This is a genomic window from Halobacillus shinanisalinarum (genome assembly GCF_022919835.1).
GTDB classification, from domain to species: Bacteria; Bacillota; Bacilli; order Bacillales; family Halobacillaceae; genus Halobacillus_A; species Halobacillus_A shinanisalinarum.
In genome coordinates this window covers 1-57671 of record NZ_CP095074.1, presented here as the reverse complement: position 1 = coordinate 57671, position 57671 = coordinate 1, and the positions used below count along the sequence as shown (strand labels likewise).

The window sequence follows — 57671 nt, the reverse complement described above, 5'->3', positions numbered from 1 at the left end:
AAGTCCTTTCCTCGATTTTAAACAATTTATCCAGGTAAAACATACTATAAATAGCTGTCTGTTAAGTTTAAGTGTGTCGATAGACTTGAAACTCTAGGCCATAAAAAATTTGAGGTCTTCTTGCTCTTATACCAAATGCTTAATAAATAGCACTCTATGCTGACCAGGCCCATCATAATGTGAATGAATTTGTACTCCACTTTCTACTTTATCACCTGTTAAAATTAAAAAGAACACTCCTCATTTTTACATGAAGAGCGTTAAAGACTGTAATATTTAAGATTGCACCTCTAGTATATCTTTAATCGTTACTAAGATCCCTTTGACCTCTGCATCTCTGCCGGATTGAATCAAATTAAACCACGAAATACCTGGTATAAATAAAACGAAACAAATGAAAATCATAGAGATTGTCCATTCAGGGAAAGCTGCAGGATCTTTAATTATAACCCCAAGAACTAATGAAATAACTGCAGTAAAAACACCTATAATAAATGGAGAAGGAAAGTGAATCTTGTTTACATCGTCGAGATAGGTTATCAGAGAATTGATTTTAATTTTTAATAGTCTCTTCTCTTCAGAGGTTAGTTTACTTAATTTCTTATCCAAATATTGTATATCTTTGAAGAGAGGCAAATTTACTTTGGCATTCTGTGTCATCGCAAGGTAATTTTGAAGTTTGAGAAGGAACTTTTCTGTGTCCAATTCTTTTAGAATACTGCCCCATTTCTCACTGGTAACACCTTTGCTTACTTCCACATTTACCAACTCCAACATTGTTATTGTTCATTTAACTAGTACTACGTCAGCAAGTCATTATCTTCTAGTCTCTATTTACCTGACTCTAGTACATAGATATGAGAGCATTATTTTTTCTAATCGTAAAATAACTAAATAACTTCAAAAGTCCTAATTATCGGGCAAGCTAATTAGCCCCAGACAAAGATGCCTGGGGCTAATGGATTTAATTTTATCAAAGATCAATGTCCTCTACATATCGGTTTCTCTATTATACCTTCATGAATCCTTTAAGTTACTTCAAAAGTGTAAGAAAACCCCTGTAATCACAAGACCATTTCTATTATTTTCTTACACCACTCTTCTCTTTGTTCCAAACCTGTTTCCTTACAAAGTTTCTTGTTCAGTCGCATAAACTCCGGTACCATGCTAGCCATCGTTTTCATAATATCATGAGAACTGCGACTACATTCCCAACTTTCTAATAAGGATAATTGCCATTTATTCAAACGACTTCTTTTCCCTTCTAGTTTTGACCAAACTCCATATGGACTGTCTACACGTATTCCCATTTCCATATACCAACCAGCAACTATCAACCAACGAAATCTGTCTAAATTAGATAACGCATAAAAGCTCTCATTTCTCATTACAGCCCGATACGTCTCATGCATGAAAGCAAACACCTTTCCACGCCATACTTCAAGTTCGTACGTGGTGGGGTGATATTCTAATTTGGAAGACTGGTCTAGTACTTTTTCAACTAAACCACAGGGATCATAGAGAGCTCTAAGTCTCTGTAACCACAGTGACGGTTGAAGCTCACTAGGTTCCTTATAAAAAATATCAACTTTCACAAAACAATCGAAATGTGTTACTACAATAGGTGAATCATCTGTACCTTCATAAAATAAAACGCTGCCCCATTTTTTTGGACGTTTACGCTTGTCGCGGATATAATTAGCTTTTTTCTCGGGAGTTACGATAATGTGTAAATCAATATCTGAGTAATGATCGTAATTTCCTTTTGCCAAGGACCCGCCCTGATAAATAGCTAAAACGTTGGGGTCTTTGATTAAATCATTTAGTGCATTGTGAAGTAATTCATCACGGTGTTTTGCTAATTTAAAATCCCTTTCTTCATGCCTGCTTACAAATCCCACACATCCCCAACCACTCCCTTCAAATAAAATTCAGACTATTTTAATAGTTATTCGTTATATACAACAAAAATCCTTCCAAAGGGAAACTGTCTAAATAGCTTATATCAATCGAATGTTAGCTTATGATTACACAAATCCCCAAAACAATAAATATAAACCCTAAAACTTGGAATAATAAAAAAAGCTAGTAAACATGACAGAATGAAAAACGTTTAAAATGAGGGGAATATTTTTGCAAAATTATGAGAATACAAATCGGGCCCGAAGATATAGAGCCTATGTTAGTCCTTTGGGCACCACTCAGATCCATTTAAGAAATCCTTATATAATTGCTTGGTGGTCGGCTGCTTTTCCGGGGTTTGGGCACCTTCTTCTATCTAAATATCTTAGAGGATTTCTCCTGTTTATATGGGAAATTGTTATTAACGTCAACTCAAAGTTAAATGTATCCATGGTTTATACTTTTGGGGGACAATTTGATATGGCAAAAGAGGTCCTTGAACCAAGATGGTTGCTGCTTTATATTCCTGTTTACATTTATGGGATATGGGACAGCTATCGTACCTCGGTTGACCTCAATAAAGTTTTTATACTGAGTGAGCGAGAAAATTCGGATTTTATAAATTTTCAAATTACATCATTAGAAATCAATTATTTAGACAAAAGAAAACCTTGGGTGGCAGCTATGTGGTCTTTTTTCATGCCTGGAACAGGGCAGCTTTACATCCATAGAATAGTGGTCGCCGCTTTCATTGTTACCTGGGCTGTGGTTATCGTTTACTACTCTCATTTTCTTCAAGCAGTCCATTATCTTGTTTTAGGAGATATCGGTTATGCGAATGACATAGTAAATAAGGAATGGCTAATGTTTTTACCTTCCGTTTATTTTTTCTCGATGTATGATGCCTACGTGAATACCGTAGAAAATAATAAACTTTTTGATAATGAACAAAGCAACTTTTTGAAAAAGAAATATCAAGATAGAAACTTTCGTTTACCCTTAAATCCTGAGAAAAGAGACAGGTGATCACATGTATGTAATGGCTACCTTCGAACATTCAATCTTTTTGGAATTAGGAATCTCAGCTCTGGAACAATTAAAAGTTCCTAAAGAAAATATTCTGGCTGTTCCCCTCAATAAAAGAACGGAGAAAAGCAAACTCTTTGATACGATTCATCAATCAGACGGGATTAGCTTATTTGACCTAGCAGCTGCTCTAGCGACAGCTTTCTCAGTTATTGGCGGAAGTGTAGGCTTTCATTTAGAATGGGGGCCGATTATATGGGGGATTATTGGCGCCATTGGTGGTTCTGTTTTAGGATTTCTAATCGATATATTAACGACTAAAGTAAAGCATGATCGTCAAAGGAAAGTGAAAGAGAAAACGTCGGAACTGATCCTTATCGTCCACTGTGATAGCGATCAAGTTGAAAAGATTGAAAAGATTCTCTGGGACAATCTTGCCTTTGGTGTAGCCGTTCTAGATAACGAAAATCAAAGCGTCTAAACTGAATTTTTTAATTATGACCTACATTTTATTTCATAAGTGACATGAGTTTTGGACTAATATCTAATGTTCCCTGTCTCAGCTAATTGTTATAATCCTTCAAACATATAATAAAAGCCCTGTTCCGTCTGGCTGTTATATTCAGCAAGAGCCTTTTCAATGTCTTCAGTTGTCCAATTCTCTTCCATGGGGAACCACAATGATTTGCGTAAAGGTCATCTCACAGCAACTTTTTCAAGCTGTTTGATTTTTACCGTAATCTTTTCCTACCTATGAGCGAAGATTTCTCATCTACCACCAACTTGTGGCTCGTTATTATTTGCAACTTTATTTGTTGACTCCATCGTGAACAACCATTTTTTCATCATTTTTGAGTTAATCCAAGCGTCAAACACTCTTTCTACAGTTGTTATTAAAAACGACGTGTCATCGTTGATTTAGTATCCGTTTTTATCATCCTTTATAAAAGCTCTTTAATACCAAGTTTAACAGACAAATCCACTTGTTCTTTAAATATGCCTGAATTATTTATAGCAAGCAGGCTACTTCTTAAGTCATGTTCAAACGCCTCTACTTTATTTCCGAGAAAACGCTTTGAACCGTATGATGTCGAGTAAAGATTTCCTAGTATTGTTTCAATTGTCCAAGTTATTTCATAAGGAGGCAACTCATGGATTTCCACATGAAAGGACGAATTTGATAGGATATCTTCATGGCTCTCATTAGGATGGTCATATATAGTGTTGCCAGCTTTTCTCTCACTTCCATACCAATGTTTAACCACTTCATTGAGCGTTATTTGCCAAGTGGTCAACTTTGAGGCAGGGTTATAGTTATCAATAATTGATACTCCACCGTCGACTGTAACCATATCGTATAAGTGCTCAAGAACTTTAGCGCGATCCATCCAATGAAAAGCTTTTGCTATTGTTACGAGTTTAAATTTCTCATCGTTGTTCTTTCTATAATACTCAAGACTACCGCTAAACCACTCAATGTTACCGAATCTTAATTCATTATGAATTCGGCTAGCTTCTTTGATCATTTCGGGTTCTGTATCAATACCTACAATCTTGTGACACCAATCTGAGAACCTGATTGTTAATTGCCCAGTCCCGCAACCTAAGTCGAGAAGCTGCTCCCCACCACTTAGTGCACATCTATCTACTAAAAATCGTACGAGTGAAGCTGGATACATGGGTCTATATTTCGAGTAATACTGAGCTGCTCCCTTAAATAAATCGCTGCCATATTTATTCAATCAAATTCCCTCCCCGTAAAAAGGCGATACGATATACTTGCATTAATTACCTTTACCCTTGTATAGCTTTTCTAGGCTCGCTTCTTTACTAACAGCCTCTATGGAAATACTAGTATATAACCTATTCTCTTTAAATATATTCACCTCCCATTTTCCTATTTTCGAAAATGATAACACCGTTTTAGCAAATGCTATTGGCTCTTCCGATACAAACCTTACTTTCTCCTTAGTATTCAACGGAATTAGTCCAGCTTGCTCGGGTATTGGTGTTTTAATGTTTCCGCCCTGCTCTTTTATGTCTATGTCATGATTGGTAAGCTTTTCTTTTGTTTCTTTATGGGTTGCAATAATATTCATGTCGTCCTTGATAAAATTTTTTGCTTCTCCCCAAAAATAGATGTAAAAGTTAGTTGGTTCTTTAGTTGTAATAGGAACATTTAAGATTCCGTACTTGTTTGGGACACCAATCAACTCGTACCCATGCAAGATGCCACCTCTTCGTTCTGTAATTGTAAACTCTGAAGGAATATCACCCACCATAGCCTCATGATCGTTGCTTTGAGCGGTTATCTCACCTATGGAAGAATAATCATTTAAGGCAGAGCATCCATTCAAAAGTGCTACAATAACAATGATATATAATTTCTTCATTTTAACCTCCAGTAGTTCTATTCCGTCTCCTTTACCATCTTCTACTTCTTTCTAATCCCTTCTGTTATTAGCATAATGTTCTGAACGGAGCATGAGTGCTAAAAATAGCATTTATAGTTGAACTTGCTCAGTTGTTTCATCATTTGCCGAAAAAATATGGCCGTCTATTTACCTAGTTAATTTCTATAAGGAGAAAGGTGACGGGGAAAGCGAGTCGTTCCCCTGACATCTGTCTCTGTGTCCTAACCTTTATTCCAGATAACGGCTTTTTACTTCAATTACCACATCCCCATTTTTGCTGCAATTGCCGTATCTCTTCTTTATGCGTAACTCTTTCTTTTGGTGTTTCTAGGACAAACGGAATATCCTTTAATTGTGAGGTTTTAATTAATTCATCAAACTGGGCTTCTTTTATGTATCCGTCATCGAAAATATTAGCATGGCGATCTTTCCCAGACTCGGTGGCATACTTTGAGTTGTTAAAATGGATGACATGTAAATGTTCAAAGTATCCAAGTTTAGATCCATTTCCCAATACTCCCCTCCAGTTTTCACCATTCCACAGTCCACTCGAAAAGGCGTGGCATGTATCGAGGCAGAACCCTATTTTTTCAGGTTGTTCACATAAATTACGGACCTGAACAAGCTCTTCTAATGTAGTTCCAATGGATCCAGGCTTGCCTGCATTGTTTTCAAGAAGGAGTTTACCTTTTCCTTCCCACTTACCAAGGATCTCGTTGAGTATTTCAATCATTAAGTGATAGCTCGCAAGTGGATCCTCGTTGCTGATCTGTTTTCCAAAGTGTACGACAACCCCAATCGAACCGCACGCCTCGGTAATCTCTAAATCATTTAACAAGGATTGTATAACCTGGTTTCTTTTGTGGTTATCCGTAACTGTCAATTTTGTCGGATAAGGGGTGTGACTTACAGATTCGAGACGATTTTCTTCACAAAATTCCTTACACAGCATGGTATCTTCTTTATTGAAATCCTTAACTGATAAACTTCTAGGGTTTTTAGGGAAATATTGAAAGGCAGAAGCGTTCATTGATGCTGCTTGTTTCGCAGCGCCTAAGTAGCCTTCTCTTATTGAAACGTGACTACCGAACTTCATAAAGATCCCCTTTCTATTGGGAATTGAGGGTAGAGTATAAAAACTAGGTTTGACATTCTTTACAATAAAACGTTTTTCGAGACGAGAGTTCTTCCTTGATAATCGCTGCCCCACAACGCTGGCATCCTTCGCCTTCACGATCATATACATACATCTTATTGTTATAGTTGCCTGTTTTGTTATCTTCTTTAAATAAAGCCATATCCATATAGCCACCATATTGGGTCGCTTGATGAAGGACAAAGCGGATAGATTGATACAATTGGACCTTCTGATTGTCGTTAAGTTCGTTCATCTTTCGTTCCGGTAACAGGTGTGAATGCCAGGCAATTTCATCGGAATAACAGTTCCCAATTCCTGATAAGAATTCCTGATTTACAAGGGTTGTTTTTATCCTGCCTCTTCTATCTTCAATAAGGTTTAAAAAAGTGTCGAGCGAAAAATTTACATCGAGCGGCTCTGGACCTAAATCTGTTAATTCTTGTTCTACTTCTTTCTGTGACAAAATGTGGAGATAGCCTAGTCTTAGGCCAATAAAATAGAGGTGTTGATCGCCAAAAGACAACTGTATTTGAACGGTACGATCTGGCTTTTCCTCCTCTTTCCCATAGAACATTAAGCCGCCAAGCATGAGGTGTAATAGTAAAACGTAGCCATTTTCAAGATGAAAAAGTAAATGCTTAGCTCTTCTCTCGATAGCTTTGATTTCCTGATTTTGTACCCTATTTATAAATTCATCTGGCCTAATATTGATCGATTTTTCCCGGTTAATTAGTACATCTGTGATTGTGCGTCCACCTATTTTTTGATGAAGTAAGGTCTTATAAGTTTCCATTTCTGGTAGTTCTGGCATCCTCGGTCCTCCATAGAAAAGCTGTTACCCTAATTATCCCCCAATTAGCATAAATCATTAGGACGTTAGTTAATCAGAAAATAAAAGATCCATATGGAATAAGTGGTTTATGCATGAATATCAAATATATTGCATCCCTATGATTATTTCACTTCCTCTAAACGACGTGATATGGGTAACTTGTGCATACCAATGAAGAAGCTAATAGCAGCCGCGCCACTACTGATATAAGGGAGCAACGAATATCCCCAATTTGCCACCACATAACTTCCAATGACTGAGCCGAGTGTGATCCCGATGTAAAGTGCTGTATTATTCCATGCTAGGGCAGTTCCCCGATGTTCTGAAAAATCGGCAGCTAATCGTGCCTGATAGGATGTAAACCCTGCATATCCAACCAGCGCCCAAACAAACAATATTAAATAGATCCATCCACCTGATGAAAAAAAGCCACCTAAAACAATTAGAACGATTGAAAGCAAGGCGAGCGTGACTTTGGATATAATACCCTCTCCGAAACGGCCAGTTATTTGCCCACTTGTAAGACTACCTATAACAGCTCCAATTCCATAAATTGTGACAGCTAACGAGACTTCAGAAGATGTAAATTTGTTTAGGGAGTAAAGGGCTGCTCCTAGATAAACATAAAGGGTGTACATGGAAATGGCCCAGATCGCCGTTACACTGACCGAACCCAATATTCTAACCATGTTCCCTTTTATAACTTTTCTTCCTGAAGCGACTCTTGGAATTGATTCCCATGCTTTAAAATTGATAACCGCCAAAATTGCTCCCATCAAGGCCATTGCTAGAAATACAAATCGCCAGCCAAGGAAATGCTCCAATAACGCCCCTACAGGAGCACCTGCCCACAAAGCCATTAAATGCCCGGATACTACAATGGACAGCCAAGCTCCTCGTCGATCCGAAGGGGCAACATCTCCGATAATAGCGTAAATCAAAGGTGTGATGGAGGCCACCGCCAAGCCAGCTAGGATTCGACTGCTGATTAACCATGCAAACGAAGGAGCGAGACCTGTCAAAATATTGGCAAGCACGAATAGTGACAAGCCTAATGTTATAAAATATCTTCGCCCCTTTTTATCAGAGATCCAACCGAAAAAAGGAGCTGAGGCAGCATAGGTAACTGCAAAGGTGGTTACCATCCAACCTGTGATTGCAGAGGAAATATGATATTCCTGAGAAATAAAGGGTAACAATGGGGAGACTACAAACAAATCTGTTCCCATTAAAAACAAGGTAATCCATCCAACTGTCAAACGTATTCTGCTTGAATTTTGCATCACCTATCCCCCAAAGAAAACGTTTTTATATGTTATTCGTTTGGGGATGGAAATGGTTTTATTATTTGAAAACGAATGTCTGTTGTGCAGCTAATTTAATTCGGTTGTTTAGTACAAATGAATGTTAGTGAAAATAGAGTATATCTTTTTAAGGCTCTTATGCTCATATTTGACTTATTTCTTAGTTTAATGAATGAAAAGGAAATGCACTTTCTAGAGTTTAGATCTATTGTTTTTATTTAATGAAAATGAGCGCAGATCGTATTCTTACGATAGCGCTCACTCATCGAATCAATTATTTCGTTTTTCGAAAAGACTTCCCTTGTTAAACCATCATCGATTCTCCATCAGTTTGTCGATGATTCCGTATTCTTCTGCCTCTGTTGCAGAAAGAAAATAATCACGATCCGTATCCTTCTCTACCTTTTCAAGTGGTTGCCCTGTACGTTCTGAAATAATATTATTCATTTTTTTTCTAGTTTTAATGATATGGTCGGCATGAATTTTAATATCTGTTGCCTGTCCCTGGGCGCCGCCTAATGGCTGGTGCAAAAGCATTTCGGCATTTGGGAGAGCGTATCGTTTCCCTTTTTCTCCTGCTAGAAGTAAAAATGCTCCCATTGAGGCAGCCAATCCTGTGCAGATCGTCGATACATCCGGCTTAATGAATTGCATTGTGTCAAAAATCGCCATGCCGGCAGAAATGGATCCTCCTGGTGAGTTAATGTACAAGTGAATGTCCTTATCCGGGTCTTCTGCTGTTAAAAATAAAAGCTGGGCAACGACCGAATTAGCAACTGAGTCATCAATTTGTGTACCTAAAAGGATAATTCTATCTTTTAACAAACGGGAATAAATATCGTATGAACGTTCCCCTAGGTTCGTTTGCTCTACGACATACGGTATGACATTAGACATGTTGATACTCCTTTCTACATGGCAAGTGGTAATTCTTTTCTAAGACCTTCTACCTGTGACAATATGGTCAATAACTCTAGTTGATAAAACGGGATAAACAGGGTATCCCCGTTTATTGTTATGATGGAAACTAACACATAGGAAGAGCCTGTTCCTGAAATTGTTTGTAATAACGACTGGGGATGAAGCTCTGTTCGATAGCTTTTAGCCGACATTAGAGGCTGTTGTATTTCTCTTTGATAAAGCTGAACGAAAGTTAAAGGGTCACCGTTACGAAGTCCCATTACATAGGGCAAGGTCTCATCTTCTTCAAGACTTGAAATCCAACTATCCTGTTTTATCTGCTTTACTTTATTTCGAGCACGGTGAAGGGAGGCTTTTACAGAACCTTCCGTTTCACTGATCATCTTTGCTGTTTCTCTTGTTGTTAACCCAAGTCCTTCCACAAGTAACATGGACAACCGTTGTTTAGGTGAAAGTTCACCGATAAGCACTTCAATAGCTCGGTAAACCATATCAGATGGTGAATCATCCTTCTGTTTAAATTCAGTCAAGTCCTTGTTCATATCCTCACTAGGTTTGCGTTTACGATATCCGTCAATCCGTGTGTTTGAAGCAATCCGAAACAAATAAGCTTTAGTAATAGGTTTTGGCCTGTTAAGCCAACCGATATAGGCTTTCGATAACGTATCCTGCATTAAGTCTTCTCCATCCCACTTTGACTTTGTAAGGGATAGACAGTACTTTCGTAATTCTTGAATATGAGCATTTATAGCTTCTTCAAACTCTTGTTCCAATTCCTCTGGAGTTTTTTTAACAAGCGGCCGCATGTCTTTTTTCCTCCTCTATAATGTCTTTCATAGTTATAAACGAAAAAGAAACGCTAAAAGATACGGTTAATTGAAGAAAATGATTAATTTTATTCTGAAACAGTCAAGGCGTGATCAAATATGTTCGATTATCCCTCAGTTCTAAGGTAGGATTCCTCAATCGTCAACTTTTTGAACACATACTTCTATAGAGATTTATTTCAGGAAGAATTTTTTCCATAAAATACGAGAGGGATGATTTCTTTATGGTAAGAGGGTTGAATTTGGTCATTCTTTTTATCAAATTGCTGATTAGGACAAACGAGACAAGGAAAGTTTCCCTGTCTCGTTTACTGAGCAATATCTCTTTAGCTTACATTGGATTATAGCATCTAGAGGCACACCTAATGCCTCGTATCGTTCCAATTAATGTCTAGAGGATTCTCTTGTCACATCAAAATACAGATGAAAATGATTGCTGCACTTTTCGTTAAAAAGACTGTTACATTGAGGGCAATTGGATGTAGACATATATTCATTGATCGTTAGTTCGTGTTGACAATTACCGCAAAGAATGGCTTGTTCATTCCATTGATCCTGGGGCCATTTAGTAGCAGAGTGACTGGCTGTTTCTTGGTGGCAGGCGTAGCAAGCGTAATATTCATTGCAACAATGGAACTTAATGGCAATGATGTCTACATCGGTATGGTAATGGCTACACCTAGTATGGGGATCTACGTCTATTCCTTTAACTTTCATGAGAATCACTCCTTTTTTCGTTAAGAATTCGGATGAATGGCTATATCCTATTTCAATTTTAACGCTATGTACACTTGATTGTCACCTACAACCCTTTTACATACCTTTGTTTAAAAAGTGGCATACTAATCTTCTAATGTAAAGGAGGTATGAAGTATGGCAAAACCAGACGATCGTTCCAACAATAAGGAAAGAATCGAAAATAACATTGGCCACACGTTGCAAAACATGGATGAAGCCAAAGATTATGCAAAAGCACACTCAGAAGAATTAAGTAAAGAAGAAATGAGCCAGATTAAAGAAAAGAACCAGCGTCGTGAAGAAAGCATTGAGGGGTTGCGCGAAGAAGCCAAAGATGAAGCGCATAATCAAAAAGACGTGTAATTTGGTAAGTAGACAGGCATGGATAACCGTCCATTTGACGGCGAAATGCCTGTCTTTTCACTTTACATGCCGTTCATAGCGTAAGGGTGACTCTTATTCATCAATGAACGTGCTATTGTATCCTTAAGAAGTTATGGATTCCCCGCCGTTAACATGAAGCGTTTGTCCAGTTACATAACGTGAATCGTCGGAGGCAAGGTAGACAAATGTGGGCGCAAGCTCAAATGGCTGTCCTTGGCGTTCCATGGGATTAGGTGCCTGCGTGACTTGGTCTGCGGAGAAGCTTGCCGGAATAAGGGGTGTCCATACCCGTCCGGGAGCAACGGCATTAACCCGAATCCCCTGGTCTATGATATTATTCGCTAAGGCCCGCGTGAAACCGATAATAGCGCCTTTCGTTGCAGTGTAATCAATCAATTGTTTATTCCCTGCATATGTCACAACTGAAGAGGTATTAATAATGGAACTGCCTGCTTTTAAGTATGGAAGAGCTGCCCGTGTTGTGTAGAAATGAGAGTAGATATTTACTTTAAAGGTGTCATCGAATTGCTCGTCGGTAATATCAAGCAAGCTTAATTGCTGAAATTGAATACCGACATGGTTACAAAGAACATCAAGCTGCCCAAAAGTGTCGACTGTTTCTTCTACAATATCGATACACTGCTGCTTTTTTCTTACATCACCTGGCAGTAAGATGCAACGTTTGCCGAGCTCTTCAATTCTTGCTTTTGTTCGGTTCGCGTCTTCATGTTCATCTAAATACGAAATGGCCACATTTGCTCCCTCTTTAGCAAAAGCGATGGCAGCCGCAGCGCCAATGCCACTGTCTCCACCCGAAATCAGGGCTACTTTTCCTACTAGTTTTTCACTTCCTGTATAATTAGGATTTTCAATAATCGGACGTGGAACCATCCATTTTTCCACACCAGGTTGGCGAAGCTGACGTTGTTCTGGAACAGTAACTGGAACGTCTTGATAACGCGTTATTTTACCATAATTAGGATACATTGGATAACCTTTAGCGCCAGGTTTCTTTTTATTATGTTGATCAGACATAGGCAAACCTCCTTAAAGAACCTGTTTCAGGATAATCTATGTTAAAGGAGCGATCATAATGCTTTTCATTTATAAAGCTGGTAATTGAATGACTTAAGATTTCTGGTACACGCTCATCATTAGAGAAAGTTGAATAAGGTAATAGAAATGCTCAAGGAGGTTAATGTCTTGCAATACTATCAATACAACCCGGAAGTGAAATTATTATTGGTCAATCATTCAAATGAAAAAGTACGGGTGTTATATAACGCCAACCCTTCCACTTGGCAAATGCCTAAAATCGGCCCTAGACCTCCCTATTATTGTAATCCGCGATATGAACCATATTATCCTAAAATCTAGCCCATCAGTTTAATAAATTGTTTTTACACAGATATAATGATCTCAGCGTAAGGTATAACGTCGTATAAAAAAAAAACGGGGCATGAGTGAAAACTTTACTCATGCCCCGTTAGAATCTAAGGGTATGGCCAAACCCCATCATAATTAAACTTCCTTTATATCAAACGAAATAACTCGATCAGTAGTTGGATTATAGACAACGTTACCTTGGACCTTAATTCTTTCCTGTGGTGATTGTAAAATATATTGATACGTTTCTTTCGTTTGCGTAGGTGATACTTGTGTTTTCCCTATAGTATTATATTCGGTGACGTTATAACCAGGATAGGCCGTCTGGGTAAGTTCTAATAAATATTTCCCCCATTTTTCTTGTTCCAATTCTGGAGAAGGAGTGATTTCAACATTTATAACGCCCAGATCTAGATTTGCTCCTAGTGTTTCAAAGGCTTTTCTGTGCAAATTGACTTTATTCGGTGGGTATCCTGGGACTTTGTCAACTATGGTCACTAAAACTTCCCTTTGGTTCGATAAATTCGTTATCTTGAGTGTTTGACCACACTGGTAAGGAGTATTTTCCCCGATTGCTACTGTCATATATCGATTTTCGGACCACGGGATACCGCACTGTGTAACCTGTCCTCCCTCTGTCCAGGTTGCTTGACCTCTAACGGGTTGTTGGCGGTCATAATAATAAGGATATGGTATATAACTTCTACTGTAGTTATAGTAAGGATGCTGAAGATACGGACTATTTACTTGCTGATTTACATGTGGGATATATGAGTAATTAGAATACATACTTTTCCTCCTGTCTTTACATAAACCTCATTGATAACATATGTTTTCGAAAGGTTGACCTGTGACAGGAATCCATTAATTTAGCAAAAGTTCGTAGCCTTTTAAGTCTGGAAAAGCCCAATTACTTCTTTCTTCATCTTGAGGATCTATCTTGAAACCTTGATTGCTCTTGTTGCGATAAACGTTTTTATATAGTTGTCCAGCAATCTGCTCCCCCCAAAGTCATCCTCATACAACCCTGCAATTAAAAAACCAGCATCAACTTGGCCTTGAATCTGGTCCTCTAAAGTATGGCCGAACTCGAGAGTCTGGTTGTTCTCTATATGTTGTTGAAGTTCTTCTTCATTTATATTAGATACCGATGAAAAAGGAATAGAGTGTTTAACTTCCAGAAATCCCTTTTTCTCTTGTTCATCATCGAAAATATATAGAAGCGGGTTAGTGAAGCCGGATATAAGGACACCGTTTTCTTTTAAAACCCTTGACGCTTCCATCCAAACGGGTAAGATATTTTCAACAAACACATTGGAAACAGGGTGGACGATCAGATCAAAAGATTCATCGTTAAAAAAGTGAAGATCAGACATACTTCCTTGTATTGTGTTAAGGTGTAAGCCATCTCGTTCTGCTACAAACTGATCTTGCTCCAGCTGCTTTTCAGAAATGTCTACAACTGTCACCTCTGCCCCTGCGGCAGCTAACATTGGGCCTTGTTGTCCACCTCCAGATGCTAAACAAAGAATGCTTAAGCCTTTTAAGGATGAGGGAAACCACTCTTTCGGCACAGCTCTTCCAGTTGTCACTGTTATTTCCCAATCACCGGTTTTTGCCTTTTCGATACGATCCTCATTTACTGGCTTCGTGTAGACTACTCCATCTTCAACTTTCTTATTCCATGCTTTACTGTTATGTTCAACTGTATTCATTATAAATATCTCCCTCGAAGTATACTTGTGTCGTATAGATAACATATACCTTCAATCGCTATCCCTCAACTAATCGTCGTAAAGTGAGAACTTCGGTTATAGATTCGTTATGTTCTGATTCATTTTGTCAGGAAAATCAATGAACGGATTACGATTTCCTTGTATATTATAGATCGCTAGATTGCGATGCTTTTCGTAAAGTACAGGGGGAATTTCTGATGCCAATCTAGTAACAGTGCCGTGTCGATCTCTCCCTTATATTGCTGTTCGATTTTGTTAGGATACCTCATTAAAAAATATAGCATCGCTCTAGCAACCGTGCCCTTTGCACGTTCTGGCTCAAATAAATTCTCGTTCGCTTTCCCGCAGGACTCTTCTATTCGGTTAGTCTTGATTCTTTCCGGCTTATAATCGGTAAAGTCATGGTATGGATAGTTGCTTCTTATTGAGTTACAAACGGGTTCACAAGTGAATAAGTGATGAAGATCACCGCGCATCGGCTCTTGTTCATTGAACCAAGATTGTGGTACAGAATGTTCGCAGTTGTATTTGAGGTCCTTTGCAATCTCGGTCAGCTTATTTTCCGTCTGTTTTGGATCGGAAGCCCTTGACTTTTCCATTTTTTCTTTCCGCCTTACAGAGGTTGCATGATCTTCTTTAATAACTTCTTCTGCTTCCCTTTGTTGCCCTGAGTAAATACTTTTGAGATTCCCCTCCGGCCGCAAGTCAACCCAAGGATAAACATACTCGCTCGGGTCGTAACGAACCTCATTTGTATGAGTCTTTTGGATTAGTTGTTGTAATGATTGAATGATTTCTTTATGATTGGAATTTTTGAAATCAATGTTGCTATAGTATTGCTCGATCACTCGCTTATCTTTTTCCTCATCATAATACACTTTGGGGTCTTTCTGAATTTTTTCCTTCGTTTCGGTAAGATTAGAGAGAATAGTGCTGAGACGTTGACGGTCGGTTTTCACAGGGAGAAGTCTTTCTTCTTGTTGGGAAGTTAACCTCATTTTCAAACCTCCTAAGAAATTAAATTTCAGATCATTGATAAAAATTTTCATGCATTTTGGTACACCAATATCCAACCTCTCTTTTTCCAATTCCATACCCGGATAATGCCATAGTAAACCTGTTACTTTTCACTCCTAATATTTTAATAAAAAAGTGACGAGTAAAAACTAATGAAAGGTGTAGTAATCTAAAGTTAAAACCTTTATGAAAAAGGGATGATGATCCTAATTAGAGGAGACGAATTTCTATCTTTTTAGGATCATTTTTTAGAAAGATTCATTCTCGTAATATCCGGGTTTGATTGTCTGAACGGTGTTTTCTCTACTCTACGAAAAGGCAATACTACGTTTACCGTGGACAATGGTACTTCTACCTTATCTCAGAACAACAAGATTTTTTTCGGCATCCACATCACCCCATACGATGTTTCCATTTTATAATTCCTTGTTAGGCTATGTTTAGGGCGTGATGGTCATTCCCTACAATTAATATGAAAAGGTTCACCAAGTTTATGTTGTGTATTCCAATTAAAGATAATAAAAAAACCCGCTTTTACCTACTTAGGAAAAAACGGGAAGGTTAATCAAAACAGATAACTAGTTATTAAATACAGTGTCAGTTTCGATCAAAATGACACCGGAAGTTCTTTTAACCCGCGCATAAGTATGCCAGGGCGCCATTCCAATGCTGCTGAAACAGTATTTAATTGAATCTCAGGCATACGGAATAGTAAAGTTGTGACAGCAACTTCTGCTTCCAATCTGGCAAGTGGTGCACCAAGGCAAAAGTGGATGCCTTTTCCAAAAGCGAGGTGTTTGCTTTTACCACGTGTGATATCAAATAGATCTGGATCCTCAAATTGTTCTGGATCACGATTTGCTGAATCCAGGGCAACGATCACATGATCTCCTTTGGCAATGGTTTTTCCTCTTAATTCCACCATTTCAGAAGCCCATCGGTCCGTGCTGAATTCAACTGGCCCGTTATAACGAAGGAATTCCTCAAGGGCGGAATCAATTAAGTCTGGATCGTTTTTTAATTGTTCCTTTTGTTCAGGATTTTCGAGTAATGCAAATACTCCATTCGTGATTAAATTAACTGTTGTTTCATGACCAGCGATGATCAAGAGGGAGATCACGCCGTATAGTTCTTGCTCAGAAAGGCTGTCCCCTTCTTCCTCAGACTGGATTAGCTTACTGATCATATCATCTTTAGGATTCTGGCGACGTTCAGCGCATAACTGCTTAAGATACATCACAAATTCTGTCATATGTGTTTCGACTTGTTCTGCTTTTTCTGGATTATTTGAGGCTTCTACAAGTGTATTCGACCAGGTTCGAAACTTGTCACGATCTTGGCTAGGAACACCCAACATTTCACATATGACAATAATCGGTAAAGGAAAGGCAAAGTCGTCAATCAAATTCATTTGACCCTTTTCTTGTACGTTATCAAGCAATTCGTTAGTAATTTCCTCAATTCTTCCTCGCAAACCTTCAATCATTTTTGGTGTGAAAGCTTTCTGAACCAGGCCTCTCAATCGTTTATGATCTGGTGGGTCGGAAAAAAGCATATTTCTGACAAAAATACTTGAGTTTGCTTGTGCTTCCTCCCGTTCTTCTTGCCCAAGCAGGTGAGTATAATCCTTGATAAAGCGAGGATCCTTTAAGACAGCGACAGCATCCTCATAACGCGTTACAATCCAGGAGTAGTGGCCACTGGGCATAAGTGTTTGATGGATGGGGTCCTCCTGTCTCAGTTTACTGAAGGTCGGATAAGGATTCTGATTGAACTCTGATGTAAATAACTCAATGTTCGTTGCATGTGTTCGATTTTTATATGACATTAACTATTCCCCTCTCTATTTTCAATAGCGTCACTTGCGTTATAACGGTTAAGAACCAATTAATGACTGACCGGTCATTTAATATTTAAGATAACGTATCAATCCGTTTAATACAAACCATAGAGTAGTTATTCACAAAGGTTTCATTTATTATCTACTCGATCTAAATAGGCCGATCATATCGTATCCCCCTTTGTGATCTATCTTCCAATCATTTAAATACATGACATTGACTTCTCTCGTGCTTACATATCATCCTACCTCCACTAGCTGTATGTACTTTTTTAGCTTCAATGGCAATAAAGTATCCTCCTCAGCCCTTCTCTGATGTGTCCTACTCAATCCTTGGTTTATTGTAAAACTCTGCAACTATTCGCTCTATGTAATCTTTGAAATGTGAATGGTCCAATATCCGTCTGTACAACCTTTGTTATTCCTATCATATGTTTTCTGTTTGCTTTAACAATTGAAATTATTTCTTTACTTTGGGCACTTATATTTATTGTCTGTTTTTATTTTTTATTTCGGAGTTGCTACTAAGTTTTAAGAGAGAGTCGTAAATAAGTGAACCAGAAAAAAGTCACAGAGGATTTACTCTGTGACTTTAACCTTTGATTTTTTAGCTGCTTTTGTCAGGTTCTGTTGATAAACCTCTAATGTTTGATGATAATAATCAAGAATTTGCTTAGCTGGTTTTTGCCAACTGTGTTTTTCTGCTTCTTTTCTAGCATTCTTACTCAATTGATGGTACAACTGCTCATTTTCCAGTTGATCGACCGCCTCAATCATGCTATCCGTATTTTCATTTTCGAATAATAGACCGGTGCGCCCATCTTCTACCTGCTCCATTGTCGGCCCACTCTTCGCTGCAATCACAGGTAGTCCTGAAGCCATCGATTCCAGAATCACAAGGCCCAGCGTTTCTGTTACAGATGGGAATATTAATGCATCAGAAGACGCGAAAGCTTGAGCTAATTCATCGCCATGGAGTAACCCGGTAAATACCGTCTTCGTACCTGCAAATGTTTTCTCAAGTGCTTCTTTATCTGGTCCATCTCCTACAATAGCTAAGGACAGGTCATCGCGTTTTTCAAGAAGAGGTCTGATCTTCTCAATTTCTTTTTCCGGTGCCAATCTTCCAACAAAAACGAGAAGTTTATTGTTGGGTTCCCCACCTGAAAGCCGCTCCCGCATTGCTTTATTTTTATGATCAGGATGGTAATGATCAACGGCGACTCCTCGATCCCAAACATGAACATTATGGAAGTTTTTAGCGAGCAATTCTCCTTGAATCGCTTTCGAAGTACATAAATTCACATCAGCGTAATTATGCAATTTTCTAAAATACCACCATACAGCTGGCACAAAAGGATACAAACGATAATAATTTAAATACTTTGGCACGTGCGTATGATAGGAAGCTAGTAAAGGATAACTCAGCTTGTTGGCATAGTACACACCTGCCGCTCCTACAAACGCAGGATTAACGACGTGAACTAGATCCGGATCATGCTTTTGAAGCAACTTTTTCACCTTTCTCTGCGGCATAGAAAACTTCTTAGAGCGGTAAAAAGGCAGTGTCGTTGTCTTCACACCTTCGACAATCGCACCCTCATATTCTGTTACACCGAGGTCTGGAGCGATAACAATGACTTCATGATCTTGCTTGCGCAAATATTTGATTGCTTCCTTCAGTCTTGTTACGACCCCATCCGTTGATGGCAAAAAAGTCTCTGTTATGATGGCGATTTTCAAAGCAGTTAACCCCTTACTTCCAAGTTATAGATGGTAATACATTATCTTCAATAATACGCTCTTTATTTTCGATAGCTACTCGTAGAATATCACGAATAACTTCATCCGTAAGCAAGTGCGGTTCAAGACCAAGGTCGCGAAGTTTCGTGTTTATTGCATTATAATAATGATCTTCAGCTTCGATACGAGGGTTTTCAATCTTCTTCACTCTTGTATCGAGACCTTCTTCTTTAGCGATTTTCTGCACCCGCTCAGCTAATTCGTTCACAGAGAACCATTCCGTAAATTGGTTGAATACACGGAATTCGCCTTGATCTGCTGGGTTCTCTGCAGCAATTTCTACACAACGGACTGTATCTTCAATATTTAGAAAAGCACGTGTTTGCCCGCCACTTCCGTAAACAGTAATATCATGACCGATGGCTGCTTGGTTGATGAAACGGTTCAAAGCTGTACCATAAACCCCATCGTAATCTACCCGGTTAGCTAATACTGGATCCATCTTCGTTTCTTCTGTATGTAATCCATACACAACACCCTGATTTAAGTCTGTCGCACGGATACCCCAGATTTTACAAGCAAACATAATATTATGGCTGTCATGTACTTTTGACAAATGATAGAAGGAACCAGGCTGCTTCGGATATGGAAGTAGATCTTTCCGTCCTTTATGTTCAATTTCAATGTAACCTTCTTCAATATCTATGTTAGGCGTACCATACTCTCCCATTGTTCCCAATTTAATAAGATGGCATTCAGGAGCGAATTCTTTAATTGCGTAAAGAACGTTTAAGTTTCCGATCACATTGTTTGATTGCGTGTAAACCGCATGTTCGCGATCAATCATGGAATAGGGAGCTGAACGTTGCTCGGCAAAATGAACGAAAGCATCCGGATTTATTTGACGGAACACTTCGCGAAGGAAATCATAGTGATTCAAATCACCGATAAATGTACGAATCGTATTTCCGCTTAACTCTTTCCACTTTGCTACTCGCTCCTCTAACGCTGCTATAGGTGTGACCGAGTTAGAGTTTAATTCATTATCAATTTTTCTACGGACTAAATTATCTACAATCGTCACTTCATGTCCTTGCTTTGATAGGTATAAGGCGGTCGGCCAACCGCAAAAACCGTCTCCCCCTGCTACAATAATTTTCATAATCTACCTCCTAGTTCCATATCTGCTAGTATCAAATTTCTTTTTAGGATAACATCCTTATATAGGATAACATTCTTTTAAAAGCGATGGTAATAAAAAATGTTCACAGAGCTTCCTTGGTATATTCGTTATTAATCCTTCACCCTTTTCGATTTGACTTTATCACTAAATGGAGGTCAAGACAATAAATTATATCTTTCCAAGAGACAACACTACTCAACATACCCGTAATGATTAAATATTTTGCAAAAATACTGAACTATCATTCATTTATATGATGTTTTTCGTTATACTATAATTAGAATATTTCTGATACTTGTTACCTTTAGGAGGATGATTATGTCAACATATGAAGCTGCATGGTTCCCTAGTGATAAACAAAAAGAAAATACTCGTCTATATAAATGGATGAAGAAACACGGATATGAAAATTATGATAGTTTCCAAAAAAAATCCACAGAAGATATTGCGTGGTTCTGGGATGAAGCCGTTGCTGAATTAGGCGTTGAATGGGAACAGCCTTATACACAAACACTCGATCTATCTTCAGGTATCAAATATCCTGAATGGTTTGTGAATGGAAGAATGAATGTTGCGCATAATGCCCTCGATAAATGGTCTCACATGGAGGATAAAAAGGATGACGTCGCCCTTTATTGGGAAGGTGACGATGGCATGAAACGTACGTTTACTTATATTGAGCTTTACGAAGAAGTGAATGCGTTTGCAAATGGACTTGAAAAGCTCGGCCTTGGAAAAGGCGATGTCATCACAATCTATCTGCCTATGCTTCCTGAAACGCTGATTTCAATGCTCGCAGTCTCAAAAATCGGCGCGATCTTCTGCCCCACTTTTTCAGGCTACAAAGCAGAAGCCATTGCGACGAGAATACAAGCGGCTCAATCAAAGGTGCTCATCACGGCCGATGGATTTTACCGAAGAGGAAAATCCATCAATATGAAGGATGAGGCTGATTTGGCTGCGGATCAATGTAACACACTTGAGCATGTTATCGTTGTCGAGCGTTCACAACAGGAGACCGCCTGGAATGAGAAACGAGACCTTACATTTGAGCAGGTCAAAGATCATAATCAAACTTATAAGACGAAACCGACAAACGCAAACGACCCCTATATGCTTATTTATACATCTGGTACAACTGGCAAGCCTAAAGGAGTCCTCCATACGCATGCTGGCTTCCCAATCAAATCTGCCTTTGATGCCGGTCTCTGCATGGACGTTACCTCTGACGATACGATCTTTTGGTTCACTGATATGGGCTGGATGATGGGGCCATTCCTCGTTTATGGAGGGCTGATGAACGGGGCTTCGATCGTTATGTTCGAAGGCACGCCAGACTACCCGCAGCCTGATCGATTATGGGAACTGGTTGATCGTTATCAAGTCACTCACCTGGGGATCTCCCCTACTTTGATTCGTTCGATGATCAAGCACGGGATAGATTGGATTGAAAAACACGACTTATCTTCATTAAAATTGATCGGATCAACAGGTGAACCGTGGAATCCTGAACCATGGCATTGGTTATTTAGAAATGTTGGCAACTCTACGATCCCGATATTTAATTACTCTGGTGGAACAGAAGTTTCCGGCGGTATTTTCGGAAATGTTCTCGTTAAGCCAATTCAACCGGTTACCTTTAACGCAGCTTTGCCCGGCATGGATGTAGATGTGTATGATGACGAAGGGAATTCGCTTACAAATAAAGTCGGCGAACTCGTCCTTAAACAGCCATGGGTCGGGATGACAAAGGGTTTTTATCAAGACAACAAACGCTATGAACAAACCTATTGGAGCAAGTTTGAGGATACGTGGGTTCATGGAGACTGGGTAACCGTTGATGAGGATGGCTATTATACGATTACCGGTCGATCTGATGATGTATTAAATGTTGCAGGAAAACGGCTCGGACCAGCTGAGGTCGAATCTGTTCTTGTATCACATGATGCTGTCATTGAAGCAGGCGTCATCGGAGTGCCCCATGATGTTAAGGGAGAAGAAGCAGTTGCTTTTGCTGTGTTAAAATCTGACCAAACAGACTCTTTAATGGGGGAGCTTAAGGAATATTTGGCGAATAAATTAGGGAAAGCTCTTGCTCCAAAGAAGGTTTTTGCTGTAAGTGACTTACCAAAAACGAGAAACGCCAAGGTGATGCGCCGCGCCATTAAGTCAGCCTATTTAAATGAACCAACAGGCGATTTGAGTGCCCTTGAAAATCCGCAGGCTGTTGACGAAATCCGCTCCATTGGGCTAGATCAACCGTTAAATAAATAACCAAAAAATCCACTGCCATTTCAACGGCAGTGGATTTTTTATTCGATCGATTCGGCCCATCTGAAACATTTTTATACAGGATAAACCCCATGTTTACGCTCTGTGAAGCTTATGTTTTTACTTTCGTAAGCTTCAAAACGTAAGGATAATTCATCTCTTAATCGGTCTGGCTGCACAATATCGTCGACAACCAATTCTGAAGCTAATCGATAGATATCGATATTTTCTTTATACTCCTCATGCTTCTCTTTTATAAAGGCCGGTCTATCCGCTTCATCAAGCTGAGCGATCTTATTAGCATAAACCGCATTAACAGCTGCTTCTGGCCCCATGACAGCGATTTGAGCTGAAGGAAGTGCTAAACAGGCATCTGGTTCAAATGCTGGCCCAGCCATCGCATATAGTCCCGCGCCATACGCCTTCCTTACAATCACAGAAATCTTAGGAACGGTCGCTTCACTCATAGCAGACAGCATCTTCGCTCCGTGGCGAATAATCCCCGCCCGTTCGACTTTCGTACCAATCATAAAACCCGGAATATCCACAAGGAACAGTAACGGGATATTAAAAGCGTCACATAGCTGCATAAATTTAGCTGATTTATCAGCAGAATCTGGGAACAAAACGCCCCCTTTAGCACGTGGTTGATTGGCAATAATGCCAATGGTACGTCCGTCAATCCGGGAGAGGCCTGTGATGATTTCCGGAGCAAATTTCTTTTTAATCTCACAAAAAGATCCTTCGTCGATCAAGCGCTCAATCAGATCGTACATATCAAAAGGCGCATTTTGATTTTCAGGGATGATCTCTGAAATCGTTTTTTCCACTGAAGCAGGCTTCAGTGGCTCTTTCCGTTTCGAAGCCTTTCGGAAGTTTGCAGGGAAATAAGACAAATAGTTTCGAGCATAAGCAATCGCTTCTGGTTCATCCTTAGCAAGCACATCCCCGCATCCGGAAACAGAACAATGCATATTCGCTCCGCCCATTTCTTCAAGACTCACTTTCTCACCGATTACTTTTTCAGCCATACGAGGGGACCCTAAATACATCGAAGCATTTCCATCAACCATGACTACAATGTCACAAAATGCCGGTATGTAGGCTCCTCCTGCTGCTGAAGGACCAAATAACAGACAGACTTGCGGGACGCGGCCCGACAATTTAATTTGGTTATGGAAAATTCGTCCCGCACCTCTACGGTTAGGGAACATGTCAACCTGATCTGTGATCCTCGCCCCAGCTGAATCAACGAGGTACAGCATCGGCAGTTCAAGCTTCATCGCTGTTTCCTGGATACGAATGATTTTCTCGACCGTTCGCGCTCCCCAGGAACCAGCTTTGACAGTCGAGTCGTTTGCCATTACACAAACTTGTTCTCCATTAACTTTTCCAATACCTGTGACAACGCCATCCGCAGGCAGGGAACCATCCATACAGTTTGCAAAAAATGCATCCTCAATATTTAAATCATCGTCAAATAGTTGCTCCAGACGCTCACGGACAAACATTTTTCCTTTTTCACTGTTCTTTTCATGATATTTTGCCGAACCACCTGATGCTACTTTATCTTTGATACCTTCTAAGGTTTCATTCATTGTCGTTCCTCGCCTCCTTTTTATTTTCCTGTATAACTAGGTTTGCGTTTTTCTTTAAAGGCCTGTAATCCCTCGATTCGATCTTTTGTCGGAATTGTTTGTTGATAACACATCCGTTCGATTTCAAGTCCTGTTGTGATATCTGTTTGAATACCATATTGAATCGCTTTTTTAGCTTGTTTTAAGGCTAGCGGGCCGTTTTTCGCAATCTGGGCAGCAAGAGCCTGTGTTTGTTCCATTAATTCTTCGTTTGCATAAGCCCCTTCGACTAAGCCAACCGCCAACGCCTTGGCAGCATCGATGGGCTTGGCAGTAAAAATCATTTCCTTCGCTCTGCCTAATCCAATCAACCGTGTTAACCGCTGCGTGCCGCCAGCGCCTGGAATAATAGCTAGTGATGTCTCAGTTAATCCAACCTTTGCGTCTGATTTCATCACCCTTAGGTCGCAGGCAAGAGCAAGCTCAAGACCTCCGCCGTACGCCGCACCATTGATCATAGCGATCGTCGGGATTTCAATTTGTTCCAGCATCCGGATCGTGTCACCAATTTTCTCAACCGTACCAACGACCTCCTCCTCAGACATCCCGGCCCTTTCCTTTAAATCAGCCCCGGCACAGAACGCTTTCTCACCGCTTCCGCTTACAATTAATACATTGGCATTTGATTGTTTTACTTCTTCAAGCGTATTGGCAAGTTCATCTAATAAAGCAGTCGATAGACTATTTGCCGCTTCTGGTCGATTTAACGTAAGATATCCGATTTGTTCCTCGGTGACTTCAAGATTGACTAATGAACTCAAAAAAACGCCCTCCTTAACTAAGTTCGATGATTCACTTGCATGTGATGGCTTGGCAAATTTTTACCAAGTTTCGCTTGAATGTAGCCTGCTGCCTCTAGTAGTTTTTCTTGATGAATCCCTGTCTGAATCCCCATGGAATCAAGCATATGAACTAGATCATCTGTAGCTAAATTCCCTGATGCACCTTTGGCATATGGACAGCCGCCAAGCCCCCCTAATGAACCATCAAACAACGAAATATCGTGTTGCAATGAAACGAGCACGTTTGCCAATGCCATCCCTTTTGTATTATGAAAATGCATCGCCACTTTTGAAAAATCAAGCTTATCTTTTAAGTAATGAAGCGTATCGTCCACTTGTTTCGGATCAGCAACGCCTATCGTATCTCCCAGGGATAGCTCATCAATTCCCATGTCAAACAAGCGGTTAGATACTTCCAATACTTGACTTGGCGGAATGGCTCCTTCATACGGACAGCCGAACACTGTTGATACATAGCCACGGACGGGTTTATTGTTCGCTTTCGCCTCTTTAACCACTTCTTCAAGCACAGGATATGTTTCTTCAATGGTCTTATTGATATTATTTTTATTATGAGACTCACTTGCAGACATGAAGACAGATACTTCATCAACATTTGTTTCAAGTGCCACCTCAAGGCCTTTCATATTGGGCACGAGGGCCGCATAGGTAATCCCTTCTTTACGAGTGATCCCTTCTGCTACCTCTCTTGCATCTTTAAGCTGTGGGATCCATTTCGGATGAACAAACGAACTGATTTCAATATAGTCATAGCCTGCCTCAGACAATTGATTAATCCATTCAATCTTATCCTCGGTAGCGATGCTCACTTTTTCGTTTTGCAGGCCATCACGTGGTCCCACTTCTTTAACTGTGACTTTGTCCGGCCACTTCAACATTCTATCCGCTCCTATTTATTCAATAATCGCAATAACGTCGCCCTCATTCACAAAATCGCCTTCAGCTACCTTCAGCTCTTTAACAGTGCCATCTGTCTCAGAAGGGATCGGGATCTCCATTTTCATCGATTCTAAAATAGCGACATCTTCACCGCTTTTTACTTGCTCGCCTTCCTTCAAAACAATCTTCCATACGCTTCCTGCCATAGATGCTTTTACTTCGTTCATTGTTTCATCCTCCTTAGTGGTTCGTCAGTGTTGGTAAGTAGTAGTTTTCAACAAATGACGTTTTCGTTTCGCCCTGCTTGAACTTTTCATGTGTAATGATGCGTTTTAACATTGTGACATTACTCTTTATTCCTTGAACTTCATATTGATGAAGCGCTGCTGTCAACCGTTCAATCGCTTCTTCTCTTGATGTTCCTTTAACGATAAGCTTTGCTATCATAGGATCATAGAAAGGGGTCACCTGCGATTGGCCATGAACAGCCAACTCATGGCGTATTCCCTCTCCTTGCGGCAGTACTAAATTTGATAACTGGCCAGGAGATGGAAAGAAGGTATTCGAGTCTTCGGCATAGATGCGAACCTCAATCGCGTGACCATGGATAGATAGGTCTTCTTGTCTAATAGCTAGTTTCTCTCCAGCGGCCACACGCAGCTGTTGTTCAACAAGATCGAGCCCAGTAATTTCTTCCGTAACGGGATGCTCCACTTGCAAACGTGTGTTCATTTCAAGAAAGTAATAATTCTCTTGGTCATCAACTAAAAACTCAATGGTACCGGCATTCGCATACCCAAGTGTCTGCACAGCTTTCAGGGCACTGTCCCCCATGCTCTGTCTTGTTTGATCTGAAAGAAATGGGGAAGGGGCCTCCTCAACCACTTTCTGATGCCTACGTTGAATCGAACATTCCCGCTCAAATAAATGGACGGCATTTCCGAACTCGTCGGCTAACACTTGGATTTCGATGTGGCGCGGATCGACGATTTGTTTTTCCATGAACATTTTTCCATCCCCGAAAAAGGTCTCGGCTCGTTTTTGGTTGCCTTCAAAGGCTTTCTCAAGCTCCTCGTCATTTTTTACGGCTTGCATGCCAATTCCACCACCGCCTGCTGCGGCTTTAAGCATAAGTGGATACCCCATCTGCTTGGCGATTTCTTTAGCTTCCTCTGTATCAGCAACGGCTGCCTCTGTACCAGGAACAATCGGAACACCTGCTTTTTGCATTTCACTTCGGGCTGCGATCTTATCGCCCATTTTAGCAATGACTTCTGAAGATGGACCAATAAAGACAAGCCCAGCCTCCCGTACTCTTTTTGCAAAACCAGCATGTTCACTTAACAGGCCATAACCAGGGTGAATTGCTTCCGCACCTGATTTTTGGGCCACTTGCAAAATCTTATCGACATTTAAATACGATTCGTTTACACGCGGCTTCCCGATTAAATAACTCTCATCCGCTTCCTCCACATAGGGAGCTTGTTGGTCAGCCTCAGAATAAACGGCCACTGTTTTAATATTTAATCTTGCACATGTACGGATAATTCGTGAGGCAATTTCGCCACGATTAGCAATTAATACTTTTGAAAACAAAGCCATCCCTCCTATTTATGAATGAGCATTAATAAAATCAACAGCATCTTCTCTCAGCTTGAATTTTTGAATTTTACCGCTTGCGGTCATCGGATATTCATCTGTAAACCGAATGTATCTAGGAATCTTATGCTTCGAAATTTGCCGCTCACAAAAGGCACGGACGTCTTCTTCGCTACCTTCGACTCCTTCTTTTGTAATGATAAAGGCCATGATTTCTTCCCCATACTTCTTATCAGGCACCCCGATGACTTGAACATCCAACACATCAGGATGTTGGTATAAAAACTCCTCGATTTCACGTGGATAGACATTTTCACCGCCGCGGATGATCATATCTTTCATTCTGCCAGTTATTTCTAAATATCCTTCCTTATCCATCACGGCAATATCACCCGTGTGCAGCCATCTGTCTTGATCAATAGCCGTCTCCGTAGCCTCTTCATTCTTGTAATAGCCTTTCATCACTAAGTAGCCGCGCGTGCACAACTCCCCTGGGATACCAGGTTCGAGTTCCTCTCCTGTAGCGGGATCCACTATTTTCACTTCCACATTTGGATGGACACGGCCGACCGTTCCAACCTTTCGTTCAATTGGATCATCTGTTCTCGTTTGAGTAATAACAGGGGACGATTCAGTTTGACCATAAGCAATAGTAATTTCACTTGCCCCCATTTTATTAATTACATCTTTCATTACTTCCATCGGACAAGTGGATCCGGCCATGATCCCCGTTCTCAACGTTGTCGGCTTATATTTTTCAAAACTAGGATCATTTAACTCGGCAATAAACATCGTTGGCACGCCATGCAGCCCTGTACACGATTCTTCACTTACCGCTTTTAACACTTTTTCTGGATTAAATTGTTCTAAAACAACCATGGTTGACGCCTTCGACACGGCGGCCATTGTCCCTAACACACAGCCGAAACAGTGGAAGAATGGGACAGGAATACAAAGACGATCCTCTGATGTTAGTTTCATAGAATCAGCCACTTGGTTCCCGTTATTAACAATATTGTTATGACTGAGCATCACCCCTTTAGGAAAACCTGTTGTTCCAGAGGTATATTGCATATTGATCACGTCTTGATAGGATAACGAGCGTTTTCTCACTTCGAGTTCTTCTGTTGACGTTGAGCGCCCCATATCAACGAGATCCTGCCATGAAAAGCAGCCTGGATACTCTTTATCACTCAATACGATGATATTCTTCAATTGCGGCAAGCGGTCACTTTGTAAATCACCCTTAACAGAGGAATCCAGCTCCGGGCAAATTTCTTTTAAAATATCAATATAGGAAGTACCCTTAAACTCTTCAGCTAGGACAAGTGTAGTCGCATCTGATTGTTTAAGTAGATATTCAAGTTCTTGGGCACGGTAATTTGTATTGACTGTTACCAGGACCGCGCCCATTTTTCCTGTGGCAAATTGCGATACTAACCATTCAGGCTTGTTATCTGACCAGATAGCCAGATGTTCCCCCTTCTCGACTCCTAAAGCCATCATTCCTTTAGCGGCTTGATCTGCCATTTCATTAAATTCTTGGTAGGTTTTTCTTATCTTTAACTCTGGGTAAACCATCGCTTCGTTGTCTGGGTATGTTTCAGCCTGTTTCTCTAATAATTCACCTACTGTCATTTGTAAAAGGGACATGTATGAACCTCCTTAAATGTATTAACAGCCTAACTGACGAGCAATAACCAATCGTTGAATTTCCGATGTACCCTCACCAATCTCCAGTAACTTCGCATCTCTTAAATACCTTTCCACTTCATACTCACGCATGTAACCATAGCCGCCATGAATTTGAATCGCCTGATTGGCGGAGCGGAAGGCTGTTTCCGAGGCAAATAATTTGGCATAGGCCGATTCCTTTGTAAACGGTTTCTTTTGATCTTTCAGCCAAGCAGCCTTTAACACCATGTTGCGGGCAAGCTCTACTTCCATTGCCATATCAGAGAGCTTAAATTGAATCGCCTGGAAATCCGAGATTGGTTTTCCAAACTGTTTTCTCTCTTTTGCATAGGCAAGCGCTTTGTCTAACGATGCCTGTGCAATACCCACCGCAAGAGCAGCAATCGAAATTCTTCCCCCATCAAGAGTATGCAAGAACTGTTTGAAGCCGCCTTTTTCATCACCGAGGATATTTTCTTTAGGAACTTTTACATCTTCTAAAATAATTTCACACGTATTGGAGCCACGGACACCCATTTTTTCATATGGACTGCTAATCTTCATGCCAGGGGTGTCTTTAGGGATAATAAAAGCAGAGATAATGTTTTTACCATCTTCTCTTTGGCCTGAAACAGCCGTTACAGTAATCGTTTCGGCATACTCAGCATTTGTGATCCAGCATTTTTCTCCATTGATGACATAATGATCCCCTTCTAAAACAGCGCGTGTTTGCGTTCCACCAGCATCAGATCCAGCATTAGGCTCTGTTAAACCAAAAGAACCAAGTGTTTCCCCCTTTGCTAACGGAGTTAAATACTTTTGCTTTTGTTCTTCGGTTCCGAAATAGTAAAGGGGACTAGCACCAAGAGAAACAGCAGCTGCATAACTCAATCCCGTTGAGCCGCAGACCTTAGCGATTTCCTCCGCAGCTAACGCATACGTAACCGTATCTCCACCCGATCCTCCATACTCTTCAGGAAAGGGAATTCCAAGCAAACCAAGTTTCCCCATTTCATCAAAAATATCTTTTGGAAACTCTGCATTTACATCAATATCAACCGCGCGCGGACGAATAACACCATCCGCAAAATCTCTCACCATTTTTCTTGTCATTTCCTGTTCTTTCGTTAATTCAAAATTCATGAAGCTCCTCCTTCAATAAAAAGACCGACTGGTTGGTCTGTATTTAGCCAAAAAAATAATCGTGTAAGCGTTTACTATTAACTGTAAAAAAAAGGAACTTTCAGCATCGTCTGTTGGTACTCTTCTTCCTTTTCCGAGGGGAGTAAAGAATGAAGAATTAAATCAACATACACATCGGCAATTTCATCAATCGTGTACTGTCCATTATCCTTGTACCATTTGTAAATCCAATTCACCATTCCTAAGATCGCCATACTTGTAATAATGGCAGGCAATTCTTTTCTAAAATTCCCTAATTGCTGACCTTCTTCAATCACACGTAAAACCATCTGTTTAAATTGATCACGCTTGTATTTAATCTGTTCTTCGTATTCCGGCTTCAAGTACAGGTTCTCTTGATAAAAGACGGAGATATGAGGTTTATACAAATCAAACACCTTTACGAAAGCACGAATGATCGATTGTATTTTATCAACAGGAGAAGTATGAGTGTGATTGGCCACTTTTGCTTCTTTAAGAACGTATGTAATAAAGGTATCGTGGATGACAAAAAGAAGCTCATCTTTAGAAGTGAAATGGTGATAAAATCCTCCCTTTGATGTATTCGAAGATTTTACAATTTGATTGACGGTTACACCATGGAAGCCATGTTGTTCAAATAACATGAGAGACGTTTGAATGATCGTTTCTCTTAAATTAGCCATACACCTACCCCTCATTTATGAATATACATTCAGTTTATCACATTTTTCAGAAAAAACAATAGAAAAGCAGAGGCGTCTTGTTCATGTATGAAAGGATGTTCCAACACCGCCGAATGGGCCTTGCCTTCTGGGAAAACTAAACAAGCCGGTGTAGATTCAAAAGATGACATTCTAACAATATATGCACGATATAGAGCCATATATGCGTATTTTGAGCCATGTAAATTAAAAAGAATAATGATGCTCGTGGGTCATTAATACCCTGAAGCAACTTAAAAAGGCTTCCGATCTTGGGATATTGTCCAAAATCAGGAGCCTTTTCATTATCTCATGAGACGAAATATAGAAATGTGCTTCATTTTTTAACGGCTGGAGAAGGGTCAGCCTACTATTCGCTGTTTTCCTCCGCAAAAGGAATCTCATACTCAGGCTGTACCCAAGCTTCAATTACTTCCCCGCTTTGTTCTATATCTATAACATATGATCCGTTACTGTACCGATCATTTGCTTTGAAGTCCATTGGGTTTACGGTTGCTAATTCCTCTTTTACTGTTTTTAACACAAGTTGATCCTGAGCTGAAACCATATGCAAATCAATAAGTCTATGAGGGTTACTTTTCAACTCTCTTAGCATGACGACACCACGTTTCGCTCTTGAAGTCTGTTCAAACTCCTTTAATCGCATTCGTTTTACTGCTGCACGATGGGTCGTGATCAAAATCGAGGGGTCTTTTGATGCATCAAACGTTTGACCGGAAACCACATGTTCTCCGTCTTTAAGCTGGATGGCTTTCACTCCAGCTGCTCGTTGGCCTACGGCGTTTACCTCTTCCTCATGATACCAGAGACCATAGGCTTTATTTGATGCAATGAATAAGTGTGAATCGCCTGAAGTCACATGGACATCAACAACCTCATCCTCACCTTTTAGGTTTACCGCTACTAATGGCTTAGAATGGCGCTGTGCATGATAAAGCGGTAAATCACTCTTTTTAACCATCCCGTTTTTCGTAAAGAAGATTAAGTAGTTTCCATCTTTAAATTCACGAACCGGAATCGCTTCGACAATAAACTCTTCTTTTTCAATCGAAACGAGGTTAGCGATGTGCTGCCCGAGGTCTTTCCAGCGGATATCTGGCAGCTTGTGCACGGGAATGAACAAGTATTTTCCGAGGTTCGTGAACAGAAGCAAGTTATCAGTCGTATTGATTTCAAACAGCCTGAGGATATGGTCTCCATCCTTCATAGCAAAATCCTTGCCGTTTGAAGCGGCATAGGAACGCAAGCTCGTTCGCTTAATGTAGCCATCCTTCGTAACAGTAACGAGAATATCTTCACTCGCAACGGTTACTTCCAAATCGACCTTCAACTCTTGCACTTTTTCTTCGATTTGAGTTATACGATCATCGTTGTACTGCTTCTTCATCGCTCGCAGATCTGCTTTAATGACTTTAAATAATTCATGCTCACTGGCAAGAAGTTTTTCTAAATAGCTAATCTTTTCTTTTAGCTCGTCCGCTTCCTTTTGCAGTTCGGTAATATCGGTATTTGTTAACCTGTAAAGCTGCAAAGTCACAATCGCTTCAGACTGCTCTTCTGTAAAGTCGTATGCTGCAATCAACTGCTGTTTGGCATCCTGCTTATCATTTGAACTCCGAATTGTAGCAATCACTTCATCGAGTATGGAAATCGCTTTAATGAGCCCTTCAACAATATGTGCACGGCGGTTCGCTTTATTTAAATCGTAAAGGGATTGGCGTGTTACTACTTCCCGCTGGTGTTTAATATAAGCATCTAACATCATCGGCAAGCTTAGTAACTTAGGTGTACGATCATGGATCGCAACCATGTTAAAGTTATAAGCAATTTGGAGATCAGTATGTTTGTAAAGGTAATTGAGAACTCCTTCACTGTTGGCATCCTTTTTTAGTTCAACAACAATTCTCATCCCTGTACGATCTGTTTCATCCCGTACCTCCGATATTCCTTCCACCTTACGATCAATCCGAAGCTCATCCATTCGTTTTACTAATGTAGCTTTATTCACATCATATGGAATCTCATCAATCACAATCTGTTCACGTCCGCCACGTACAGACTGGACAGCTGCTCGGCCGCGCAGGACAATTTTACCTTTACCAGTCTCGTAGGCTTTCCTTAGACCTTCAATCCCTTGAATCGTTCCACCCGTTGGAAAATCAGGACCTTTTAGCTTCGTCATTAACTCTTCGACTGAAGAACTTGGCTTATCAATTTTCATAATAACAGCGTCAATGACTTCCCCGAGGTTGTGTGGAGGGATTTCAGTTGCATATCCTGCTGAAATTCCTGTCGATCCATTTGCAAGTAAATTCGGAAACTTCGCTGGCAATACGGTTGGTTCCTCAATGGTATCGTCAAAGTTCGGAATATGTTCAACCGTTTCCTTCTCAATATCTCTTAGTAATTCTGAAGAAATACTGGATAATCTCGCCTCCGTATAACGCATGGCAGCGGGTGGATCTCCATCCACACTCCCGTTGTTCCCGTGCATTTCAATCAGCGATTTACGAACTTTCCAATCTTGACTTAGGCGTACCATCGCTTCATACACAGATGAATCGCCGTGTGGGTGATAATTACCGATCACCGTACCAACGGTTTTAGCTGATTTCCGGTACGCTTTGTCATGTGTATTTCTCTCCTGGTGCATCGCGTATAAAATCCGGCGTTGAACAGGCTTCAAGCCATCTCTGGCATCAGGAAGTGCCCGTTCCTGAATAATATATTTACTATAACGGCCAAATCGGTCGCCCAGTACTTCCTCTAATGGTAAATCTAAAAACTTTTCTGCCTCAGCCAACAGAAAATCCCCCTTTATGTCTGAATTTTATCGTTTTCTAAAATGTTTGCTTCGTCTTCAAGACCAAAAGCAACGTGGGATTCAATCCATTTACGGCGAGGTTCCACTTTATCCCCCATCAGTGTTGTCACCCGACGTTCCACCCGAGCAAGATCATCAATCGTTACACGAATGAGTGTTCTCGTTTCCGGGTTCATTGTCGTTTCCCATAGCTGATCGGCATTCATCTCACCTAGACCTTTATATCTTTGAATCGTATAACCATTTTTAAACTCTTTCAGAAGCTTTTGCATGCCACTTTCATCCCAGGCATATTCCGTTCTCTCTTTCTTTCCCTTCCCTTTTGATACTTTAAAAAGGGGTGGAAGAGCAATGAATATTTTGCCTGCGTCCACTAGTGGACGCATGTACCGATAAAAGAACGTCAGCAAGAGCACTTGAATATGTGCTCCATCTGTATCGGCATCAGTCATGATGACAATCTTATCATAATTGCAGTCTTCTAACGTAAAATCTCCACCGACACCTGCGCCAATGGTGTTAATAATCGTTGATATCTCTTCGTTTTTGAAGATATCAGCAATCTTTGCTTTTTCGGTATTAATAACCTTACCACGTAAAGGGAGCACGGCCTGAAACTTACGATCACGGCCTTGCTTAGCCGAACCGCCAGCCGAATCCCCCTCAACAAGGTACAATTCATTCTTCTCGGCATTTTTAGATTGTGCTGGCGTCAGCTTTCCGCTTAACAAGGCATCCTTACGTTTCTTTTTCTTCCCGGACCTGGCATCTTCCCGTGCTTTTCTAGCCGCTTCTCGTGCTTCCTTTGCCCGAATCGCTTTTTTAATCAGCATGGAAGCGATGTCTGGATTTTCCTCAAGGAAGTAGGAAAGTTGTTCTGCAACGACAGCGTCGACGGCCGAGCGAGCTTCCGACGTACCAAGTTTACTTTTTGTTTGTCCTTCAAACTGAAGAAGCCCTTCAGGAATTCGTAAGGAAATGATCGCAGTGAATCCTTCCCGAATATCGTTTCCTTCCAAATTTTTATCTTTTTCTTTTAACAGTTGTGCTCTTCTTGCATAGTCATTAAACACCCGAGTGATAGCTGATTTAGATCCTGACTCATGTGTGCCGCCATCTTTTGTGCGTACATTGTTAACAAAAGAAAGAATGCTTTCTGCAAATCCATCATTGAACTGAAAAGCAAAGTCTACTTCGATAGTTGCATGTTGACCCTCAAACGAGACAATCGGATGAAGCGTATCCTTCTCCTCATTCAAGTAGGCTACGAAAGATTCAATCCCGTCATTATATTGATAAGATTCTTTTATGTCCTCACGTTCATCTACTAAATTTATTCGAAATCCTTTTAATAAAAAAGCGGCTTCCCGTAGTCGTTCGGATAATGTTTCAAAGTTGAATTTTTTCACTGAAAAAATCGTTTCATCGGGCTTAAATCGGATCGTAGTCCCGGTTTTTCGTGTGGCACCCTTATTTTCCAGGGAAGTCACAGGAATTCCACCACGCTCAAATCGTTGATAAAACTTCTCCCCATCCCGGCAAATATGCACTTCTAACCACTCGGAAAGTGCGTTGACAACTGATGCACCAACACCATGTAATCCCCCGCTAGACTTATATCCACCCTGACCGAACTTCCCGCCTGCATGAAGTACGGTAAGAATAACTTCAGGTGTAGGCTTCCCTGTCTTGTGCATTCCTGTAGGCATTCCACGGGCTTCATCCTTCACAGATACACTTCCATCTTTATGAAGAGTGACCGTCATTTGCTCTCCGAAACCAGCCAATGCCTCATCAACAGCATTGTCTACAATTTCAAAAACTAAATGATGCAAACCTCGCTGATCAGTGGACCCGATATACATCCCTGGCCGCTTCCGTACGGCCTCCAGCCCCTCTAATACTTGTATGGAATCATCTGAGTACGTTTGATTTTGTTTTGACAATTTTCCATCGGCTCCTTTCTAAAAACGACACCATCTACATCTATAATAGAACAAACGTTCGTTTGTGTAAACGTTCATATAGATACATCACTTGTTATATTGTAGCGGTTTTATTTAAATCCGCAAATACAATGATCAATGATCACGAGAAAAAATCCCTGCCACAGCAGGGATTTTACCTAAAATATTTCATTTTCCAACCAAAATCGAGTGGGCCACTTTGATACACGTATCCATAATGACGAGGCCGTCATGACTTTTTAATGCTGCGTAGGCTTCTTCATGAAAGACTCCTTGCTGCCCCCAGAATGCCTTAAAGTCGATACTAGCTGCCTCTTGGGCTATCTTAGGCAAGTACTCAGATCTCCTGAACACATTAACAATATCGATCGGCTGATCCACATCACTCAATTGTTGATAAGATTTTTCTCCGAGAGACTCTGTAATCGTTGGATTCACCGGGATTATTTTATAACCGGCACGCTGCATTGCTTCACTTACTTGATAGGATGTTCGATGTGGTTTATCGGACAGCCCGACAACAGCAATCGTCTTTGATTCACTCAACAGTTTCTTAATTTGCTCCTGGTCTGGATTAGTAAACATCGGTGGGTCCTCCTTATTCCTCAAGTAATCCTTCACTTATAAGGTATTCACGTGCTACTTTCGCTGGATCGCGATCCTCAAAACTTACTTCATAGTTCATTTGACGCATTTGATCTCCGGTTATTTTACCACCTAATTGATTGAGCACATCCGCAAGTTGTGGATATTTATTAAGCGTTTCCTGTCTCATCAAAGGCGCACCCTGATATGGCGGGAATAAATTCTTAGGATCTTCTAATACTTTTAGATTTAGGTCAACCATATACCCGGCCGTCGCATAAGCGTCAATGACTTCTACTTCACCGCTTGAGATCGCCCCTTGTCTTAAGCCGGGATCCATCGTAATGACTTCACTTATATTAAGATTATACACTTCTTTCATTCCCTGGTAACCATCTTGCCTATCCTTGAATTCGAGTGTGAAACCAGCAGCAATCTGCCCTTCTATAGGTTTTAAGTCGCCGATGGTCTCTAAATCATATTGCTCAGCTAACTCTTGAGTCGTAGCCACAGCATACGTATTATTAAATTGCATTGGCTGAAGGAAAGCTAAGTTATATTCTTCAGCCATGCCCTGCTTCGCTTGCTGATAAACTTCCTGCGAGTCATTGCTCTGAGTTTGCTGATCTAACAAGGAGACAAGAGCTGTCCCTGTAAATTCAGGATAAATGTCAATACTCCCTTCTTGAAGGGCACTGAACACAAGATCGGTCTTACCTAAGTTAGGTTGTAATCCTACATTTAAATCTGTTTCTTCCTCAATTAGCATTTTATACATATTAATTAATATGGCTGGTTCTGAACCGATTTTTCCACCTATAACGAGATCATTTTTCGCTTTTCCCCAAAGGCAAGTGGGCCGACCGCAACAAGCGCTGCAATTACGAGTAAACTGACAAGGGATCGGAATCCCGATTTAGCGGAGGTTCGTTCAAATAGACGAAGAATAAAATCTAGGATAATAGCTAATAGAGCTGCTGGTATAGCACCTAAAAGGATTAAGTTTATATCGCCTCCACGATCAAGTCCGAGCAAGATTAAATCACCTAATCCTCCCGCACCGATCAATGCTGCAATTGTTGTTGTTCCAACGATTAACACCATTGACGTACGAATACCAGCCATAATAACTGGCATAGCTAACGGAAGTTCAACCTTTGATAATCGTTTAAATGAACTCATGCCCATCCCTGTCGCCGCTTCCTTTAAAGCAGGACTGACTTCTTTAATACCTGTGTACGTATTTCTAATGATAGGCAAAAGCCCATAAGCCGTTAATGCAATGATAGCTGGGGTTCTGCCAATGCCAAAGAACGGAATAAGGAAAGCTAACACGGCTAGGCTTGGGATGGTTTGCATAACAGCCGTCGCCCCGATAATCGGCTCAGCTACCCGTTTATTTCTCGTCAATAAAAGGCCCAGTGGAACAGAAATTAACGTGGCAACGACTAATGCAATAATCGAAATTTGCAAGTGTTCCCATATTTTTTCATAAAAAACATCTTGTCTTTGTTGATATACTTCTATAAATGTATTCATGTTTGCACCACCCCATTAGTCACCTTTGTTTGTTTCTTGAGGTGAAGCACCATGTCCTTATACGATAACGTTCCAATCAATTCCCCGTTATTTACTACAGGAAGCACTTCATAATCTATATTTTCAAAAACTTGCATTGTCTCCCTTAAAGTCATCCCATGCTCGAGGGGCGGTAGATCTGCTTTATCTCCATTGTGGACACCATAGACTAACTGACCTTCCTTGCCCTTAATTGCATATGTTCCCTTGTTCGGAACGATTCCTGCCTCATAATCTTCCTCAGGATAGACTTGAGATTTGGTTTGACTCATAATGACATCGATAGCTGTTTGCCAGGGAGACTTTCTTTCGCCGATAAAATCCTCAACAAAGGAATTTGCGGGGTGTAAAATTAAGTTCTGTGGTTTATCAAGCTGAACAATTTCTCCTTCTTTCATTAAGCAGACGCGATCACCGATGGCCATCGCCTCATCAATGTCGTGTGTGACAAAGACAATCGTTTTCTTTATTTCCTGCTGCAACTTGCGAATATCTTTTTGCAGGTGTTCTCTGCTAATCGGATCAAGTGCACTAAAAGGCTCATCCATTAAAATAATGTCCGGGTCAGCTGCAAGGGCACGAAGGACGCCAATTCTTTGCTGCTCCCCTCCAGATAGTTCGCTTGGCTGTCGCTTTCTGTAAGTGTCAGGCGCAAGCCCCACCATATTCATCAATTCGTCAATTCGATTTGTGAGCTTTTGTTTTTTCCACTTTTTCATTTCCGGTACAATAGAAATGTTTTCTTCTATCGTCATATGCGGAAAGAGTGCAATTTCTTGTAACACATAACCAATATTCCAACGGAGTTCATGAATGTTATACTCCCTAATATCTTGATTATGTATCATAACCGCTCCTTCCGTAGGTTCTATTAGGCGATTAATCATCTTCATCGTTGTGGTTTTTCCACACCCACTGGGGCCAATTAAAACGAGTAATTCACCTTCTTGAACCTCCAGTTGAATGGACTTGATGGCGGTGGTTCCATCAGGATATGTTTTTGTCACATCCTTAAACGTAATCATGACCTTCCCCCTTACCTAATAAATAAATATCAAATATATGTTCCCACATTTTCAGAATTCGAAACATTTTGTGCAGCTTCGACAAAAGGCCTCATTCCTAAAAAGCTTCTGATTCATTCACTTAATTTTAATTGTTCATCTATAAAGTTCCATGTGTCTTCATTAGCAAAATATACACTCCAAGTAGCAATACCTGCCAGGTCGTACTTCCTTATTAATTTGATGCGTTTTTTCAATGACGTTTCATTCTCTAGCCACATTTTGTAGGTCGTTCCGTCTTTGGTTGTCCGAATAAAATGTTGGCCGGACGACTCATCAAGCTCAGGTGTTAAGCCATTGTCCTTTACCCACTGTTCAGCTTCGTCCATAGTCATTGAAGTGGAACTAACTTTACCATTCTTCTCTTCCCATAACCGCGTATATAAAGGAATGCCGAGAAGCAGCTGCTCACTTGGAACTTCCTTAAGTAAGGCTTGCAAGTTGCTTTCAACCCAGGGGAGACTAGCAACACTGCCTGCTTGCGAAGACGTTGCCCAATGCTCGTCATAAGCCATCACAGCAATAAAATCGGCTGCTTCAGAAAGTTCCGCTCGCTCGTAAAACCCCGACCATTGACCGCTGCTTGAGATAAAGGTTATATCAACAGATACGACTAGTCCCTGCTTATGAGCAAGAGGAGCCAGTTCTCTTACGAATTGAGTAAACCATTTTCCGTCTTCTTCATATACATTTTCAAAGTCTAAATTGATCCCATCAAGCTTATATTGCTTTGCATACTGCAGCAGCTGCTGGATCATGTGTGACCTCTTTTTGTATGAAGGTAGAACCTTCGAAGTAAGCTCAGGATCAAAATCATTAGAGAAAAGCGCCCAAACCTTGTCGCCATTTGCATGGGCAGATTGAACATAGGAATCGGCAGCTAAACTATGTATGTCTCCATTTTGGTTCGAAAGGGTAAACCATGTGGGCGACAGCACATCTACACCGGAGTATTTTTTTACCTCTTCCGGATTTGCATCTGCAGTATAGATACCATCCCATGCTAGGTGAATCGGGCGCGTGAGCTCTGTTACTTTCACCGTTTCCTCAGGTGGGATACGTGTCTCCACAGTTACTTCCCCTCTTATTGTTAGAGCGTCTTGAGGAATGTAGCCTGTGTACCCCTTACTCATGACAATAAGATAAAAGCCACTGTCTTCTTGCAAAACTTGCACCTTGTCTAATGCTTGAAGACTGGTATAATAGGATGACGTTACGGTAGGCTGGCTTCTTAGATCGTACATATATTCTTTTAAATCGGTTTTAACAGCCGCAGTTTTCTTTTCAAATCCATGCGGTAAAATATGAACGGCCCCGTTTGGGTACGTCTTAACTGAGAGTGCATAGATATCTTGCAAAAAATCAGCAGCCAGCCATTGCTGCCCCTCCTCTTTAATCAATGGGGGAAAGGGAGAGTATCTTTTTCTATCGTTTTTTCGATAAAAAGCTTCCGATTGTGGGATTTGATAGACATTTTGTGCCCTTGTTATAATTAAAGACTGGCTTTGCTCATCGTATACGATGTGTGGGTCAACCACATGTTGAATGTAATCAACCGGCACATATAAACGATCCTTTTTTGTCATTCCATTGAACTGTTCGGAACGATCTCCTTCATAAAAAAGTGGATTGGCTGAAGGAGAAAAATCAACCTTTTTTGAGGAAGGAAAAGGGTATAGCCATAAAAAAAGACCGACTATGAGCAAGCCTAGTGTGACCACCCAAACCCATGTTTTCTTTCGTGATGATTTCATTTTATTCAACTATCCTTTCTCGCCTTATCATAAAGGAAATTGTCGAACAATAAAATCAAAACATGCGTGAGGCTTGGTTATTTTGTTGTTCTTTATTGTCAGATATAATGATAAACTTATTATAAGAACCACTTCGATAAGAAGGACTTAAGGAGTTGTACACTATGGATTACGCCATTTACATCCTCATTGCTTACTTACTTGGAGCAATTCCCTCAGGTCTAATTGTTGGTAAAGTAGGCTATGGTATTGATATTCGTGAACATGGAAGCGGAAATCTTGGAGGAACAAACACCTTTCGTGTATTAGGGGTTAAAGCAGGATTGCTTGTTACCAGCGCTGATATATTAAAAGGAACGATTGCAACGGCTCTCCCCTTCTTTATGGGAGCAGACGTCATCACTCTTGTAGTTGGAATATTTGCTGTTTTGGGGCACATGTATCCGGTGTTTGCCGGATTCAAAGGTGGAAAAGCTGTAGCAACGTCTGGCGGGTCGTTCTAGGAATCAACCCTATTATTTTTGTCATTATTCTCGCTACCTTCTTCCTGGTTCTTTATATCAGCAAATATGTATCGTTATCTTCTATGGTCACGGGGATTGTCGCTGTAGTTGTTTCCATTCTATTTCAAGACTATGGCCTGTCTATTCTCATCATGCTTTTAACTATGTTTGTAATCTACCGTCACCTAGCAAATATTAAACGAATCATCAACAAAACAGAACCTAGAATTACATGGATGTAGGCACAGTCTATGACATGATACATGTTGTAGGCTTTTCTTTTTTGGATAAAAGAGACACGCAAAGCATTAAATTGTATAATTAATGTCACATATTGTATACTTTGTCGTATAAAGAAGGATAAAAAGGAGTCATAGCTATGAACAAAACCGAATTAAACAAAAACAAACAACTCCCTTCTAAGAAGGAACGACATAAACTATTCGGATCAGTAGACCCAGGTCCTCGTACGAAACCAGAAGAAAAAGATAAAATGGCCGACTTACAAAATTTCAGAGAAGATTTCTTATTCAATATCGATATGGTTGGGATCTCAAATGTAAAACACCCGATTCAAATCCCCAGCCAGCTCGCCCCACAAATTCAAACGACGATCGGAACGTTCTCTTTTGGATCGTCAATTGCTCAAGGAAGTAAAGGAACAAACATGAGCCGATTTACTGAACAGCTCGATAAATACCACAATGAAGGCTTTGCGATTGATATAGAAACTCTGAAGAAGTTTACAAAAGAACTTGCAGGTCGATTAAAACAGGGAGATTCTGAAGTTGAAGTATCTTTCCCCTGGTTCTTTGAAAGAAAAGGCCCTTTTTCTGATCTAACCGGCATGAACCATGCGGATGCTACGATTAAAGTGCTTTATGATCAAGCAACAGGTTATGATATTACCGTTGAACTGACGGGCAAAATTACGACACTGTGCCCTTGCTCTAAGGAAATCAGCGAATACAGTGCTCATAATCAACGAGGAAATGTTACGATGAGCGTGAAATTAACAGAAGACTTTGATGAACAGCAAGTTGACTGGAAAGCCGTATTGCTTGATGCTGCTGAAAGTAATGCAAGTGCCCGGATTCACCCTGTATTAAAACGTCCAGATGAGAAAATGGTAACAGAACAAGCTTATGAAAACCCCCGCTTCGTCGAGGACATCGTACGCTTAGTTGCTGCTGATTTATACGAATATGATTTTGTTGAAGCATTTGAAGTAAGCTGTCGTAATGAGGAGTCCATTCATTTACATGATGCGGTGGCAACCTTAAGTTATGATAAAAAGCGGGAAGATTCTGCTGAATAAGGTGGTTTTATGAAGCAACTCCTGATTGGTCTGATTACGTTTTATCGTAAGTTCATAAGCCCTATGACCCCGCCGAGCTGCCGCTTCCAGCCGACTTGTTCCGAATATGGGATCGAATCATTAAGGCGATTTGGCTTTTTAAAAGGAACCTATTTAACAATAATACGTGTGTGTAAGTGTCATCCTTTTCATAAGGGTGGTTTTGATCCCGTTCCCTTAAAGAACGATCACCATAAAGATGTTCCAGACCGCTAAAGGACGGGATATTTTCTTTCATTGATGTTTAAGATGATTTGGTTAGGGATAGACAACAATTACACGATGTATATTTAGGAGATGAGTCCATGAATTTACATGTAACAGAAGAAGCAGCTAAGTGGTATGAGAATGAACTAGATATAGAGGGAGAGACATCCATCCGCTTTTATGTACGCTATGGAGGAGTTGGGGGATTGCAACCAGGGTTCTCTCTGGCTATTCGCGAAGACGTAAAACAAGAACCTATCGCCTCGACGAAAGTCAATCAAGTCGAATATTTCGTTGAAGAAACCGATGAATGGTACTTTGATAACCATTCATTAAAAGTACTGCTCAGTGAAAAATGGGATGAACCGGAATTTGAATATGAATGAAAATAAGACACCATCATAAGAGGGTGTCTTATTTTGCTAAGGAAAATCGCTTAATTTGTTCCCATTGTTCTTCTTTTTGTAAAATATCATATTGCCTCTCACCAAAAAGATCAAAATGCGGAAAGTTAGGATCGTTGTGAATCCACGCTTTCTGTAGATTGTATCGTTCCCCCCAGGCAGCCAGCTTATCTAGATTCGTACATCCTACCTTGGTTACTGTATCACAGCCGGGAAATCTATCGTCAAGCCAATAATGTGTCAGAAAAGCAATTTCCCCGTTTAGAACTTGGCTCTTCCACTTTTGCAGCTCCTGTCTTTTCACACCAAAAGCCATTTATTTTGAAGACTCCATTGCCTGCACATAGGCTTCATGCCAGTCAGGGAAACTTCTGCGAATGGATACCGGCCGAAAGCTGTCCTGTTTAACGATGACATGCTTCGTCGTACCTTTAACAGCTACTTCCCCCTCCTCATACCTTACTTCATAGCCGTACGTAATTCTCAGACCATCATAATCGTCGATCCATGTAACGACATGGACATCATCCCCGTAGCGAACAGGGTTTTTATAGTTGATCGTTACATCTACGACTGGAGAATAAACTCCTTGCTGCTCAATTTCGTGATATTTATAACCCAGATCCTCAATAAAGGCTGTCCGACCGATTTCAAACCAAACTAAATAATTGGCGTGGTAGACTACCCCCATCATGTCTGTTTCCTGGTAGCGAACGTTAATTGGGGTTTCGTTTATTTTCATTCTTAAGCCTCCCTCCGAACAATGTGCCAAGCATTTGTAATGTCATTATGCGTGATGGTATGCCAGTCATCTTCTTCCTTATCTATTAGACGAATCGCTTGATATTGGATTGCTTCATTAACTAAATTATTGATGAACCTCCCATTTCCCTCTATTTCATGCGATTGAAATAAATCTAATAGAAGCTGTTCAACATTGTCTCCAAGTTGATAGCCATATTGGCCTGTTTGGTAAACAAGCATGTCCAAGAGCTCGTGTTCATCATAGTCAGGAAAAGTTAAATACTTTTTAAATCGAGAAGATAATCCAGGGTTGCTGGCGATCAATTGTCTGATTTCCTGCTTATACCCAGCCAAGATGACGACCAAGTTTTCATTATGACGTGTCATCTCATCAACGAGGGTTTCGATCGCTTCTTTCCCAAAGTCATCACGTCCACCATTATATAAAGCATAGGCTTCATCGATAAACAATACACCGCCGAGAGCTTCACGTACTTTACGTTTCGTTTTCATTGCTGTTTGGCCAACGTATCCCGCAACGAGATCACTTCTTGAGGCTACCACCATATGTCCACGTTTCAAAAGACCACATTTCTTTAGAATCTGTGCATAAATGTCGGCCACAGTGGTCTTACCCGTACCAGGGTTCCCGGAGAATACCGAATGAAGCTGAATCGGTACGACTGGATACCCTAGCTTTTTCCTCTTCTGTTGGGCCTGAACAAAGGAAGAGAGTTTCTCAACTTCTTCTTTCACACTGTTCAATCCAATAAGGGAATGAAGTCGATCTATAGGTGAAACGGAGTCGTGATCATTTGTTTCTTCAAAGTTTAAATCCTGCTCATTTATTCTCATGTGATCTAACCAATGTTGCTTATCTTCGAGCTGTTCGGAAGCCCCCTTTTGAAAGATCGTTTTCAATACGAGGTTGCGAACAGTTCGTGCATTTCCAAATGAATCATCCACGCGTTCTTTCTCAATAAGGGATTCAAACAATCTTAGCGCCTGTTCAGTAAAGAAAAAGTCATTCTCAAGCGCCGCATCCTCAGCGATTTGCAGAAGCTCATTAAGCTGATAATCTGGCAGTTCAATGTGATTTTGTTCTGGAAATCTGCTGCGAAGACCTGGGTTTGACCAAAGAAACTGCCGCATTTCTTCAGGATAACCAGCTAAAATAACGGCGAATTTACCGCCATATTCCTTACCGGTCATGGCAGATACGAGAGTATCGATAACAGCTTGTCCATAATCATTTCCTGTCTGGCCTTCTCGCTTCAAACTATAGGCTTCGTCAATAAAAAGAACACCACCGACAGCTTGCTGAACATAATTCATTGTATTTTCTTCACTTTGCCCTACATATGAACCAACAAGATGGGAACGATTGACTTCAACCACCTCTTTTGTATCCAGGATCCCGAGTTCATAATAAATGTTCGCCAGGAATCTAGCGATCGTTGTTTTCCCTGTACCAGGGTTTCCAGTAATAATCATGTGAAGGCCAGGGTCATCCACCATAGAGAACCCGATATGACGCCGATGTTGTTGATATTTTAAAAACTGATAATAATGCTTAATATACTTCTTCACATCGGATAAGCCCACCATCTGGTCAAAGGACTCAAGTGGATTCTCATTTACTGATATTGTTAAAAAATGTGGAAGACGTTTATACAATTCATCTTGGTATTCAGTGAGTTTTCTTGTTTTCTCATTTACTTGTTTAACCGGGATATGAATACGCCGATGTTCAATTGAATCGAGTGCTTCTGCTAATATTTCTTTTAAAGATGATAAGTGCTCATAGACTTCTTGATACAATTTGAGACGGCGGCTTGTCGCATCAACCATATTTTTAGTTGCAAGCTCTTCATTCCATTGCTGTTGTACAACCTCCACTTCATCATACATGACCTGCGCTTTTTTCCCTTTTGCGGAATCATGATCGGTTTCATGAAGGATCCATTGTTCATATGGTGTTTCCTTTAACAATGTATAAGCTTTAAGGAGCTGGATCGACTCATATAAGTCACGAACTAAAGAATTGTCAGGATCGATCACCCGTGCTTCATCAATAAATTGATCGGCAAGTGGATCCTTGTTTTTATGTCGCTTCATCCGATGATAGGCGAGGACAATATAAAGGAGTGCTTTTATTTCTCCATCCATAATTTCCTCATTATTCATCAAACGCAATGCTTCAATTTCTGTAATCTGTGGTTCTTGATCAAGGCTGCTCCACGTTTTAATTGATTTATCCACGGCTTCACTTCCTTCCATCATCACTTTTCAATTTTATCATAGTCTATTTCTTATGTAGATTAACATGCCCATTACAAAAGCAAAAAAGCAGATCCCCTGTTTTATGAAGGGATCTGCTTTATACGGTTGTGATGACGTTGTTCAATCCGTTCATCAATTTGGTCAAGCAGCTTTTGGTCAGCTTTAATTAACCGGATATTCTCCTGAACGCGCTCACTATAAGTTATCTTTTGTTTTCTTCTCATAAGAATCGCTCCTTTTGTTATGAAAGGATTCCCATGTTCAAAACAAAATATTCCTAATTTAACGCATTCTTCATTTCCAGCATAAAATCATAACTCATCGGTCCAACCTTGCGTGGCTGTTGAATGACACCATCAGTCCCGATGAAGTATGTAGTCGGAAGGGCAATCGCCTGATAATCGTTGTTTACATTAAGCTCTTTGTCTAATACGACTGGAAAAGTATATCCACCATCTTCTATATAGTTTCTCACTTTTTTTATACCGCTTTCAGAACCTGTTGCATTCACAGCCACAATTTGAACTTCGTCACCGTATTCTTGCTGAAACTTTTCCATTCTAGGCATTTCTTCACGACATGGGGGCACCATGTTGCCCAAAAGTTTAACATCACCTTCTGTCCACGTAAATCGGATAAACGTAAAGTCTCTCCTTCAAGGGTCTTTAAAGTGAAATCAGGAGCTTTATCACCTACTTTAAGGCCATCCGGAGCGTTGGGCGGTGTGATGCTTGTCCCTTCCTGTGAAGCATCGCCTGTAACGTTATATTCGACCACCTCACCCTCTGAAGACCCTTCCCTATCCTCATTAAAAACATTAAACACAACAATACCTATTAACACCATTAAAAAAAGTCCTGCTCCGATTTGTTTAATCATTCTCAACCACCCTTTTTAGAAGTCCAAAAAAGCAATAAAAGGATCCCCTTTTTATACATATCAATCTAAGAGAGCAGACATGCCTTTACTAGCTATAAAATTTAACTTTATAAGGCGTACAAACTATAAACCACTTTACCTTTATACATAACAATATAGATGTTTACAATGTCTTGTAAAGCAGTCAGACCCATTGTTTGAAAAAATGTCATATGGAAAGGATTGTACACATATTAAAAGGCCGCTCATGAAGAGCGGCCTGAAGATAATAATTTAGTTTAATTTGTTACGTAGCACCATTTGAAGAATTCCACCATGGCGATAGTAATCCACCTCTACCTCACTATCGAAACGAGCAACAACATCGAATTCCTTCTTATTGCCCTCTTCGTCTGTTGCAGTTACTTTTACAAGATCATGAGGCTTAACAGATTCATCCACTTGAACATCAATCGTTTCACGCCCTGTTAATCCTAGAGATTCAATCGTATCTCCTTCTTTGAACTGCAATGGAAGAACACCCATCATCACAAGGTTTGAACGGTGAATACGCTCAAAGCTTTGAGCAATAACCGTTTTAATTCCTAGAAGGTCTGTTCCTTTAGCTGCCCAGTCACGAGAGCTTCCCATGCCGTAATCATTACCAGCAATAACAACTAGAGGCGTTTGGTCCTCTTTGTATTTCATAGCTGCTGTGTAAATAGGCATCACTTCCTCGGTAGGCCAGTACGTTGTGAAGCCACCTTCTGTCTCTGGAGCTAATCCGTTGCGGATACGGATGTTACCAAACGTACCACGCATCATTACTTCATGATTCCCTCGGCGTGAGCCGTAAGAGTTGAAGTTACGAGGTGACACGTTATTCTCCTGAAGGTATTCCCCTGCCGGCATATCTTTAGGAATTGCACCTGCTGGAGAAATGTGGTCAGTTGTTACGGAATCACCAAACTTACCAACAACGCGCATGCCATTTAGAGGTTTAACAGTTTCTGGATCACGAGATAATTCTTCAAAGAACGGCGGGTTCTGGATATACGTAGAATTGTCGTTCCAATCATATAAAGGCTCATCTGTCGTGTCGATCTCATTCCATTTTTCGTTCGAATTGAAGACATTCTCATACTCTTTACGGAAAATTTCAGGCGTAACCGCGCGAGAGATCTCAGCTTTGATTTCCTCTTGTGTTGGCCAAATATCGTCGAAGTATACTGGCTTACCATCTTTATCAGTACCAAGCGCTTCCTTCTTGAGATCGATATCAACCGTTCCAGCTAGTGCATAAGCAACAACTAGTGGCGGAGAAGCTAAATAGTTTGCTTTGACAAGCGGGTGAATACGACCTTCAAAGTTACGGTTACCAGAGAGAACAGAAGATGCTGTTAAATCATTATCAGCAATCGCCTTTTCAATCTCAGGAAGCAATGGACCGGAGTTCCCGATACAAGTTGTACAGCCGTATCCTACTAAGTTAAAGCCTAATTGATTCAAGTACGTCATTAATCCCGCATCTTCAAGGTAACGTGTAACAACTTTGGAACCTGGGGCCAGTGATGTCTTCACATATTCAGGCACATCAAGGCCTTTTTCAATTGCCTTTTTAGCAACTAATCCTGCACCTAGCATCACGTGCGGGTTAGAAGTGTTGGTACAAGAAGTGATGGCGGCAATGGCTAAAGCACCTGTTTTCATAACTGCTTTCTTGCCATTTGCAAATTCAACTTCTGCTTCTTTGTCAAACTCTGACTTGTCTAAGCCAAACCCGTGGTTTCCAGCTGGTCCAGTAATTGCTTTAGTAAAGGACTCTTTCATTTGAGAAAGCGGAATTAAGTCTTGTGGACGCTTAGGACCAGATAAGTTTGGCTCAAGGTCACTTAATTCAATTTCAACCAATGATGTGAATTCAGGATCTTCTAGAGATGGGTCATACCAAAGATTGTTTTCTTTACAATATTTTTCAACAAGGTCAATTTGCTCTTCACTGCGTCCTGTTAAACGCATGTATTCTAGAGATTCGCCGTCAACCGGGAAGAAACCGCACGTAGCGCCATACTCTGGTGCCATGTTTGAGATCGTCGCACGATCAGCAAGCGGCATTTCCTGCAAACCAGGTCCGAAGAATTCAACAAATTTACCAACAACGTTTTGTTCTCTTAGCTTTTGTGTAACTTTTAACGCTAAGTCAGTAGCTGTTGTTCCTTGCGGGAAACTTCCGTTAAGTTTCACGCCAATAACCTCAGGTGCAGGAAAGTAGGAAGGTTGCCCCAACATGCCAGCTTCCGCTTCGATGCCGCCAACGCCCCATCCAAGCACGCCAAGACCATTAATCATTGTCGTATGGGAGTCTGTCCCAACTAATGTATCAGGGTAAGTATCAACAGTACCTTCATCGTTCTCTTTCGCATGAACGACATTTGCAATGTATTCTAAGTTTACCTGGTGAACGATACCCGTTGCTGGTGGAACAGCACGATAGTTATTAAACGCTTTTTGAGCCCAGTGTAGAAATTCATAGCGTTCTTGATTTCGTTCGAATTCAAGCTCCATATTTGTATTCAACGAGTCAGCTGTACCATATTTATCAACCTGTACAGAATGGTCAATAACTAGATCTACGGGTACTTCTGGGTTGATTTCATCAGGGCTTCCTCCCATATCAACCATTGCTTTACGAAGTGAAGCAAGATCGACAACTGCCGGAACACCAGTGAAGTCTTGTAAAATTACACGGGAAGGTTTAAATGGAACATCTTCCCCTTTTGATTTACTAGTTCCCCAGTTTGCTAGACTCTCTACGTGACCATCATGAATCACACGTCCATCATGCTGACGAAGCAGAGATTCAAGCAGAATACGAATGGAGAAAGGCAGACGGGAAATCTTGCCATGTCCCGCATCTTCTAAGGCTTTTAGATCGTAATAGTTGTACGTTTTGCCATTTAAGTCAAATTGTTTGCGAGCATTAAATGCATTGCTAGCCATATTCCTTTACCTCCTCATCAAAATTAAACGGCGAGGCTGTGTATCAGCTTCCCCATTCCCCAAAAAAATGTTCATTTGCACCCTTTTTTATAAAAGTTCACAAATATGCACCCTTTATTTTAAATGAAAACGATTCATATGTAAAATATTTAGACATGCTTTTGATGACTTCGACAATTCTCCTCTCATGGCGCCACATAAAAGCTCACACTTCTTCTTGTCTTTCCTTACCGAAGCTTTTATAATTATAAATGTAAGCAATGTTAAACTATTTAAATGATGAAACAGGTGATAATATGTCAGGTGGCTTTGCCCTATTTATTGTCGGGTGGATTGTCATCATGGTCACGCTTATGGGAATTGGCGGGTTTTTCATGTTTCGCAAGTTCCTTAAGCGAATGCCAAAAGAAGATGGAAAATCAACAATTGATTGGGAAGAATATTATATAGAGCGGACAATCCATATGTGGAAACCAGAACAAAAAGCATTGCTTGAAGAACTTGTTTCCCCTGTTCCCGAGTTATTCCGAGACATTGCTAAACAGAAAATTGCCGGAAGAATTGGACAAGTGGCCATAGAAAAGAAATGCTCCAAGATCACACAAGACGTCATCATAGAAGGTTATATTCTTGCTACACCTAAACGTGATCATAAATTTTTAATCAAAAAGCTTAACGAAAAAGAAATTGACATTACACCATACCAGCCTTTATTTGATCGCTAAAAAGATCGTGCCATTTCGGGGGCACGATCTTTTTAAAATTGAACGAGTTCAAAAGCCTCCTGACATAGTCAAGAGGCTAAATAAGTAGTTATAATGTTCTTTCCAATTGTAGGTATTGTCTGAGCATGGCTAAACGCCATGTTATGATCATACCAAGGGCCAGCAGAAAGAACATCCCGCTCATTTGTCCGAACGCTATCGTCTGCCCTATGATGAGCTTAAGTACAATACGCAAGATAAGTAGTCCAAATAAAATAAAGACGAACGCTTTTGACGGCTTTAAATAAATCTTGTCCTCCCGCACTTCAAATTTTGATGTACGGATGAGAAAAAAGGAAAAAAGAATACCTACACAAACTGCCTCAGCAACCTGGCTCCATTGCACGCGAAATACCGGAAACAAAAACATGAATGCCCCCGTACTCATGAAAAGCGGGGGTAATATAATTTTCTTTACACTCGCAGGCTTTTTAGCTGCCCGAAGCCGGACAAATATCATTCCCGTAGCCATACACGTAGCTACCACTGTGCTTGCAATAATCCAAAACATAAAGATTTCACTCTTTCTTACGATCCCATAATAAGTTTAATTCAACACTAACTCCATCGCATCTAACACAGGCGGTTCATCGTATAGCTTCACAACCAGTAGAAGGAGAGCATCGAGACCGCTCATCTCAGTCTGCCCCTCCTTACCGAACACTTACTCGGTATCGTTTGCGACCGTTAAGATAATCGTCATGGAGATGCCGATTACCGTCAAGTATACTCCTAAATCAAATAATAGAGCTGTAGCTAGTTCTGTTCTCCCTAAGATAGGTAGCTGGAAATAAGCAAAAGTTTGACTTAAGAATGGTTCCCCAAACGCAAACGAGCCTATACCTGTAGCAACAGCAATAAGTAGTCCGGTAAAAGTCATGTAGCGAAAGTTAACGCGAATCACTTTTTCCATAGCATTTAGGCCATAAGCCATATACATCAGAACAAGGGCTGCAACAGCCATCAAACCACCAACAAAACCTCCACCAGGAGCGTTATGCCCGGCAAAAAATAAATAGAGTGAGAACCCAAGAAGGATAAAAGCAATAATCGAAGTCGTCGTTCGTAATATTAAGTCGTTTGTCCTAGTCATGATCAAGCTCCTTCAAAAAGTTTCAATATGTTCATCATAATACAAAGTTCATTGGATTGCCATCTAAGTGAGCCTCTCCATCTAAACCCAAGATTTTGATGGAGCTACCTGTAAAAGCGAATTTCCTCATTCAACGACCGTTACTTTGTTCTTGACGACCCCAGGCTTACACAGTCTCCAGAGGCGTTGTTTATACTGTTCGGGCGAGACCTCGACCTACAGTTTCCACGTGATTATTAGGCAGTTGGAGTCAGACCTAGCTGGTTTCGTCCAGCTTTTTCTATGTTGATGGCGGCATTGTGGTCACGATCTAATACCGTTCCACAATGTTTACAAACATGCCTACGAACGGATAATGATTTTTTCACTCTGTGATCGCAATGGGAGCACTCTTGACTGGTAAAGTGCGCCTTTACTTTGACCAGTTCTCCCCCGTTGTGATGACACTTGTATATGAGCATCCTACGAAAAGTTCCCCAACCAGCATCATGAATGGATTTTGATTAAAAACCTTGGAAGCCAAATAACCCTGCAAGATAGGAAGTTAATTTCGTCATCCAATCAAAGTACAAAGCAACCCCCATGAAAATCATAATATATCCACCGATTTTCATAATTTTACCGCTATGTCGTTTGATCCAGTCCAATTTCCCGATAAAAAAGGAGAGGACTAGGAATGGAATAGAAAAACCTAGAGAGTAGGATATCATCATTACGAGGAATAGCTCCGAGTTATCAGCAGCAAGCGCCAATACGGAAGCCAGGATCGGTCCCATACAAGGTGTCCAGCCTAGTGAAAATGTCAGCCCTATAATAAATGAACCTAGATATCCGGTAGGACGATTTTTAAAAGTGACTTTGCGATCCTTCATTAGAAATCGGAAGTTGAACACACCAATGATCACAAATCCGAAGAAGATGATCAGAATGGCTCCAACCCGACGGATAATCTCCTCATTTTGAATGAAAAATTGGGAGAATAAAGACCCTGAAAAACCTAAAATTATAAAAATAGTCGTAAAACCAAGCAAGAATAATACGGTATGAGTGAGGCTCTTCTTCTTAAGCATTCCATTATCTTCTTTTAATTCATTTATGCTCATCCCTGTTATGTAAGATAGGAAAACGGGATACAAAGGAAGAACACATGGTGATATAAAGGAAAGAAAGCCAGCACCAAACGCTAAAAATATATTTATATCTGACATAATAACGCCCCCACCTTTAGACTCGAATCCTATTGTATCAGACCAAATTCAAAAAAACGATGATTCAGTTGTGAACATCTGTTGACGTTTGTTGAGAAAACAGAATAATCCTTGAAGGAGACTGTCTATTCTATTACAAGGACTTCGGCTTTCCACCTGATAATTCCAGGGGATTTAGGGTCCATAGCTAGATACTATATTGCAATCAAAAGCCCTTTCTTCCATATGTATGGCAGAAAGGGCTAGCAATTATCATTTATTCTGTTGATTATTCATCGAACGCATCATTTGGTTAATTTTCTTCTGTGATGGCTTTTGCCCCATTTGCATCATCATTGTGCGAAGCATTTGCTCATTAATTGGTGGGTTCTTCTTTAAATAGTTCATCATATATCTTCTCGCTATGAAAAAGCCCAAGGCTACTCCGCCAATGAGAGCCAAAACGGCAATGATGATGACCCATACTATGCCCAAAGTCATTTAAACGTCTTCCTCCTTCGTATTGTCTCCCATAACAGTATAGTAAAATGCTCATAGGAATACAATAGGGCATTTTACGATAACAGACGCTGACTTGAAAGAGGGGAAACCCATCCGTAATGCTCGCCGTTTTCCTCTACAATAAAAAACGTTTGATCACACATTCTTAGTGGTTGAAATAGAACCCTTTCTGCTTGCCAGAGGCTGTCACACTGTAGTAGACAACAGCTTTTCTCAGTTAAGATTATATCATAATTTTGTTCATAATTGAATAAATGCCCATTCTTATGTTGAGAGAATGGGGTTACCCAGGCCCCCTTGCAGAGATCCCCTAGCCATTCCTTAAAAGAGAAATCTTCGGTTATATAATCCAGTTGTTTTTGATGTAATTTTGACTGAGGGAGACGAATGCACTCCTCGAAAAATCGTTTTAACAATTCTACTTTATAATAATAGTGTTCACACACTTCTTGTTTAATTGCATAGATCACAAATTGCATAGCTCCATCACTCCTTGTCCCTGATTATACAGAGCTGCAAGCGAACAATTTGTCACAATATGGCTTATGAGTCCAACGATTTTTGTCAAAACGGAAAAAACTTAAAAGCGGACTACTGTACATTAATATACAGTAGTCCCATTCTATTTATTTATTCATCAAGCTTTCCGCGTGTTTAACTACATTTTCTGCGGTAAAACCGTAATTTTTAATAACAGTCTCTCCTGGTGCGGATGCGCCGAATGTATCGATTCCGATGATAGAGCCATCAAGGCCGACATAACGCTCCCAGCCAAAAGATGCTCCCATCTCAATCGCAAGACGGTTTCTCACTGCATTCGGTAATACTTTTTCTTGATATTCCCTTGTTTGATTATTAAAACGGTCAAATGACGGAATACTTACCACCCGAACATCATAACCTTTGGTCTTCAGATCAGATTGTGCTTGTACAGCTAGCTGCACTTCAGAACCAGAGGCCATCAGGATCCCGTCAGGTGTTTGTTTATCGGAATCACTTAGAATGTATGCCCCGTGTTTCACTCCCTCGTAAGCTTTTTCGTCTGTACCCTCGAGTGTCGGCAAGCCTTGACGAGTTAGGACAAGTGCTGTTGGAGTCGTATTTGACTCAAGAGCAACTCTCCATGCTGCAGTTGTCTCGTTTCCGTCGGCGGGACGAATTAAGGAAAGGTTTGGCACGGCTCTAAGGGAAGCCAGTTGCTCAACAGGCTCATGGGTAGGGCCATCCTCTCCAACAGCTACAGAGTCATGCGTAAACACATAGTTTACAGGCAGATTCATAATAGCAGATAAACGCAAGGCTGGACGGAGATAGTCACTAAAAACAAAGAACGTACCAGCATAAACTTTCAACCCACCATGAAGGGCCATGCCGTTTAACGCACAGGCCATTGCAAATTCACGAACACCAAACCAAACATTACGACCTGCATAATTTTCACGTGAGAAGTCTTCTTCTCCCTCTACAGTCGTTTTGTTAGAGCCTGCAAGATCGGCACTTCCACCAAAGAAATAAGGCACAACTTCAGATAATGAATTAATGACCTTACCTGAAGCCGCACGAGTTGCTGGACTGTCTTCTCCTGCAGTGAAGGTTGGCAGGCTGCCTTGCCATCCTTCAGGAAGTTCGCCATTAATGGCTTGTTCTAACTCCTTACCAAGTTCAGGATATGCCTCTTTGTACTGTTTCATTAGATCATTCCACTGTGCTTCTTGCTCTTCGCCAGTCACTTGTACTTTCTTTTTGAAATCTTCATATACTTCTTCAGGGACGTGGAACGGTTCATGCTCCCAGCTATAATGTTCTTTTGCTGCTGTAACCTCTTCCTCTCCGAGGGGTGCCCCGTGGGAAGCAGATTTACCGGATTTATTAGGTGAGCCATAACCGATCACTGTTTTGACTTCAATCATTGTCGGTTGTTCAGTATTTTGTTTTGCTTGTTCAATGGCTTTAGTAATGTCTTCTGTATTCGTCCCGTCCTCTACACGAATGACTTGCCAGCCATAAGCTTCATAACGTTTCTCAACACTTTCACTAAAGGAACGATCAAGGTCCCCATCCAATGAAATATCATTAGAATCATACAGTACAACGAGTTTCCCTAAGCCTAAGTGACCTGCTAAGGAAGCTGATTCTTGAGAAACACCTTCCATTAAATCACCGTCGCCGCAAATCGCAAAAGTGTAGTGATCAACGACATTGTATTGCTCGCGATTATACTTTGCAGCTAGATGCGCTTCAGCCATAGCCATTCCCGTTGCCATTGAAATCCCCTGGCCTAATGGTCCAGTGGTAGCTTCCACACCATCTGTATGATGAACCTCTGGATGACCGGGCGTTTTTGAATCCCACTGACGGAACGATTTTATATCGTCTATCGTCACGTTATATCCTGAAAGGTGCAGGAGACTATATAACAGCATAGATCCATGGCCCGCTGATAATACAAATCGATCACGGTTAAACCAGTGTGAATTTCTTGGATTGTGGTTCATAAATTTCGTCCAAAGGGTATAAGCCATTGGAGCTGCCCCCATCGGCATTCCAGGATGACCAGATTGAGCTTTTTCAACTGCATCAATAGTTAGTGTTCGGATAGTATTAATAGATGTTTGTTCAAGGCTTGAAGCCATGTCAACATTCTCCTTTCGTCTTCCCTTATATGTATCATGTATTATCCTATAATGAAAATGGGCAAGTGACAAGCCTTGTTGCTGTTTTTTCAACAATCTTCTCTACTATCAGCTATTTTTCCCTAGATTCACAAAGCTAAACAAAAAAACCGCACCCATCATGAGTGCGGGTTAATATTTAGTGTTTTTTCTCATTTTCCTGCATTTCTTTCAGTTTTTTAGGTGTAACGTCATTCCCATTTGGGTCTACAACAGTCATACCTTTCAACTGATTTTTAAAGGATTTACGAACATTCTTTAAATATTCTTGACGAAGTTCTTGCTGCTCCGTTTTTTCAGCTTTATTTAAACCTTCAGCTTTAGCTTTATTAGCTAATTCATTAATCCGTTTTAGTTTTTCATCTGCTAACATTTGCACATACCTCCTTACCTGGTATTGGCCATGAAAAACACAAGCGTCATTTGACCCTTGTATATAGCAATATTACCTATTTTTCTGTTGTTTTTCAAGTGTAACGAACTCTTGATACCGACGATGGACCGTAGCTTTAGAAACATCGTAACCTAGTCCCCTTAGAGTCGCTGCGATTTCGTTAAAGGTTAGTTTATTATTTCTTAAACGGACGACTTCTTCAACTGGAAAATCAACCCGTTCTCTGCCAGGGGCAAGATGTTGATTCGATAAGTTCTTAGATGGATCATATCCCTTCTCAACAGCCTTCTTCATTCCTCGCCTAATCTTCATATTATGTATTTTGCGCTGGTACTCTTCCACAATCCCTACAATCTGTAACACCATCGAATCAGATTCGGAAAGTTGCAGTTCGCCTTCGTGTGACAACGAATAAATGCGAACACCCAGCTTTTGAAGTTGATGGAAAAGTGCAATCTTGGTGTTTCCACGGCCTAACCTCGTCTCATCTTGAATAATAAGCACATCTGCTTTTCCACTTGAAAAATGGTTCAGCAAGCGGAAGATCCCTTCACGTTCAATATCATATCCGCTCGCTTGTTCTTCAATACAGTCTGCCACTTCAAAAGATTGATGTTCGGCCATCATCATTAATTCGCTCCGCTGTCTTTTTAATGATGAAACTTGTGCTTCTTTCGCCGTGCTTACACGGCAATATAAAACCGCCTTCATGCTGGATCACCTCTTGTCTTGTCAACCCAAGGATAACTGATTTATATACTTGTGACCATA

General features: G+C 40.6%; 51 protein-coding genes and 5 pseudogenes. 10 read left to right on the top strand and 46 right to left on the bottom strand.

Annotation, left to right across the window (positions count from 1 at the left end; all coding sequences use genetic code 11):
• Positions 1-276: 276 nt before the first annotated feature.
• Positions 277-759 (bottom strand): hypothetical protein, encoded by a 483-nt coding sequence (locus tag MUO14_RS00280; protein WP_244753081.1) that lies wholly within the window; start codon positions 757-759, stop codon positions 277-279.
• 305 nt (positions 760-1064) lie between these two features.
• Positions 1065-1901, bottom strand: coding sequence for a nucleotidyltransferase domain-containing protein (locus MUO14_RS00275; protein WP_244753080.1), 837 nt, complete (start codon positions 1899-1901; stop codon positions 1065-1067).
• Between the two features lie 481 nt (positions 1902-2382).
• On the opposite strand from MUO14_RS00275, the gene MUO14_RS00270 reads away from it, so the two are divergent.
• Complete coding sequence (locus tag MUO14_RS00270; RefSeq protein WP_318036000.1) at positions 2383-2928, top strand: hypothetical protein; 546 nt, start codon at positions 2383-2385, stop codon at positions 2926-2928.
• Between the two features lie 13 nt (positions 2929-2941).
• The gene (locus MUO14_RS00265; RefSeq protein WP_318035999.1) at positions 2942-3409 is read left to right on the top strand and encodes a hypothetical protein; all 468 of its coding nucleotides are present in this window, start codon (positions 2942-2944) and stop codon (positions 3407-3409) included.
• A 460-nt stretch (positions 3410-3869) separates the two neighbouring features.
• Here MUO14_RS00265 and MUO14_RS00260 read toward each other — a convergent pair whose 3' ends face one another.
• From MUO14_RS00260 to MUO14_RS00225, 8 genes are all read right to left on the bottom strand, one after another.
• The gene (locus MUO14_RS00260) at positions 3870-4670 is read right to left on the bottom strand and encodes a class I SAM-dependent methyltransferase (protein WP_244753077.1); all 801 of its coding nucleotides are present in this window, start codon (positions 4668-4670) and stop codon (positions 3870-3872) included.
• A 42-nt stretch (positions 4671-4712) separates the two neighbouring features.
• Positions 4713-5321: a hypothetical protein gene (locus MUO14_RS00255; RefSeq protein ID WP_244753076.1), complete on the bottom strand. Its 609-nt coding sequence runs from the start codon at positions 5319-5321 to the stop codon at positions 4713-4715.
• Between the two features lie 274 nt (positions 5322-5595).
• A complete protein-coding gene (locus tag MUO14_RS00250) occupies positions 5596-6438 on the bottom strand; it encodes a deoxyribonuclease IV (protein WP_244753075.1) in 843 nt (280 codons plus the stop codon).
• Between the two features lie 43 nt (positions 6439-6481).
• Positions 6482-7291, bottom strand: coding sequence for a bifunctional DNA-formamidopyrimidine glycosylase/DNA-(apurinic or apyrimidinic site) lyase (gene mutM / locus MUO14_RS00245; protein ID WP_244753074.1), 810 nt, complete (start codon positions 7289-7291; stop codon positions 6482-6484).
• Positions 7292-7434: 143 nt separating this feature from the next.
• Positions 7435-8595 (bottom strand): MFS transporter, encoded by a 1161-nt coding sequence (locus tag MUO14_RS00240; protein ID WP_244753073.1) that lies wholly within the window; start codon positions 8593-8595, stop codon positions 7435-7437.
• Between the two features lie 333 nt (positions 8596-8928).
• Positions 8929-9513, bottom strand: coding sequence for an ATP-dependent Clp endopeptidase proteolytic subunit ClpP (gene clpP / locus MUO14_RS00235; protein WP_244753072.1), 585 nt, complete (start codon positions 9511-9513; stop codon positions 8929-8931).
• A gap of 14 nt (positions 9514-9527) precedes the next feature.
• Positions 9528-10343, bottom strand: coding sequence for an RNA polymerase sigma factor (locus MUO14_RS00230; RefSeq protein WP_244753071.1), 816 nt, complete (start codon positions 10341-10343; stop codon positions 9528-9530).
• A gap of 405 nt (positions 10344-10748) precedes the next feature.
• Positions 10749-11081, bottom strand: a complete 333-nt coding sequence (locus MUO14_RS00225; RefSeq protein ID WP_244753070.1) for a CHY zinc finger protein — start codon at positions 11079-11081, stop codon at positions 10749-10751.
• Positions 11082-11237: 156 nt separating this feature from the next.
• Between MUO14_RS00225 and tlp the strand changes: the two genes are divergently transcribed.
• The gene (gene tlp / locus MUO14_RS00220) at positions 11238-11465 is read left to right on the top strand and encodes a small acid-soluble spore protein Tlp (RefSeq protein WP_244753069.1); all 228 of its coding nucleotides are present in this window, start codon (positions 11238-11240) and stop codon (positions 11463-11465) included.
• A 123-nt stretch (positions 11466-11588) separates the two neighbouring features.
• On the opposite strand, the gene MUO14_RS00215 is transcribed toward tlp, so the two are convergent.
• Positions 11589-12521, bottom strand: coding sequence for an SDR family oxidoreductase (locus MUO14_RS00215; protein WP_244753068.1), 933 nt, complete (start codon positions 12519-12521; stop codon positions 11589-11591).
• A gap of 168 nt (positions 12522-12689) precedes the next feature.
• Between MUO14_RS00215 and MUO14_RS00210 the strand changes: the two genes are divergently transcribed.
• The gene (locus MUO14_RS00210; protein ID WP_244753067.1) at positions 12690-12863 is read left to right on the top strand and encodes a hypothetical protein; all 174 of its coding nucleotides are present in this window, start codon (positions 12690-12692) and stop codon (positions 12861-12863) included.
• 144 nt (positions 12864-13007) lie between these two features.
• Here MUO14_RS00210 and MUO14_RS00205 read toward each other — a convergent pair whose 3' ends face one another.
• The 6 genes and pseudogenes from MUO14_RS00205 to MUO14_RS00180 all read right to left on the bottom strand — a co-directional run bounded on the left by MUO14_RS00205 (position 13008) and on the right by MUO14_RS00180 (position 20370).
• A complete protein-coding gene (locus tag MUO14_RS00205; protein ID WP_244753066.1) occupies positions 13008-13661 on the bottom strand; it encodes a DUF3889 domain-containing protein in 654 nt (217 codons plus the stop codon).
• A gap of 146 nt (positions 13662-13807) precedes the next feature.
• Positions 13808-14587, bottom strand: coding sequence for a class I SAM-dependent methyltransferase (locus MUO14_RS00200; protein ID WP_244753065.1), 780 nt, complete (start codon positions 14585-14587; stop codon positions 13808-13810).
• 96 nt (positions 14588-14683) lie between these two features.
• A pseudogene (locus tag MUO14_RS24655) lies at positions 14684-15606 on the bottom strand (endonuclease I family protein).
• 626 nt (positions 15607-16232) lie between these two features.
• Positions 16233-17453, bottom strand: coding sequence for a cytochrome P450 family protein (locus MUO14_RS00190; RefSeq protein ID WP_244753064.1), 1221 nt, complete (start codon positions 17451-17453; stop codon positions 16233-16235).
• Between the two features lie 591 nt (positions 17454-18044).
• A complete protein-coding gene (locus tag MUO14_RS00185) occupies positions 18045-19208 on the bottom strand; it encodes a glycosyltransferase family 4 protein (protein ID WP_244753063.1) in 1164 nt (387 codons plus the stop codon).
• Positions 19209-19221: 13 nt separating this feature from the next.
• Positions 19222-20370 carry an NAD-dependent epimerase/dehydratase family protein gene (locus MUO14_RS00180; protein WP_244753062.1) on the bottom strand — a complete coding sequence of 383 codons (1149 nt, stop codon included), beginning with the start codon at positions 20368-20370 and terminating at the stop codon, positions 19222-19224.
• Between the two features lie 339 nt (positions 20371-20709).
• Here MUO14_RS00180 and MUO14_RS00175 point away from each other — a divergent pair, with 339 nt between their 5' ends.
• Positions 20710-22665, top strand: a complete 1956-nt coding sequence (locus MUO14_RS00175) for an AMP-binding protein (RefSeq protein ID WP_244753061.1) — start codon at positions 20710-20712, stop codon at positions 22663-22665.
• 71 nt (positions 22666-22736) lie between these two features.
• Here MUO14_RS00175 and MUO14_RS00170 read toward each other — a convergent pair whose 3' ends face one another.
• The 14 genes and pseudogenes from MUO14_RS00170 to MUO14_RS00105 form a co-directional block, all read right to left on the bottom strand.
• Positions 22737-24260, bottom strand: a complete 1524-nt coding sequence (locus MUO14_RS00170) for an acyl-CoA carboxylase subunit beta (RefSeq protein ID WP_244753060.1) — start codon at positions 24258-24260, stop codon at positions 22737-22739.
• Positions 24261-24280: 20 nt separating this feature from the next.
• Positions 24281-25060, bottom strand: coding sequence for an enoyl-CoA hydratase-related protein (locus tag MUO14_RS00165; protein WP_244753059.1), 780 nt, complete (start codon positions 25058-25060; stop codon positions 24281-24283).
• Between the two features lie 17 nt (positions 25061-25077).
• Positions 25078-25980 carry a hydroxymethylglutaryl-CoA lyase gene (locus tag MUO14_RS00160; protein WP_304654205.1) on the bottom strand — a complete coding sequence of 301 codons (903 nt, stop codon included), beginning with the start codon at positions 25978-25980 and terminating at the stop codon, positions 25078-25080.
• A gap of 15 nt (positions 25981-25995) precedes the next feature.
• Complete coding sequence (locus MUO14_RS00155) at positions 25996-26208, bottom strand: acetyl-CoA carboxylase biotin carboxyl carrier protein subunit (protein ID WP_244753058.1); 213 nt, start codon at positions 26206-26208, stop codon at positions 25996-25998.
• 13 nt (positions 26209-26221) lie between these two features.
• Positions 26222-27577 carry an acetyl-CoA carboxylase biotin carboxylase subunit gene (locus MUO14_RS00150; protein WP_244753057.1) on the bottom strand — a complete coding sequence of 452 codons (1356 nt, stop codon included), beginning with the start codon at positions 27575-27577 and terminating at the stop codon, positions 26222-26224.
• A gap of 15 nt (positions 27578-27592) precedes the next feature.
• Entirely contained in the window at positions 27593-29233 is a 1641-nt protein-coding gene (locus MUO14_RS00145; protein WP_244753056.1) for an AMP-binding protein, read from the bottom strand.
• Positions 29234-29254: 21 nt separating this feature from the next.
• On the bottom strand, positions 29255-30397 hold the full coding sequence (locus MUO14_RS00140) for an acyl-CoA dehydrogenase (RefSeq protein ID WP_244753055.1): 1143 nt from the start codon (positions 30395-30397) through the stop codon (positions 29255-29257).
• Between the two features lie 77 nt (positions 30398-30474).
• Entirely contained in the window at positions 30475-31101 is a 627-nt protein-coding gene (locus tag MUO14_RS00135) for a TetR/AcrR family transcriptional regulator (RefSeq protein WP_244753054.1), read from the bottom strand.
• A 388-nt stretch (positions 31102-31489) separates the two neighbouring features.
• Positions 31490-33943, bottom strand: coding sequence for a DNA topoisomerase IV subunit A (parC, locus tag MUO14_RS00130; protein ID WP_244753053.1), 2454 nt, complete (start codon positions 33941-33943; stop codon positions 31490-31492).
• A gap of 14 nt (positions 33944-33957) precedes the next feature.
• Entirely contained in the window at positions 33958-35910 is a 1953-nt protein-coding gene (parE, locus tag MUO14_RS00125; protein ID WP_244753052.1) for a DNA topoisomerase IV subunit B, read from the bottom strand.
• A 189-nt stretch (positions 35911-36099) separates the two neighbouring features.
• A complete protein-coding gene (locus MUO14_RS00120; protein ID WP_244753051.1) occupies positions 36100-36516 on the bottom strand; it encodes a CoA-binding protein in 417 nt (138 codons plus the stop codon).
• 13 nt (positions 36517-36529) lie between these two features.
• Positions 36530-38055: pseudogene (locus tag MUO14_RS00115) on the bottom strand (ABC transporter permease/substrate-binding protein).
• Positions 38052-39119 (bottom strand): ABC transporter ATP-binding protein, encoded by a 1068-nt coding sequence (locus MUO14_RS00110; RefSeq protein WP_244753050.1) that lies wholly within the window; start codon positions 39117-39119, stop codon positions 38052-38054. Before MUO14_RS00110 ends, MUO14_RS00115 begins: the two are co-directional and overlap by 4 nt.
• Before the next feature lie 113 nt (positions 39120-39232).
• Complete coding sequence (locus MUO14_RS00105; RefSeq protein ID WP_244753049.1) at positions 39233-40912, bottom strand: glycosyl hydrolase family 18 protein; 1680 nt, start codon at positions 40910-40912, stop codon at positions 39233-39235.
• 164 nt (positions 40913-41076) lie between these two features.
• On the opposite strand from MUO14_RS00105, the pseudogene plsY reads away from it, so the two are divergent.
• From plsY to MUO14_RS00085, 4 genes and pseudogenes are all read left to right on the top strand, one after another.
• Positions 41077-41657, top strand: a pseudogene (gene plsY, locus MUO14_RS00100) (glycerol-3-phosphate 1-O-acyltransferase PlsY).
• A 137-nt stretch (positions 41658-41794) separates the two neighbouring features.
• A complete protein-coding gene (gene folE2 / locus MUO14_RS00095; RefSeq protein ID WP_244753048.1) occupies positions 41795-42733 on the top strand; it encodes a GTP cyclohydrolase FolE2 in 939 nt (312 codons plus the stop codon).
• A gap of 9 nt (positions 42734-42742) precedes the next feature.
• A complete protein-coding gene (yidD, locus tag MUO14_RS00090; RefSeq protein WP_244753047.1) occupies positions 42743-42988 on the top strand; it encodes a membrane protein insertion efficiency factor YidD in 246 nt (81 codons plus the stop codon).
• A gap of 89 nt (positions 42989-43077) precedes the next feature.
• Positions 43078-43365 carry a HesB/YadR/YfhF family protein gene (locus tag MUO14_RS00085; RefSeq protein WP_244753046.1) on the top strand — a complete coding sequence of 96 codons (288 nt, stop codon included), beginning with the start codon at positions 43078-43080 and terminating at the stop codon, positions 43363-43365.
• A gap of 28 nt (positions 43366-43393) precedes the next feature.
• Here MUO14_RS00085 and MUO14_RS00080 read toward each other — a convergent pair whose 3' ends face one another.
• The 6 genes and pseudogenes from MUO14_RS00080 to acnA form a co-directional block, all read right to left on the bottom strand.
• Positions 43394-43699 carry a hypothetical protein gene (locus MUO14_RS00080; RefSeq protein ID WP_244753045.1) on the bottom strand — a complete coding sequence of 102 codons (306 nt, stop codon included), beginning with the start codon at positions 43697-43699 and terminating at the stop codon, positions 43394-43396.
• Positions 43700-44125, bottom strand: coding sequence for an acyl-CoA thioesterase (locus MUO14_RS00075; RefSeq protein ID WP_244753044.1), 426 nt, complete (start codon positions 44123-44125; stop codon positions 43700-43702).
• Positions 44126-44127: 2 nt separating this feature from the next.
• On the bottom strand, positions 44128-46389 hold the full coding sequence (locus MUO14_RS00070; protein ID WP_244753043.1) for an AAA family ATPase: 2262 nt from the start codon (positions 46387-46389) through the stop codon (positions 44128-44130).
• Positions 46390-46490: 101 nt separating this feature from the next.
• Positions 46491-46634: an FbpB family small basic protein gene (locus MUO14_RS00065; RefSeq protein ID WP_244753042.1), complete on the bottom strand. Its 144-nt coding sequence runs from the start codon at positions 46632-46634 to the stop codon at positions 46491-46493.
• Positions 46635-46687: 53 nt separating this feature from the next.
• Positions 46688-47256: pseudogene (locus tag MUO14_RS00060) on the bottom strand (peroxiredoxin family protein).
• Between the two features lie 306 nt (positions 47257-47562).
• Entirely contained in the window at positions 47563-50268 is a 2706-nt protein-coding gene (acnA, locus tag MUO14_RS00055; protein WP_244753041.1) for an aconitate hydratase AcnA, read from the bottom strand.
• Positions 50269-50564: 296 nt separating this feature from the next.
• Between acnA and MUO14_RS00050 the strand changes: the two genes are divergently transcribed.
• On the top strand, positions 50565-50993 hold the full coding sequence (locus MUO14_RS00050) for a DUF2621 domain-containing protein (protein ID WP_244755744.1): 429 nt from the start codon (positions 50565-50567) through the stop codon (positions 50991-50993).
• Between the two features lie 88 nt (positions 50994-51081).
• On the opposite strand, the gene MUO14_RS00045 is transcribed toward MUO14_RS00050, so the two are convergent.
• The 9 genes and pseudogenes from MUO14_RS00045 to MUO14_RS00005 form a co-directional block, all read right to left on the bottom strand.
• Positions 51082-51543, bottom strand: coding sequence for a CcdC family protein (locus MUO14_RS00045; protein ID WP_244753040.1), 462 nt, complete (start codon positions 51541-51543; stop codon positions 51082-51084).
• Between the two features lie 153 nt (positions 51544-51696).
• Positions 51697-52125, bottom strand: a complete 429-nt coding sequence (locus MUO14_RS00040; protein WP_244753039.1) for a Na(+)/H(+) antiporter subunit B — start codon at positions 52123-52125, stop codon at positions 51697-51699.
• 236 nt (positions 52126-52361) lie between these two features.
• A pseudogene (locus MUO14_RS00035) lies at positions 52362-52628 on the bottom strand (RNA-guided endonuclease InsQ/TnpB family protein); the annotation flags it as partial.
• Positions 52629-53333 (bottom strand): cytochrome c biogenesis CcdA family protein, encoded by a 705-nt coding sequence (locus MUO14_RS00030; RefSeq protein ID WP_244753038.1) that lies wholly within the window; start codon positions 53331-53333, stop codon positions 52629-52631.
• Between the two features lie 252 nt (positions 53334-53585).
• On the bottom strand, positions 53586-53813 hold the full coding sequence (locus MUO14_RS00025) for a YneF family protein (protein ID WP_396265782.1): 228 nt from the start codon (positions 53811-53813) through the stop codon (positions 53586-53588).
• A 74-nt stretch (positions 53814-53887) separates the two neighbouring features.
• Positions 53888-54313 (bottom strand): sporulation inhibitor of replication protein SirA, encoded by a 426-nt coding sequence (gene sirA, locus MUO14_RS00020; protein ID WP_244753037.1) that lies wholly within the window; start codon positions 54311-54313, stop codon positions 53888-53890.
• A 147-nt stretch (positions 54314-54460) separates the two neighbouring features.
• Positions 54461-56467, bottom strand: coding sequence for a transketolase (gene tkt / locus MUO14_RS00015; RefSeq protein WP_244753036.1), 2007 nt, complete (start codon positions 56465-56467; stop codon positions 54461-54463).
• A 178-nt stretch (positions 56468-56645) separates the two neighbouring features.
• The gene (locus MUO14_RS00010) at positions 56646-56879 is read right to left on the bottom strand and encodes a DUF896 domain-containing protein (RefSeq protein WP_244753035.1); all 234 of its coding nucleotides are present in this window, start codon (positions 56877-56879) and stop codon (positions 56646-56648) included.
• Between the two features lie 72 nt (positions 56880-56951).
• Positions 56952-57611 (bottom strand): YneB family resolvase-like protein, encoded by a 660-nt coding sequence (locus MUO14_RS00005; protein WP_244753034.1) that lies wholly within the window; start codon positions 57609-57611, stop codon positions 56952-56954.
• Between the last annotated feature and the right edge of the window lie 60 nt (positions 57612-57671).

Coding starts and splice junctions, on each gene's coding strand:
- MUO14_RS00105 (WP_244753049.1), bottom strand. CDS start 40,912: ATGAAATCATCACGAAAGAAAACATGGGTTTGGGTGGTCACACTAGGC.
- MUO14_RS00135 (WP_244753054.1), bottom strand. CDS start 31,101: ATGGCTAATTTAAGAGAAACGATCATTCAAACGTCTCTCATGTTATTT.
- MUO14_RS00240 (WP_244753073.1), bottom strand. CDS start 8,595: ATGCAAAATTCAAGCAGAATACGTTTGACAGTTGGATGGATTACCTTG.
- MUO14_RS00180 (WP_244753062.1), bottom strand. CDS start 20,370: ATGAAAATTATTGTAGCAGGGGGAGACGGTTTTTGCGGTTGGCCGACC.
- MUO14_RS00175 (WP_244753061.1), top strand. CDS start 20,710: ATGTCAACATATGAAGCTGCATGGTTCCCTAGTGATAAACAAAAAGAA.
- MUO14_RS00075 (WP_244753044.1), bottom strand. CDS start 44,125: ATGAAAATAAACGAAACCCCAATTAACGTTCGCTACCAGGAAACAGAC.
- MUO14_RS00225 (WP_244753070.1), bottom strand. CDS start 11,081: ATGAAAGTTAAAGGAATAGACGTAGATCCCCATACTAGGTGTAGCCAT.
- MUO14_RS00145 (WP_244753056.1), bottom strand. CDS start 29,233: ATGTCCCTTTTACAAATGACAGTAGGTGAATTATTAGAGAAACAGGCT.
- folE2 (WP_244753048.1), top strand. CDS start 41,795: ATGAACAAAACCGAATTAAACAAAAACAAACAACTCCCTTCTAAGAAG.
- MUO14_RS00200 (WP_244753065.1), bottom strand. CDS start 14,587: ATGAATACAGTTGAACATAACAGTAAAGCATGGAATAAGAAAGTTGAA.
- MUO14_RS00120 (WP_244753051.1), bottom strand. CDS start 36,516: ATGTTTACTAATCCAGACCAGGAGCAAATTAAGAAACTGTTGAGTGAA.
- MUO14_RS00265 (WP_318035999.1), top strand. CDS start 2,942: ATGGCTACCTTCGAACATTCAATCTTTTTGGAATTAGGAATCTCAGCT.
- tkt (WP_244753036.1), bottom strand. CDS start 56,467: ATGGCTTCAAGCCTTGAACAAACATCTATTAATACTATCCGAACACTA.
- MUO14_RS00040 (WP_244753039.1), bottom strand. CDS start 52,125: ATGACTAGGACAAACGACTTAATATTACGAACGACGACTTCGATTATT.
- yidD (WP_244753047.1), top strand. CDS start 42,743: ATGAAGCAACTCCTGATTGGTCTGATTACGTTTTATCGTAAGTTCATA.
- MUO14_RS00010 (WP_244753035.1), bottom strand. CDS start 56,879: ATGTTAGCAGATGAAAAACTAAAACGGATTAATGAATTAGCTAATAAA.
- MUO14_RS00030 (WP_244753038.1), bottom strand. CDS start 53,333: ATGTCAGATATAAATATATTTTTAGCGTTTGGTGCTGGCTTTCTTTCC.
- MUO14_RS00270 (WP_318036000.1), top strand. CDS start 2,383: ATGGCAAAAGAGGTCCTTGAACCAAGATGGTTGCTGCTTTATATTCCT.
- MUO14_RS00190 (WP_244753064.1), bottom strand. CDS start 17,453: ATGTCATATAAAAATCGAACACATGCAACGAACATTGAGTTATTTACA.
- MUO14_RS00255 (WP_244753076.1), bottom strand. CDS start 5,321: ATGAAGAAATTATATATCATTGTTATTGTAGCACTTTTGAATGGATGC.
- MUO14_RS00230 (WP_244753071.1), bottom strand. CDS start 10,343: ATGCGGCCGCTTGTTAAAAAAACTCCAGAGGAATTGGAACAAGAGTTT.
- MUO14_RS00080 (WP_244753045.1), bottom strand. CDS start 43,699: ATGGCTTTTGGTGTGAAAAGACAGGAGCTGCAAAAGTGGAAGAGCCAA.
- mutM (WP_244753074.1), bottom strand. CDS start 7,291: ATGCCAGAACTACCAGAAATGGAAACTTATAAGACCTTACTTCATCAA.
- sirA (WP_244753037.1), bottom strand. CDS start 54,313: ATGCAATTTGTGATCTATGCAATTAAACAAGAAGTGTGTGAACACTAT.
- clpP (WP_244753072.1), bottom strand. CDS start 9,513: ATGTCTAATGTCATACCGTATGTCGTAGAGCAAACGAACCTAGGGGAA.
- MUO14_RS00140 (WP_244753055.1), bottom strand. CDS start 30,397: ATGAATTTTGAATTAACGAAAGAACAGGAAATGACAAGAAAAATGGTG.
- tlp (WP_244753069.1), top strand. CDS start 11,238: ATGGCAAAACCAGACGATCGTTCCAACAATAAGGAAAGAATCGAAAAT.
- MUO14_RS00110 (WP_244753050.1), bottom strand. CDS start 39,119: ATGATTACGTTTAAGGATGTGACAAAAACATATCCTGATGGAACCACC.
- MUO14_RS00250 (WP_244753075.1), bottom strand. CDS start 6,438: ATGAAGTTCGGTAGTCACGTTTCAATAAGAGAAGGCTACTTAGGCGCT.
- MUO14_RS00170 (WP_244753060.1), bottom strand. CDS start 24,260: ATGAATGAAACCTTAGAAGGTATCAAAGATAAAGTAGCATCAGGTGGT.
- MUO14_RS00215 (WP_244753068.1), bottom strand. CDS start 12,521: ATGTCTGATCAACATAATAAAAAGAAACCTGGCGCTAAAGGTTATCCA.
- MUO14_RS00065 (WP_244753042.1), bottom strand. CDS start 46,634: ATGAGAAGAAAACAAAAGATAACTTATAGTGAGCGCGTTCAGGAGAAT.
- acnA (WP_244753041.1), bottom strand. CDS start 50,268: ATGGCTAGCAATGCATTTAATGCTCGCAAACAATTTGACTTAAATGGC.
- MUO14_RS00050 (WP_244755744.1), top strand. CDS start 50,565: ATGTCAGGTGGCTTTGCCCTATTTATTGTCGGGTGGATTGTCATCATG.
- MUO14_RS00155 (WP_244753058.1), bottom strand. CDS start 26,208: ATGAACGAAGTAAAAGCATCTATGGCAGGAAGCGTATGGAAGATTGTT.
- MUO14_RS00160 (WP_304654205.1), bottom strand. CDS start 25,980: ATGTTGAAGTGGCCGGACAAAGTCACAGTTAAAGAAGTGGGACCACGT.
- MUO14_RS00025 (WP_396265782.1), bottom strand. CDS start 53,813: ATGACTTTGGGCATAGTATGGGTCATCATCATTGCCGTTTTGGCTCTC.
- MUO14_RS00205 (WP_244753066.1), bottom strand. CDS start 13,661: ATGTATTCTAATTACTCATATATCCCACATGTAAATCAGCAAGTAAAT.
- MUO14_RS00085 (WP_244753046.1), top strand. CDS start 43,078: ATGAATTTACATGTAACAGAAGAAGCAGCTAAGTGGTATGAGAATGAA.
- MUO14_RS00045 (WP_244753040.1), bottom strand. CDS start 51,543: ATGTTTTGGATTATTGCAAGCACAGTGGTAGCTACGTGTATGGCTACG.
- MUO14_RS00005 (WP_244753034.1), bottom strand. CDS start 57,611: ATGAAGGCGGTTTTATATTGCCGTGTAAGCACGGCGAAAGAAGCACAA.